The following is a 45,345-nucleotide window of genomic DNA, read 5'->3' on the forward strand; positions in this document are numbered from 1 at the left end:
TTGTTGCATCTGGCACGATAGAGATACCTTGTCCTCACCGCTGCGAGCGGTTCCCAAATCCCATAACCCCCAACTTTGATGCCATAAACGACTTTGCACAGTTCGAATTCGACGGGATATTCGTAAAACCTGCCCGAATTCACATTTTCGATATTCACGGTCACGAGATACGGACTATAGATGTTCCCGCTGGTCTTTCCGCCAAGCAACACGCGCGCTGGGACGGCACGGATGACGGTGGCAATCCTGTTCCTGAGGGAGTTTACATCTACACCATCGAGGTCACCGGCGAGATTGTCTGCGAGGGCACTGTTACAGTCGCCCGATAAAATACCTTAACCTCCGCGGTCTCCGTATTCCTGCGATATCCGCGATTCAAATTTTTTCCTTACCCAACCAAACCACTATTTGCCCAATCCACCCTGCCAGCGGGAAATTTTCTTAAGCTGGTTTTCGTCGAGTTTATCGAACCACTCGCGTTTCCACTCACTTTTAGGATGGAGCATTATCCATTCCGCACGGTATTGCATCGGGACATCGTCGATGTCAGGGAACAGATAAGGGTCCATATAAGCCGCCTTGAATTCCTCAAGTCTGAGTTGTTCAAATCCCTTTCTTTTTGCCACTACTCTCCAATCGAATTCGATCTCCTTGGGCATGTCGGGAGCAATGACTGCTACCCAGCTTATTAGCGCATCGGATTTCCCGCTCGATAGCTCTTTGATTGTGAAACCTTTTGAGTCTATGTTCTCGATAAACACGCCGTTACAGTCCGCAACAGGTGTAGCGGTAACATTCGGGACTTTATCGGAGGCAATTTTCCTGAACCAATCCGGGAATTCGACCCTTGCTGCTCCGTCCTTCAATCTCACCATTCCCGATACAACTACCGGCTGAGGCGTGAAGTAAACATCGAATCCCTTTTCGTCTTTCTTTATTGAGAACGAACCATTAACGGGAGTTGTGGCTGTAATGAATACCTTCATCGGGTAAGTCTCGTTTATTGTTACGATGTCTCGGAAGTCGTCGGGCAGATTGATGCGAGCGTGTCCGTTGATTATCTTTCCAGAGCCGAAATCCTCAAACCAATTTTCAGGGGATTCCTGACAATAAACCCTAACTGGGCGACCGTCGCTTGTTCTTACGACCGCACTTTTCGTTCCCGACCCAGCCAATCCGCCTGAATAATAAACTCCAGCACCACCTGCGCCACCAGAACTATAGCCGTAAACGCCATAATTAAATCCTGCTCCGTTTGCAGCGTAGCCATAGACACCTATGTGGTTTACTCCACTCGTTCCGGTCAGGTCCGCGAACCCTTTAACGCCCATATGACCACCCCTGAAACAACCGCCGTTTCCACTACCCTCGACGCTATCAGACACACCGATAACCCCGCAACCATCTGCTGTTGATTTTAAGACGAATTTTCCACCAGCTGCATCCGAACTGTCAAAATTATTGACGGCGTAAACTGTTATCATTTTGTTGCCAAGCACAACATATTTGTTGCTGTCGTATTGTGCGTAACCACCAACGGTGTCGTTGCCAAAAACCCCGCCCATAAACCCAAAAGAGCTGGTGCGGCGGCCGTTCACGAAAAATCCGCCGTAGGTTTCGCCTATGCTATAGATGCCGTAGAGCATGCTGTCTTTTCTATATCCTATGAGTGACCTTGTTAGTGAGGAAAGTCTGCCCTCGATGGAGTAAACGCTGTCATCGCTTGAGTATGCGTACGAGAAAATACCTCTTGGACCATAGACGCCTACCGCTACATCGAACGAGTACGGTGCATGCACGGAGAACCTGTTATTGTAGGTTATGTCCCCAACGCCGACCGCAGTACCAACTATGCTGCTGTCCTCTTGAACGATGCTCCAGCCAAGGTTTCCTGAATCCCACTTTGCGAGATGATTGGTAGCTCCCGTTCCCGTCAATCCTATCTCGTCGGTGTCCCAGTAGAGGTTTCCTAAGCTATCCACTTTCAGGCACTCGCCGTGCGTGTAGGGTCCCGCGTCAATTTTTTCCGCCGTAACTGCGTTGTTGGATAGCTTGTTTGTGGTGACTATGTAGTCGCAAAGTTGCATGTTGCCCACGGAGCGGTTTGCCATTTTATCAATCGTTATGGCTCCATCCGCTATTTTCTCAGTTGTCACCGCACCGTCAGCCAGTTTGTCGGTTGTGACCGCGCTGTCGACTATATTGTCCGTGTTCACGACATTGTTGGCGAGGTCTGTTGTTATTATTCCCGAGACTACTCCCACTCCTGTTACAGCACCGTCGAGCTGAAGCGTGTGGGTGTGGTCGCTGCGGGATACCGTGGTAGCAACTCCCACGCCACCAAAATCTACAGAAAGCCTGCCACCAACGAATGTAAGCCCATCGCCAATGCTGTCCTTGCTCAGGAAATGGAGGTCGTTCCTGAAGTGCGAAAGTCTCACGCCGCGCGATATCTGAGCCTCACCTATTCCATCGTTTCGTACTCGTAGAGTGTCGTTAACTATCTCTATCGTCGCATTATCGACATTCACTGCGAGATGAGCATGAGGACCGGTAAGGTCAGTGCCTGAAAGTCCGTCGCCAGCGTCAATATTAGCAACTCCTGTGGTTCCTACCATGGAAATGGTTACTATGTGGGATGTCGGAGCTACATCTATCCTGACACCGAAGCCCTCAGCGAATGTTAGGAAATTGTTTGCACGGGTAACTTCAAATGATGGTCCAGCTATTTCGCCAACCGTAGCGAATGGAAAATCATCGGCTATCGCAAGGGGGCCGCTTCTTGTGCCATTCCCGGTTAGTGAACCATCCGTGGTTACCGATGTAAGTCCTATGTCATCATCTGACCAGACTACCGAGCCGCCGACTATCTTCGGAACCTGTCCTCCGGTCCCGCCGTATGTGCTCAACTTGGCTAATGTAACAGCGCCATTGGCTATCTTGCCTGTGGTTATGGCGTTGTTCGCAATCTTGGATGATGTTACGGAAGCGGTAGCGATTTTGTCCTCTGTAACGGCATTATCGGCTATTTTGGATGTGGTAACTGCGTTGTCAGCTATTTTCGGCGTAGTAATCGCGCTGTTGGCTATCCTGTCCTCGGTAACGCCTGACGGCGCAATCCCTATGACTATGGTTCCGGTTCCTGTCCCGCCAGCGGAAAGTCCAGCGGTAGCTATTATGGTGTCTATACCACCGCCTGCTATGTCATCCGCGGGATACCAATTGGTCCCGTTCCATTTTAGGACTTTTCCCGGTGGTATGGTTGCCGGTACCGCCACATCCGAAAGGTCGGCAATGGAATTGTCTGAGAGGTCGTCGAGCGAATCGTTTCCAATGTTGTCCACACCATCGGCGAATCCCGGTGGCATTGATGTTATGTCAGTCCAGTCGACTGCGTTGGCTATATCAGCACGGAACGCGTAAGGAGATGTAGTAAGCCGGTAGCGTGGTCTCATCTCAGGTGAGCCAGCAACGGTTATCCCGAGCCAATAACTTTCCGAGAAGTCAAGCGTAGTAGGGAAAGGTGTCGTTTCGCCGAGAAGAACACTGAATATACCGTTTTTGGTTGTTACGGTATGCGTTTCAGTCCATAGTATAGTGCCCATATCGGGGTCGTCATAAAGGGAAAATGTTACCGTATATGTCGAGTCCGGTGCTGTCTGACCGTTTATCAGAAGTTTGCCCTGATACGAAATAAGACGCGGAATTTGTGCATAACAGACCAGCGAAAACAAAATAAAACCAATAACCAAAACCTTTCTCATGATATCCTCCTTTTTTGTTTTTCTTGCGTTTTTGTTTTCATTTAAGGTATGCTATTTTCCCTGTCCACCTGATGCCATTAGCTTGCACAATGTAACTGTAAATCCCGGAGGGCGCGCTCTGAGGCATCGATAGAGTAATAGAGAATGTGCCGCTGACACCCTTGGCTTCCTTTTCAATAATTCTTTTACCGGTGATGTCGAATACCGATACCTTAACATTGCTGGGAGCTGGCAGGTAAATTGTAGCGTTCGTCACGCTGTTGAACGGATTTGGGTGGAATTCGCTTAGATAGGCTTTTTCAGGAAGTTTTCCTGAGCTTGGTGGCTCAAATATTCCGGTGGGGTAGGGCATTATCTGTATGAATCCAGTTTGAATCGATAGCCGTCCTGAGGATGTCGTTGAAATAACCGATTGCCCTATCGATGAGAGCAACCCTACGGAATGAATCTCGGCTCTGCCACCGCCGTTGTCCATAACCTGAGGTGTAATGCTATGTTGTGCATAAATTAAACTGATAATCGCTAAAGAAATTGTTAAGGCAAACTTCATACCTTCCCCCTATTTTATGATTTACTTATTATTATAATCATTTTTTGTCGTGCTGCAAAGAAAATTGCAAAAATATTAACAAAAATAATGCTCTTTTCCTCGTTTCCTAAAATTTTTGGTTCGAAATTTCAAACTTGTTGACCGTGATATAATGCTGTGTTAGATTTTCCAGAACCTTAAATCAAATAAAAAAGGAGGAGAGATGGCGGAGAAGTTTTTGAATTACATTGGAGGCAAATGGGTTGAGCCTTCTACTGGCGAGTGGACCGAGAATCGTAATCCAGCGGATTGGGACGAGGTTATAGGGCTTTTTCCGCGCTCAGGTCCCGAGGATGTGGAGAAAGCAGTAGCGGCTGCAAAGGAAGCTTATCGCGAATGGCGCCTCGTGCCCGCACCCCAGAGAGGGAAAATAATGCGCAGAATAGGAGAACTTCTCGTCGAGCATAAGGAGGAAATAGCCCGTGATATGACACGAGAGATGGGGAAAGTAATCGAGGAAACCCGCGGGGATGTGCAGGAAGCCATAGATACGGCATTCTACGCGGAGGGCGAATCGAGAAGGCTTTTCGCACCGTTCGTTCCGTCGGAGCTGCCGAATAAAGTAGCATACACGATGCGCGTTCCCGTTGGAATCGCCGGGCTTATAACCCCTTGGAATTTCCCGTCTGCTATACCCGCATGGAAAATGTTTCCTGCCATAGTGTCGGGCAATACGGTGGTAATAAAACCCGCTACAGACACACCTTACACAGTTTATAAAATGGTGAAACTTATGGAGGAAGCAGGATTGCCGCCCGGAGTCGTAAACGTAGTTTTCGGAAGCGGAAGCAAAGTAGGCATACCTCTCGTCGAGCACCCGGATGTAAAAATTATTTCCTTCACGGGCTCAGTTGAGGTCGGAAGAGATATAGCCGAGAGAGCGGGCAGACATCTTAAGAAGGTTTCTCTTGAACTTGGTGGGAAAAATGCCGTGATGATAATGGAGGACGCTAATCTTGAGCTTGCGCTCGATGGGGTTTTGTGGGGTGCGTTTGGCACAACCGGTCAAAGGTGCACCGCAACCAGCAGACTCCTGCTTCATGAGCCCATTCACGACAAGTTCATCGACATGCTCGTTGAAGCTATAAAGAAACTTAAGCTCGGTAATGGACTCGATGAGAGCGTGGATGTAGGACCGCTAATAAATGAAAAGCAGCTTCAGACGGTTCACAGTTATGTTGAAATTGGTAAGAAAGAAGGTGCGAAGCTTATAATAGGCGGAGAACCCGCAAAAGAAGGAGACCTTGCCAAAGGCTGGTTTTACAAACCAACCGTTTTCATCGATGTTAGGCCGGAGATGCGCATATTCCAGGAAGAGATTTTTGGACCTGTGCTGTCAGTGGTAAAATTCAAGACATTTGAAGAGGGAGTTGAGCTTTTGAATAACTCTACCTATGGGCTTTCGAGCGCGATCTACACAGAAAATCTGCTTTACGCCATGCGCGCAGCAAGAGATTTCGAGGCAGGTATAACTTATGTTAATGCTCCGACCATAGGTGCTGAGTGTCATCTCCCGTTCGGCGGTGTCAAAAATACTGGCAATGGTCATCGCGAAGGTGGCTGGACGGTATACGAGATATTTACCGAATGGAAGACCATCTACATCGATTTCTCCGGGAAACTTCAGAGGGCGCAGATAGACGATGGTGATTAAAAGTTGGTCATCATTTATTTATGATTTGCCGTAAGCGGGCTTGCGGATAGCCCGCTTTTTTTTTTTAATTTGTGCGTCAGCTTCAATTTTGCCTCAATAAAGTCGTTGCCTTTTGTGCAGGTATGCTATAAGAGCCATATCAAACGGTATGTCGGTGGTCATTAAGTTGTAGTCAACGCCGAGTTCATGGCAACGGTATTTGAGCTCATTGAAAAATTTTTTCGCAGCTTTCTGGTAATCCTCGCGAATAAGCCAAGGCTGTACCGACATTAGTTTGTTCCGCTCGAGGTCGAGAAGCTGAAGTTCTTCGTTGAAGTCGAAGTTTATTTCGACGGGGTCAAGGATATGGAAGACTATCACTTCGTTTTTTCTGTGGCGAAATTGTTTTAGGGCTGAGACTATGTTTTCGGGTTCGTCAAGAAGGTCTGAGATAAGGATTATTAGCCCTCTTCGCTTGATGCGCTCCGCCAGCGCAGGGAAAGTGGTATTTATACGCGTCTTATTGCTGCATCTTGTTCTGTCGAGAATTTTCAAAAGTTCCATAAACTGCACACGGGTCATCGAAGCCGGTACGACTGTGTCTGGTTTCTCGTCAAATGTAAGTAACCCGACCGCGTCCTTCTGCTTTATCATAAGGTATGCAAGCGCAGCGGCAAGAAATCTGCCGTATTCAAGTTTCGTTATCCTGCCACCGTAGGAGAATCCCATGGAGCCGCTTTTATCAAGCAGTATGTATGCTTTAAGGTTTGTTTCCTCTTCGTATTCCTTTACGAAGAACTTGTCTGTTCTCGCGTATACTTTCCAGTCGATGGATTTTGGCGGGTCACCGGGGTTGTATTGCCTGTATTCAGCGAATTCAACCGAAAAACCATGATATGGGCTTTTATGAAGCCCAACGAGGAATCCCTCCACCACAAGCCTTGCTATAAGTTCGAGGTTACCTATTTTCGCGAGAGTCGTCGGGTCGAGAAATCGCCTATAGTCCTTTTCAAGCTTGAGCTTCGTCATTGCGTGTCGCTACTTTTTTCTTGTTATCGGCATTCTTCGCTCTTTACCGAACGCTCTTTGGGTTATTTTTATCCCGGGTGCGGCTTGTCTTCGTTTATATTCGGCGGAGTCGATCATTCGTATAACTCGCCTAACAAATTCTCTGGGGAGACCTGTCTTTTCCACTATTTCGTCTTCGGAGTGCTCTTTTTCTATGTAAAGTTCGATTATCCTATCGAGCGTTTCGTAAGGCGGAAGAGTATCGGTGTCAAGCTGGTTTTCCTTAAGCTCGGCTGATGGTGGTTTGGTTATTATTGACTCAGGAATAAGCTCTTTCCCCTCTTTTTCGTTTCGCCATCGTGCGAGTTTCCACACGAGAGTTTTTGGCACATCTTTTATTACCGCGAAACCGCCCACCATATCGCCGTAAAGGGTGGCATACCCTACACTTAACTCGCTTTTGTTGCCTGTAGCAAGCACAAGGTGGCCGAATTTGTTCGAGAATGCCATCAAAATATTAGCTCTTATGCGCGCTTGGATGTTTTCCTCCGTTATGTCAAAGGGTTTGCCCTCAAAGTGAGGCTCAAGGTATTCGAGGTACTTTTTGAAAAGTGGTTCTATCTCCACCACTTTGAACTTTATACCAAGGCTTTCAGCAAGCTTTTTCGCGTCGTTGTAACTTTGTGATGATGTGAACCGTGAAGGCATGAAAAGCGCATAAACATTTTCCGAACCCAGCGCATCCGCAGCTATGGTCGCGACGACTGCGGAATCAATTCCTCCGGAAAGCCCAAGAACCACGCTTTTGAATCCATTTTTTAAAGTATAATCTCTTAGACCGGTAACCAGAGCAAACCAGACTTCTTCCTCTTCCCTCAGTAGTGGTGCTACTTTGTTTTGGATGGCATCGCTTTTTTCATTAAGCGAGAAATCAACCTCCACTGTTTCCACATTGGGCAACTTTTGAGTCTGAACAAATTTTCTGTCTCGAATTCTTGGAACAAGCAATCTTTGCTTGTAAAGGTCGCTAAGGTCGAAGTCGATGAATAGCAACTCTTCCTCGAATGCTTGTGCTGAAGCGATTATTTTTCCGAATGCATCCGTAGCAAACGATTGACCGTCGAAAACGAGTTCATCCTGCCCACCAATGCAATTTAAGTAGCACACAGCTACAGCGTTGTCGAAGGACCTTGTGCTTACCATCTTTCTTCTTATCTCGTTTTTACCGCGGAAGTATGGGGAGGCATTTATGTTGATGATTATATCTGCATTCCCGACTAAAACCTGTGGACCTATGGGACCGTCGGGGTGCCAGATATCCTCGCATATCCCCACGCCAAACCTGAAGTCATTGGTTTTGTAAACTGTTATTCTTTTCCCCGGTGTGAAGTATCTCTTTTCGTCGAATTCAGCATAATTAGGAAGAAATAGTTTCCTGTAGTTGTCAACGATTTTGCCTTTGTAGATTATAGCTGCTGAATTGTAAACATCCTCGCTCCATTCTGGGTATCCGATAATTATTATTATGTTAGTGTTCTTTGTTTGGTTTGCTATTGAGTTTATGGTTGCTTTAGCTTTTTCAAGGAACCAGCTTTGGAAAAGTAAGTCCTCGGGCGGATATCCGCACAATGCCAGCTCGGGAAATGCGATTATGTCAGCACCTTTTTGCGCTGCCTTTTTTGTGTAATCTATTATTTTTTTGCCGTTGCCATCGAAGTCGGCCACGAGAGTATTTATTTGTGCTAAGGCAACTCGAAGTTTGGACATTTTACCTCCTTTACCGCCAAGTTTCGATGCAGATATAGCGAAGAATTTATCGTAAATAAGCTAAATTGCTAATCAATTTTACTGGGGTAGAATATGCGGACTATTCCAGCGCCAAGAAATCTGAAGAATATCTTTAATCCGGAGAGAAATTTGAATTTACCTCTTAATATATCTTTGAAAAATTTGAATATTATCCTCGGTTGAGAATAGAAGCTGGCATATGCCTTTACCAAAAGTTTGTGAACCTGCTTCCTGCTTAGTTTGTCGTGCTTAAATACGAGATGCAGCGCGTCAAACTTTGACCAATCCCGCTCAACTATTCGTTCCTTTATCGAGTTGAAAAGGTCTGTTCCAGGAAAAGGTGTTAGTATGGAAAATTGGCTTATGTCAAGCTTTAGCTTTTTGCTGAACTCGATTGTCTTAAGGATGCTTTCCTTTGTTTCGCCGAGTGCACCTATTATAAAACTGCCATACGGCGTTATACCAAACTTCCGCAATAGATTGACGGCTTTCTCGGAGATGTTAGTTGAGATTTTTTTGTTAAAATCCTCAAGTGTGTCTTCATTGCCGCTTTCAAGTCCAAGGAATACTGTTTTGCAGCCAGCTGATGCCATTTCCTCAACCATATCGGGGTTTTCCACCAATGTGTCGACTCGCGACATGCACCACCACGGGAATTTTAAAGCTCTTTCCTTTATGAGGCGGCATATTTCCTTCACTCGTTTCACGCTTAATGTGAAATTATCGTCGACAAATACAATGGCTTTTGCCCAACCTTTCTTGAGTATCGTCTGGATTTCGTCAACGATGCTTTTAGCGGAGCGTGCACGCCATTTTCTTCCTGAAAACTTTGTCACCGCGCAGAAAGAACAATCGAATGGGCAGCCTCGAGATGTTAGAACTGATGTGGCTTTCTTCCCGGCAACAGTAGTAGGATATTTGTCCGTTTTTATAAGGTCTCTCGCTGGATAAGGAAGCTTGTCGAGGTTTTCAACTATCCCTAATCCTGGATTTCTTACTATCTTACTTTTTTCCTTGTAGGTTATCGCTGGAATGTCGTTGAATGTTCGCCCATCCTCAAGAGCTTCAGCTATTTGAACCATTATCTCCTCGCCTTCGCCTCTTACCACGCAATCGACGAAACCAGTTTTTATCGCATCGTCGTCGAGAAATGTCGTATGAAAGCCGCCCATAACGACTATTTTCCCTCTTTTTTTGGCCTCTTGGGCGAGGCTGACTGCTTCTGGGTAGCGACATGTGTCGGAGCTTATGCCTACAAGGTCGTATTCCTTAAATTCATCGTAATCAATTGGTTCAATGTTCTCATCAATTATCCTGACATTATGCCCGTTTTGTCTTAACAAGCCTGCAATGTACATCAATCCAAGTGGTGGAAGGAAGATATTTAGAGAGCCATAGGCACTTTTCCATTTCGGTGATATGAGTAATACATTCATGATAAGACCTCCTTATTCCAATTATGATATAATTTAGTGATAAAAATTTTTGAGTAAAGGAAATAAGAAAATTTTTTCAAAAAAATGTTGACAAAAAACAAAAATTAATCTTTATTATGAATTTTGAAAGGCCTGTAGCTCAAGTGGTAGAGCATCGGTCTCCAAAACCGAGGGCTGGGGGTTCGAGTCCCTCCAGGCCTGATTTTGTTGATGAAGGGTGAGAGTATGAAAAAAATAAAACAATTTATTAGGGAAAGTTTTCTTGAGTTCAAAAAGGTAAGGTGGCCATCGCGGCAGGAGCTTGCTGGTCTTACTGTCGCAGTTATAGCCACGACGCTTTTGTTGGCATTTTTCATTGGTATCGTGGATTGGGTATTTTCGAAAATAATCTCAGCAGTGTTACCGTAATAATAAAATGGTCGAGGAAGCAAAAACAAATGTGGAGAGCAAAGAGGCAACCAAGCCTGTGAAGGAACATCCTGACGCCAAATGGTATGTTGTGCACACTCTTTCAGGGCAAGAGGAGAAGGTAAAGCGGTACATCGAGAATACGGTAGAGGAAAAAGGGCTGCAGGATTTGATACTTGAGGTGTTTATTCCCACTGAAGAGGTTGTCGAAATGCGGCAGGGCAGACGGCGAACTATAGCCAAGAAGTTTTTCCCGGGCTACATTCTGATTCACATGGTTTTGAACAAAGATACCGAGGCTTTTATAAGGAGTGTGCCTAATGTTACGGGCTTTATTACAGCCGGTGGTGTGCCGGTGCCGCTTCAGCCCGAGGAAGTGGAAGCTATACTAAGAAAAGGCGAGAAAGCAAAGGAGGTTCAAAAGGTTGAAATACCGTTCTCTGAGGGTGATTTGGTTAGAGTTATAGATGGTCCGTTTAAGGATTTTACTGGTATCGTTCGCGAGGTCAACAAGGAGCGAGGAAAAGTAAAAGTTATGGTCTCCATTTTTGGACGCCTGACCCCTGTGGATGTCGATTATCTGCAGATAAAAGAGGAGAAAAAATAGATACCGAAAACAATTTTCCCCCACACTCGTTTTATGGAGTGTTTTTTAATTAATAAAGGAGGGAGACTTAAATATGGCAAAAAAGAAACAAATAAAGTGGAAGATAAAGCTCCATATTCCGGCGGGGAAAGCCACGCCAGCGCCACCTGTAGGACCTGCGCTGGGTCCAACTGGGATTAACATTCCAGAGTTCTGCAAGCAGTTTAACGCGAAAACAGCCAATATGGGCGACTACATCATACCAGTTATTCTCTATGTCTATTCGGACCACTCGTTCACTTTCGAGACGAAAACACCGCCTACATCTGACCTTCTCAGGAAGATTGCTAAAATAGAAAAAGGTTCTGGTGAGCCCAACAGGCAGAAGGTGGCAAGGATAACACGCGAGCAACTTAGACAGGTGGCGGAGAAAAAGCTAAGTGACCTTAACACGGATGATATCGAAGTCGCAATGAAAATAGTGGCTGGCACCGCGAGGTCTATGGGAATCGAGATAGTCGATTAAACATGGTGACCACGCCGTATAATGTGGGAGCTCAAAGGAGGAGCGATGACAAAACGCGGGAAAAAATATGTAGCAGTACTTGAGAAGTACGATAAGCATAAGCCTTATCCTTTACGAGAGGCGCTTGAGCTGGTTAAAGAGTTGGCATACGCCAAATTTGACGAGACTGTTGACATGGCAATTAGGCTTAATGTTGACCCACGACATGCTGACCAGATGGTGCGTGGGACAGTGGTTCTTCCACATGGAACAGGGAAAAAAGTTAGAGTTCTCGTTTTTGCGAAAGGAGAGGCAGCAAAACAAGCGGAAGAAGCAGGTGCAGATTTCGTTGGCGCTGAGGAGTTGGTGGAAAAAATCCAGAAGGAGGAATGGACCGATTTTGATGTAGCTATAGCTACTCCTGACATGATGAGTCTGGTGGGAAGATTAGGGAAGATTCTCGGTCCGAGAGGACTTATGCCAAACCCTAAGGTGGGAACCGTAACCAAGGATGTAGCGAAAGCCGTTAAGGAAGCCAAAGCAGGGAAAATACAATTCAGGGTTGATAAGGCAGGCAATATTCATGCACCCATAGGAAAGGTATCGTTCGATGTAGAGAAGCTTGAGGAAAATGCGCGTGCTCTTATTAATGCTGTTATTGCGGCAAGACCACCGGCAGTAAAAGGTCAATATGTCAGGAACATTAGCGTTTCGTCGACGATGGGACCCGGAATAAAAGTAGACCTTACTGAATTTATCAAATAAAAGGAGTCTGTTATGCTCAGGAAGCAGAAAGAAAAAATCGTTGAGGATTTAGTATACGATTTTAAGGAATACAATGTGGTTTTCTTTGCGGATTATCAGGGTCTCAATGTTGAGCAGATGACTAAACTTCGCCGCAGCCTCAAAGAGAAAAACGCAAAGCTTCGCGTTGCTAAAAATACTCTCATAAGAATTGCGAGAGAAAAATTAGGATTGCCGCCGATAAACCAAAATATTCTGACAGGAATGACAGCTCTTATATTGAGCAAAGATGACCCAATAACTCCTGCGAAGATAATAAAGGATTTCAGAGAAGAACTGGAAAAACCTCAGATAAAAGCTATAATATACGGTGGGGAACTTCTCCCCAAGGAGGAATTCGAAAGGCTTGCCTCGATGCCGTCAGTTGAGGAGATTAAGGCTAAAGTTGTAAGCTCGCTAAGCAGTCCGATTTATGGGCTTGTCTTCGCACTCTCAGGACTTTTGCGTGGTCTGGTAACCCAGATCGACCAACTCGCTAAAAGGCAGTCGTAAAATTTTGTGTTAGCAAGCTTTTTTGCGTAAGTAAAACGAAGGAACGAGAAGTTTTTCGCTTAACGGCGAGGAAAAAAGAAAGAAACAATAAAAAATAGGAGGAAAATCATGGAATTGAGTCAGAATGTACAGAATGTGGTTGAGCAGATTGAGAAGCTGACAGTTCTCGAGCTTGCTGAGTTGGTTAAGGCTCTTGAGGAGAAGTTCGGGGTGTCGGCAGCTGCACCCGTTGCCGTTGCTGCGGCGCCCGCTGCTGCTGGTGCTGAGGCTGCTCCTAAGGAAGAGGAAAAGACCGAGTTCACCGTATATCTAACGAGTGTTGGCGACAAAAAACTACAGGTTATAAAAGAGGTGCGTGCTATAACGAAGCTCGGACTGAGAGAGGCTAAGGCTTTCGTCGAGGGTGAGCTGCCAAAGCCGATAAAGGAAAATGTGTCCAAGCAGGAAGCTGAGGAGATAAAGGCGAAGCTTGAAGCTGTCGGCGCTGGTGTGGAGATAAAGTAAGCTTGCGAACTCGCGAGAAAACTGTTTGGAGGGCGCCCATGATATCTGTGGGTGCCCTCTGAGAAATATATTTTAAGAAAAATTAAAATGTGAGGTAAGGCACGCTATGAAGGTAAAACCAATAATAAAAAGAAAGTCATTTGAGAAGGTCAAGCCTGTTATCGAAATGCCTAACCTGCTTTCGGTGCAGCTTGACTCGTATCGTAATTTTCTTCAGAGAGATGTGCCGCCCGAAAAAAGAGAGCCTAAAGGACTTCAGGCTGTGTTTTTAGACGCCTTTCCTATCGAGGATGTTTACGGAAAATACGAGCTTCAATTCGTCTCCTATGAGCTTGGCAGACCAAGGTATACTGTCGAGGAGTGCAAAACACGAGGTCTTACATATGCGATACCGTTAAGGGTTAAGCTAAGGCTGATAAAGTATGAAAAGGGCGAGGACGGCGAGCGGAAGGTTAAGGAAATCCGTGAAGATGATGTCTATTTCAGCGAGTTGCCGCTGATGACCGACAAGGGAACATTCATTATAAATGGTTCCGAAAGGGTTGTGGTCACTCAGTTTCATCGTTCGCCGGGAGTGTTTTTCGATGAGACCATTCATCCTAATGGAAAGAGGCTTTATTCCGCACGAATGATTCCGCTTCACGGTTCGTGGCTTGAGATAAGGTTCGATGTCCGCGATGTGTTGCATGTTATTATTTCCTCGAGAAAGAAAGTTCCGCTAACCACACTTCTCAGGGCTTTTGGCTATGAGTCCGATACCGAGATAATATCGCTCTTCCATAAAATAGACGAGATAAGCATTTCAAACGATAAAAGCAGCAAGAAGGCAATAGGTGCTTACTGCGCGGAAGCAGTTGTTGATGAGGAAACCGGCGAGATTCTCCTCGATATAGGCACGGTCGTAACCAAGGAGGATATAGAGAGACTTAGGAAACATGGTGTTAAGAAAATCCGTGTCGTGATACCCGAATTTCCTCGTATGGTTCCCGTTATATTCAACACACTAAAAGTGGACCAGACTACAAACAAGCTTGAAGCCGTTCGCGAGATATACTCTGGGATAAAACCTGGCGGAACGGTTGAGCCGGGCGAGGAAGACACCATCTTGAATGAATACATTTTCAACTATAAAAGGTTTGACCTTGGCGATGTTGGCAGGTATCAGTTCAACAAGAGACTTGGGCTTAACATACCTCCAGACGAGAGGCGTCTTACCAAAGAGGACTTCATAGCTACCGCCCGCTATCTTATCCAGCTTCGCCACGGTAAGGGACACATAGACGATATCGACCATCTTGGTCTCAGGCGCGCGCGGTCTGTAGGTGAGCTTCTGGGTAACCAGATACGCGTGGGGCTTGCAAGAATGGCTCGGACTGTTAGGGAAAGGATGCGCACTAAGGACATTGAGACGATGACTCCGAGTGACCTAATAAATGCGAGGATAGTTTCGGCGGTTATAAATTCGTTCTTCGGTTCGTCTCAGCTTTCCCAGTTTATGGACCAGACGAACCCTATAGCAGAGCTGACACACAAGAGGCGACTTTCAGCACTTGGACCAGGTGGTCTCAGCCGTGAGCGAGCGGGCTTTGAAGTAAGAGATGTTCATTACACGCATTACGGTAGACTTTGCCCGATAGAAACCCCTGAGGGTCAGAACATCGGTCTCATAACATCCTTGGCCACATATGCAAGAATAAATGAGTTCGGCTTTATAGAGACTCCATATAGAAGGGTAGTTAATAGAGTTGTTACAAACGAAGTAGTTTATCTTACGGCAACCGACGAGGACCAATACATTATAGCACAGGCAGGAACACCTGTTGATGAGAATGGCAGGATAATACCGGACATAGTCGTTGCAAGAAGACGGGGCGACATAGTTGAGGTAAGAGCGGAAGATGTTGACTTTATGGATGTGTCACCAGCGCAGCTCGTTGGGATAACTGCTGCGTTGATACCATTTCTTGAGCACGACGACGCAAGCCGAGCACTTATGGGGTCAAACATGCAGAGGCAATCGGTGCCGCTTCTTTTCACGGAGCCACCTATTGTCGGCACGGGACTCGAGCTTAAAGCTGCCGTGGATTCGGGTGTTGTGGTTATAGCCAAAAGGCCAGGGATTGTTAGAAGAGTTGATTCGAAAGTTATAGAAATAGAGCCCGAAAAGGAGCATGTAGACGAGGACTCGCTTGTTGACGATTACGATGTTTATCCTCTCGTAAAATTTAAGAGGACTAACCAGAACACAATGATAAACCAGCGGCCACTTGTGAAGCCGGGCGAGAAGGTGGAAGCTGGTCAAATAATAGCGGATGGCGTGGCTACCAAATACGGCGAGCTCGCGCTGGGAAGAAATGTACTCGTCGCTTTTATGTCATGGCATGGTTATAACTTCGAGGATGCCGTTATTATTTCCGAGCGGCTCGTTAGAGATGATGTTTATACCTCGGTTCACATCGAGGACTTCGACATGCAGGTCAGAGAGACCAAGGTTGGACCGGAGGAACTAACGCGTGAGCTTCCAAGTGTCAGCGCAGATGCGGTTAAAGACCTTGACGAAAATGGGATAGTAAGGGTCGGTGCTCATGTTGAGAGTGGCGACATTCTTGCTGGTAAGGTAACTCCTAAAGGCGAGACCGAATTAACCCCCGAAATGAGGCTACTTAAAGCAGTATTCGGAGAGAGAGCGGGTGATGTTAAGGATACATCGCTAAGAGTTCCACCGGGAATAAAGGGTGTTGTTATAGACACACTATTGCTCTCAAGAAGAGGTTACCACAAAGGTCGAAGGCGTGAGAAAGACCTTCTCAAGAAGCTTGAACAGGAATTTAACGAGAAAGTTGCGCAGATTAAAGCCAAGCGTGACAAAAAGATTCGCGAGATAATAGTGGACCATAGAGCCAAGAACATTATTTCTGCTACTACGGGCAAGCCGTTGATAAAGCCTGGGGCACGCATATCCAAGCGTGCAGCGTCAATGCTTAACATTGATGATGTGGCACCTGAATCTGAATGGACCGATGATGAGACCATCAATGTCAGAGTGAAAAAGATTCTCGCACAGGCTGAGGAGCTTATAAAGACTGCTGAAGAAGCTTACCTTCTCGATAGAGACAAGATAATAAGAGGAGACGAGCTGCCGCCGGGAACGATACAGCTTGTTAAGGTTAATGTCGCGATGAAGCGCAAAATCTCTGTAGGAGACAAGATGGCTGGAAGGCATGGAAACAAAGGTGTTGTTTCGATAATAGTGCCGATAGAGGACATGCCATATCTTGAGGATGGAACGCCAGTTGACATAATTCTTAATCCTCTTGGTGTGCCATCGAGAATGAACATCGGACAGATTCTTGAGACTCACCTTGGCTGGGCGATGAAAGAGCAGGGACTGTATTGTGCTTCTCCTGTATTCAATGGTGCAACGGTTGAGGAGATAAAGGAGGAACTTAAAAAAGTAGGCAAAGACCCGAGCGGAAAAGTAATACTTTACGATGGTCGAACAGGTGAGCCTTTCCCCGAACCCGTTACTGTGGGCTATATGTATGTCATGAAACTTATACACCTTGCTGATGATAAGATTCACGCGCGTTCAATCGGACCATACAGCTTGGTTACACAGCAGCCTTTAAGCGGTAAGGCACAATTCGGCGGGCAGCGGTTCGGTGAGATGGAGGTCTGGGCGCTCGAGGCATATGGTGCGGCATATACGCTTCAGGAGATGCTCACCATAAAGTCTGACGATGTTCAGGGTAGGACGAAAATTTATAATGCGATAGTTAAAGGTGAGAATCCGCCCGAACCGGGCATCCCAGAGTCATTTAATGTGCTTGTTAAAGAATTGCAAGCACTTTGCATAGATGTAAGACTTTTAACTAAGGAAGAAGAAGGAATAGAATAAACATTAATCCCTCTACTGGGGGTGATAAATTATGCCAGTGCAATTCGCAATAAAGGACAAAAAGGATGAGGCACAGAAATTTACGGCTATTCAGGTCAGGCTTGCAAGCCCTGACACTATTCGTTCGTGGAGCTATGGCGAGGTTACTCGCCCTGAGACAATAAACTATCGGACTTTTAAGCCTGAAAATGATGGTCTTTTCTGTCAAAAAATCTTTGGTCCCGTAAGGGATTTTGAGTGTGCATGCGGGAAGTATAAAGGTAGCCGATACAAAGGTGTTGTGTGCGACCGCTGCGGTGTTGAGGTTACCCATTCGCGCGTCAGGCGTGAGAGAATGGGACACATTGAGCTTGCAGTTCCAGTAACCCACATATGGTATGTGAGAACAACACCCTCATACATAGGAACACTTCTCGGACTTTCGTATACTCAGCTTGACCAGATAATCTACTACGAGAGCTACATAGTTACTGACCCTGGTGACCCAGCGGTTACAGGCCTGAAATACAAGCAGCTTCTCTCAGAGCAGGAATACAGGGAGCTTAAGGCCAAGGGGCTTGAGTTCGAGGCGATGATGGGTGCTCCCGCAATAAAGAAACTTCTTCAGCAAATAAAACTTGATGAGATTGCTGCCGAACTGCGCTCAAAAATAAATCTTGAGAAAACCGAGCAGCAGAGAAAGATTTTGCTTAAAAGACTTTCAGTAGTCGAGGCTTTCAGGCTATCTGGCAACAGACCCGAATGGATGGTTCTTGAGGTTATACCGGTATTGCCACCAGAGCTTAGACCGTTAATCCCACTTGAAGGCGGAAGGTTTGCTACATCGGACCTTAACGATTTGTATAGAAGGCTTATCAACAGGAACAACAGACTCAAAAAGCTTATAGAGATACAGGCTCCTGAGGTTATACTGCGCAACGAAAAGAGAATGCTTCAGGAAGCGGTGGATGCGCTTATAGAGAATGGTAAGGTTACCACTGCGGTAAGAGGACAGAACAAAAGACCACTTAAGTCGCTCTCGGACTTCCTGAGGGGCAAGCAAGGCAGGTTCCGCCAAAACCTTCTCGGTAAGCGAGTTGATTACTCGGGAAGAGCAGTTATAGTTGTTAACCCTAACCTTAAAATCTGGCAATGCGGACTTCCCAAGACTATGGCGCTCGAACTTTTCAAGCCATTCTTGATAAGGAAGCTTGAGGAGAAAGGTATAACGCAGAATCCTAAGACAGCTAAAAAGTATGTCGAGCGTGCTCGTCCTGAGGTCTGGGACCTTCTCGAGGAGGTTACAAAGGACCATCCGGTGCTGCTAAACCGTGCACCAACACTTCACAGACTCTCGATTCAGGCTTTCTATCCTGTATTGGTGGAGGGTAAGGCAATTCAGATACATCCCTTAGTCTGTGCCGCGTTCAATGCTGATTTCGACGGTGACCAGATGGCTGTTCATGTTCCGCTGGGATTTGAAGCACAACTCGAAAGCCACATTCTTATGATTTCTTCGAACAACATTCTTTTACCGGCAAACGGTAGTCCTATAGCATCGCCGAGCCAAGACATGGTTCTTGGTATATACTACATGACTAAGATGAAACCTGGCGATAAAGGCGAGGGTAAAGTATTCTCATCGCCTGAGGAAGCAATTATAGCTTACGATCAGGGTCTTGTTGGCGTGCATGCGAAGATTTTCGTCAGGATGCCAGCTCAGAAGTTCCACTTCGTTGTCGAGGATGGGATGAAGGTGAACGAGGGTGACCTTATAGCACGAATTCCTAAGTATCCTCGCAGGATAAAGAAGAGAGGAAGAGAGAAGAAGTTTGAGATAGACTATGTCGATATAAAGGCTCCAGCTGCAGGTACGGTCAAACTCAATATCAGTGTGGATATTAAGAGAAATTCAGTTGTTACTATAACTTCCGAGGATGGAACAGAGCATGCGATAAGGGTTCCTCATGCTTATGTGGAGACTACTGTAGGAAGAGTTCTTTTCAACAGCATTCTGCCACCGGAACTCGGGTTCAGGAATCAGCTTATGAAGAAGAGTACACTTAAGCAGCTTATATCCGAAGCGTATGATATAGTTGGCATAAAGAGGACTGCGGAATTTCTTGACAGGATTAAGGAGTTCGGCTTTGAGGCAGCTACTAATGGCTCGATATCCATAGGTATGGATGACCTTATAGTTCCTCCTGAGAAGGAGAAGCTTATTGCCAAAGCTCGAAAGGAGATAAAGAAGATTCTTGAGCTTCGTCAGAAGGGTGTTATAACCGAAAAGGAACGATATAACAATGTGATAAGCGTTTGGATGTCCACGCAGGAGCAAATTACCAAAGCGTTATTCGATGTACTTTCGAAACATAAAGGCGGTTTTAACCCTCTTGCTATGATGGTTGATTCAGGAGCGCGAGGCAGCCAGGACCAGATAAGACAGCTTTCGGCACTAAGAGGGCTTATGAGCAAGCCTCAGAAAAGAATGGTAGCCCAAACCATTATTGAGACCCCCATCCTCTCGAGTTTCAGAGATGGGTTGACGATGATAGAGTACTTCATCTCGAGCCATGGTCAGCGTAAGGGATTAGCTGATACCGCACTTAAAACAGCTGATGCCGGATATCTAACGCGCAGGCTCGTGGATGTTGCTCAGGATGTTTACATTACTGAGGAGGATTGCGGTACCATTCGAGGAATCGAGCGGAGAGCTCTTAAGGACGGAGAGAAAGTTATAATACCTTTAAGAGATAGGATTATGGGCAGGTATGCCGCCGAGGATGTTTACGACCCTGTTACTGGCGAGATTCTGGTTGAGATGAATCAATACATTACTCCAGAACTGGCGCGTCTTATCGAGGACAGAGGGATAGAATCAGTGAGAATTCGTTCGGTTCTTACCTGTGAGTCTCGTCGGGGAGTTTGTGCCAAATGTTTTGGTATGGACATGGCTACGAGACAACCAGTTTCGATCGGAGAAGCAGTGGGAATAATAGCTGGAGAGAGTATAGGTGAACCTGGAACCCAGCTTACGCTGAGGACATTCCACATTGGTGGAATAGCGGCTGCTGAGACGGAGCAAACCGCATTGGTCACGCGTTATGCAGGGAAAGTAGAGTATAGTCATCTTAAAGTTGTGCCTGACCCGGAAGGAAGAGGTAAAGGTATTGTTATGAATAGAACTGGTGCGCTCATTCTTACGGATAAGCAAGGGCTTAAACATAAGTATGAGGTTCCTTACGGCGCAAGGCTTATGGTGGAACATCAGCAGGAGGTTGAAAAGGGCGATACTCTCTACGAATGGGACCCTTACATTAACCCTATTCTTTCCGATGTTGAGGGTGAAGTTGAGCTGGTCGACATAGTTGAGGATGTAACGGTAAAGGAGATGGTCGATGAGGCGACGATGACGAGGGAGCTCGTTGTTATTCAGTTCAGGGAAAAGAAGCTCAATCCGAGGGTACTCATAAAGAAGGACGGCAAGGTTATTGCAACCTATTATCTACCGACGGATGCGCACATACTCGTTAAGAATGGTCAGCATGTGAAACCGGGGCAGCCGCTGGCGAAGCTTCTGCGCGCTATAATGAAGACGAGAGACATTACTGGTGGTCTTCCGCGTGTTACCGAGCTTTTCGAAGCGAGAAAACCTAAGAATCCAGCGATAATAGCTGAGATAACGGGCACGGTGAAATTCCTCGGTGAGTCCACCAAGAAGCCCGGATTTAACCTCATAATCTACGGTGACCAGGGTGAGGTGATGGAGTACTTCATTCCGCGAGGTAAGCATATTCTCGTTCAGGATGGTGACCATGTTGAAGCTGGTCAGAAACTCGCTGACGGTTCGATAATACCTCATGACATTCTGCGCATAAAGGGTGAGGAAGCAGTAATGAATTACCTTCTCGATGAAATTCAGAAGGTTTACGCATTTCAGGGCGTTTCCATAAACGACAAGCACATTGAGATAATAATCCGTCAGATGCTTCGCAAAGTTCTAATTATCGATGGTGGCGACACAAAGTTCCTTGAAGGTGAGCAAGTTGACAGATATAGAGTTATCGAGGAGAACGCACGAGTACAGGCGCAGGGTGGTCGTCCGGCGACATTCCAGCCACTACTTTTGAGCATCACGCGAGCAAGCCTTACCACGGAGAGCTTTATCTCGGCAGCTTCTTTCCAGGAGACTGTAAGGGTTCTTACACAAGCTGTTGTTGCTGGAAAGATAGATTATCTGCGTGGGCTCAAAGAAAACATAATTATAGGCAGACTTATTCCAGCAGGAACCGGATTCAGGAAATACGCGAAGATACGACCTGATACGAAACCATTGGACGAGTCCGAAGAGCGCGACTTCATGGAAAAGCACTTCGTTATTGTGACACCTGAGGAAATAGAAGAAAGGCATCAACTCCCTATAGAGCAGTGATTTTTACTTGCGAGCAGGGCTTTTATAGGTAAATTTGGGAACTGATATAAATTTTGGAAAATAAAATTTTGGAGGAGAAAGATTATGCCAACGATAAATCAATTAGTTAGATCGCCAAGGAAGAAGGTAACGAAGAAGTCTAAGTCGCCGGCACTTCAGGGTTGTCCCCAGAAGCGAGGCGTTTGCATAAGGGTTTATACCATGACGCCCAAAAAGCCTAATTCCGCGCTAAGAAAGATAGCGCGAGTAAGACTTACGAATGGTATAGAAGTTACGGCTTACATTCCTGGCGAGGGACACAACCTTCAGGAACACTCCATAGTTCTCGTTAGAGGCGGGAGAGTCAAGGATTTGCCGGGTGTTAGATATCACATTATCCGTGGTGCGCTTGACGCGAGCGGTGTCGAGGGGCGCAGAAAAGCGCGGTCAAAGTACGGAACCAAAAAGCCCAAGAAATAGTTTTTTGTCTTAGTTTCTGAAATCAAAGCTGGGGGGATAAAATGCGTTCAAGGGGTGAACTGGCTATTTTATTGATATTTGTATTTTTTGCTTTTTTTGCGGGATGCTCGTGGTTCAAGCTTAACGAGGCTGAATACTCCAAAAAGGCTGATGAGGCATACTCCAAGGGACTTTACAAGGTAGCAAGGCTCTACTATAAAACTCTTGTGGTTAAATTTCCCGAATCTGAGAAAGCGGATTTTTATAAAGAAAGGCTTGCTGACATACTTGTGCAGCTCGCTCTTACTGCGCCCAAAGACAAACTTGTTGATACATATTTACACGAGATAGAAGCATTAAATCTTCCCGCCAATGATACCGTTCTTTCGTGGCTTAAATATCGTAGAGCCAAAAAAGTAGAGAATGAGTCGGAACGAGATAAGCTCCTTTCGGAGATAACCTACGACCAATACCTTCTTGCAGCTCAGTACGAACTTAACAGAAGCAAGTTTCCGGAGGCTTTGACAATATATGAGGATGCCATAAAGTATCACAAAGGCGAAAAAGAGCTTTATAAAGCGCTATTTCTTGCAGGGTTTATTTCCTCGGAGTATGTTAAGGATACAGCAGCCGCAAGAAAATATTTCGAAGAAGTGGTAAAGAATTATCCCGACTGCGACCTTGCAGATGATGCTCAATGGATGCTGAATAACATGGGTAAACCACCTGAGGAGGTGATGTTCCTGCCGGATACCGCAACTAAAAAGTAAAGACAACTCGGTTTAAATAGGATTTGAAATTTTTGTCTGGCCTTGCCGATGGGCAGGGCTTTTTAATGGCTTGTTCTTGTGGCTAAGTGAGAATTGGCTTGAAAATAGTGTGTTTCGGAATTATTATAATCCAGCTAATTTATGAAAATAGCGGAGGGCGAGAATATGAGGAGAGCATTGCTTTTGATTTATATGATTTTGCTTGCCGGGATATTGTTTGGTTGTGCGTCAGCGGCACCAGCAAAGAAGAAAGAAGCACAGCCGCCGCAAACAAAGATGACCCCAGATGATTTCGTCAATCTCTATGTTGACCTGTCAATCGTTGCAGAAAAATTCCTTGAGGACAGCGTTAGACTTGCGCAAGCGCAGGATAGCGTATTTAAACTTCACAATGTCACCCGGCAAAGGTTTGAGGAGTTCAGGAAAATGATTGATGAGGACCCGCAGAAATGGGGCTTTATATGGCAGAAAATAATTAAAAAACTCGAGGAACTGGATAAGAAGAATAGCGAAAGCACTATAGAGGAAAAGAGTAAGCCAGCCAAGGAACAATCCGGTGAAGAATGAACAGGACTACCATACCATCTTTTCTTAAAGATTGTAAAGAAGTAATATTTTCAGGGGACAGATGGCTTGTTGTTGTTGACCCACCGCTTTCCGGTGAAGAGAATATGGATAGGGACCGGAAGCTTCTTGAGTGGGCTTACAGAGACCAATGGGCCGTTCCAGTGCTTCGATTTTTCCAATGGCGACCGCCGGCGGTGTCCATAGGTTTTATGCAGCCGTTTGAGCAGATAGATATTAATAAATGTAATAGGCTTGGTATAGATGTCGTCAGGCGCCCAACGGGTGGTAAAGCTATATATCATCACACTGAATTCACATACTCTGTGACACTTCCGCCCTATCATCCCCTTGCGAAGATGAGTGTTCTTGAAACCTACAATTTCATTAGCCGCGCGCTGGCATTGGGATTAAGATACATTGGCATAAATGCAAAGCTTTCGCACGGAAGCCCAAAGGTTTCAAAAAGAAACCCATCATGTTTCTCGTCGACATCGCGTTACGAGATAGTGGTTGACGGCAAGAAGTTGGTTGGTAGTGCTCAAAGGCGCCGTTTTGGCGCAGTCCTTCAACAGGGTTCAATTATAGCTGGTCCTCAGTATCTTTTGCTTTCGGAGCTGGTGGCACAGGATGGTGAACTGGTCAGCAAAGAGCTTCAGGAGCACAGCACTTATATTGAGAAAGTTTTAGGCTACATTCCGCTATACGAAGATTTTGTTGAGGCTATTTTGCGTGGCTTTAGTCGTGCTTTTGAGACTTCTGCCTGAGTTCTTTGGATTATTTATATTCTTTCGGCTGTTCTTCGCCTCTTAATACTCGCAGGGCTCCGAGTGCTAAGGCTTCCATTTCGTCCTCACCCGGGAAAATGAAAACTGGTGCGATCCAGTCTATGCGCTCCTTTATCCAGTCAATAAACCAGTTGTTGTGTGCTATCCCACCGGTTATAAGTATTGCATCGACCTTGCCAGCAAGAACCGCAGAATACGCTCCTATTTCCTTTGCGATCTGGTAGGCCATAGCTCTGGCATACAGTTCTGCTTTTTCATCACCAGAATCGATTCTTCTCTTTATTTCTTCCATATCATCGGTTCCAGCAAGAGCTGTTAGCCCACCACGCTTTATAAGCTGTTGCATCATCTCTTTTTCGGTGTATTTGCCCGAATAGCAAAGCTTTGCCAAGCCCGTTATCGGAAGAGTGCCGCATCGTTGAGGCGAAAATGGCCCTTCATCGTTTGCATTATTCACATCGACCATTCTGCCCTTTCTATGGGCAGTTATTGATATCCCGCCGCCGAGGTGGGCGACAACAAGGTTTAAGTTCTCGTATTTGTCACCTATTTGCTTGGCGTATTTTTTGGCCACCATCTTTATGTTGAGCGCGTGGGCAAGACTTTTTCGCGGTATCTCAGGATGACCGGAAATTCTTGCAAGGTCGTCGAATTCATCTACGCTAACCGGGTCAACTATGAAGGCTGGGATTCCGAGCGGCTCGGCGATATCGGCGGCGAGAAGGCAACCTATGTTGCTTATGTGGTCTGCTTGGACTCGGCCTTCTTTGACATCTTCCTTCATTTTTTCGTTAACATAGTAAGTCCCGGATTCAAGCGGTTTGAAGGGACCTCCTCGACCGACCACGGCTGACAGAGTTCTAAGGTCAATGGAGCGCCTCTCGAGCACCTCTTTTATTGTCTTGGCTCTAAAAGGGTATTGTTCCCATGTGCTTTCGAATTTGGATAGCTCCTCTACTGGGTGTTTTATTGATTCAGTGAATACAGGCGTTTCATCTTCAAAAAGAGCTATTTTTGTTGAGGTTGAACCGGGGTTGATGGCTAATATTTTGTACATAGGACCTCCTTTTTGAGAACACACTTGCAATTCACTATGTGAGTATTAATATTAGATTGAATCATCGGGATACAAAATGAAAAATGAGCTTGGAAAATATGATATCGTTCTTCTTTTCTCAGGCGGTCTTGATAGTTTGCTTTCAGCAGCGATACTTAAAAAGCAAGGGTTGAGTGTATTAGCGCTTAAATTTGTCCATCCTTTTCTCCCCAAGGTACTCGAGCTTTCCGAGAGATTTTATGTTGAGTCACAGGTCGGGGTTGATGTTCTGGAGGTTCCTACTGATGAGGATTACTTGCGGGTTATTCTGAATCCTCGCTTCGGTTATGGTTCCAACGCCAATCCATGCCTTGATTGCAAGATTCACTTTTTTAGGCGAGCGTGGGAGTTTGCCAAGAGAGTTGGTGCTCGTGGTCTTGCTACTGGTGAAGTTCTGGGGCAGAGGCCATTTTCGCAGAGGAGGGAAACGTTTTACCTTATCGAGAAAGAAGCTGGAGTTTCGAGGATGGTTGTGCGGCCACTTTGCGCGAAACTTTTACGACCATCAGTGCTTGAGGAATCAGGCATTGTTGACAGAAATTTACTTTATGGCATAAGTGGTCGTTCAAGAAAACGGCAGATGGAGCTGGCAAAACAATTTGGTATAAAAAAGGTTCCTACACCTGCTGGTGGATGTCTTCTTACCGACCCCGGCTATGCAGCTCGGTTTTTTGACGCCAAATTACATGGGGAAGTTGATTTAAGGAGCTTTCTACTTCTTAAAGTAGGACGACACATGCGGATTGGCGGGGTTAAGGTCGTCGTCGGGAGGAATGAGCACGAGAACAGGATTTTGCGAGAGAAGTTTTCAAGCGGATGTTATGTTCTCGAACCCGTCGACGGTAAGGGACCTACTGTTTTGGTGTGGAAAAATGCTGATGATGAAGTAGTTACGGAAGCGGCACGGGTTCTTGCGCGTTATGTGAGAGGGCGGAGATATGTTGAGGTGCTTGCGAGGTCTCCATCAGGTGATGAAAGGAAGCTCGTTGTAGAGTCTATGCCGGAAAAATGTGTTGATAAGTTATTGATAGGAGATTGACATGAAAAAGATGAGTTTTTTATTGCCGGGGGCGGGACTTGAACCCGCACGAGCATTACGCTCACTAGCCCCTCAAGCTAGCGCGTCTGCCAATTCCGCCACCCCGGCGGTCGATGTTATTATATTTATAGGCTCTTTTTAAGTCAAGAGGATTTTAGGAGGCATCATGGGAAAGCGCGTTGTAGTGTTTATCGACGGCAGCAATCTTTATCACGGCATGAGAAGTTCGCTTGGGAAAATAAATATTGATTACGCATCATTTGTCAAAAAATTGGTTGGCGATAGAGAACTTGTGAGAGTGTATTATTATCTTCCTACCGTCAACAAGGACGAAGCCGAGGACCAGTATAAATCTCAGCAGCGCTTTTTATCCTACCTTCTTGATATACCATACTTTCATGTCAAATTTGGGCGTTTGGCACGTCAGGGCAATCATCTTATAGAAAAGAGTCTTGATGTTCAAATAGCGGTTGATATGGTTAGATATGCAGCTAACGATTTATATGATATAGCCATACTCGTTAGCGGTGATGGGGACTTTGCACCCGCCGTGGAGGCTATAAAGGAAATGGGGAAACAAGTTGAAAATGCTTTTTTTCTTAACGAGTCATCTGTTCATTTGAGACAGATTTCCGATAAATTTATAGAATTTACTCCAGAATTTTTGGAGGGGTGTATTTTTGTTAAGGAGGAAGGCGATAAATGATAAAATTTACAAAGTATATATATTTTATAATTAATTTTCTTTTGATGGTTTTTGTTGTTACAATAAGTGGTGCTATTTTTTCGTTGGGTGATAGAGGGCCTGAATTTTTACGTATAATGTTTTTCCCAGCGATACTTCTGGAATATATATACTACAGCCTAATAATATATTTCGTTTATCTTGGCAAAAGATTTGTAAAAGATAGGTTTGTAAACTACCTTATAGCATTTGTCCTTATGAGGCTTTTTCTTGCTGTAAGCTCAGGTATTGTTTTTAGGATGGTTCAAGAGGAGGTGGATTTTCTGCAGGGTTTTTGGGCAGCAATGTATGGAAACACTTTGATATATATGATTCAAATACTTTCTGTACCGTTTTTAGCTTATCCATTTATATTCACATATACACGCATTACAAGAATAAGAAGGATTTCAGAAAGATATGCCATGTCTGAAAAGCTGAAGGGAAATATAATTAATACAGAGGAATTAAAATATATATCATTGCCAATTTCAACTGGGCTGAAACTTACTGGAACTGTATCCGTATCAGATAAACCTGAAATTCCTGATTGGATAGTTTTACCAAGCATTGTACGCGATAGAATATATAAAGCTATTGAAGGAAAACATATAAGCGAAATAGTGGGTGTAGAGCAAGTTGGCGAGGCTGAAATTGTGGCTGAAGAAAAGCCGTTGGCGGCCGTGGAGGAGAAAGGTATCGAGGCTGGGGCTACAGAAGCTAGCGAAGCGAAGCCATTTACTGGTGAAGTTGAAATGGTTGAGTTGGCAGAGGGTGAAAAGGTATCGGAAAAACCAGAGGAAGTTGTTGAGGCAAAAGAGGAGAAAGGGCCAGAGGAAATAGAGGTATTGGAAATTTTTCCTGAAAGGGAAGCGAAGGCTGAAATACCTGAGGCATTCGAGTTTGAGAAAATGGAAGAAACAGGGGAGGAGGAAGTCGAATATACAATAAATTCGTTGGATGATAAGGTTTCAATATCAATAAGAGAGCTTATCGAACTTAACACACCGAGCGAGGCAGCGAGTGCACTTGATAGCCTTATAAAACGCGGAAGCGATTTTACTATACAGGTTCCGCTTAGGGATATATTGGATTCACTTAAAACCGGCAGCGTTAAATTTAATGTAGAAAAGATATATGATGAAGTGCCCATTGAAATTGTCAACTTCGTGACAAGGAGGCAGGTAACTGACCTTGGAAAATATGAGTTAACCATGCCTGCTGAAAAAATAATAAAAAGGATAAATCCCGAGCTTCGTAAGGAACTCGGATTAACTGGTGAGATCGCCCATGAAGTTCCATCGAAAGTTATATCTATCGATAGCGTTCTATCCGATATAGAGAGCGAAGCGAACACCTTAAATTACAGATTTAAATATGAATATATCGATGATGTATTGTTTATAATTCTGGTTTCAAATGAGCTTGATATAGAAAATGTGGAAGAAGTATATAATTTGGTCTCTTGGATGACCCGAATCGACATTCCAGAGCTTGGTAAGAGGTTTAAGTTGCTTTTGACCACATCGTCCGTTGATGTTGCCTGTCTTTGCAGAGTCCCGATGAGGACAAATCTGGATTGTATAGTAATGCTTTCACCGATTGCGGCTGATAAATTAAGTATATTCACCGATATGGAAAAAGTATCCCAAAGAATTCCTGAGTTTGCAGATGTGCAGAATCTTTCCAGGAATGTATTTGAGACTATCGAAATATCTGACATTAAGGAAGCTTCTGATATAGGTGGCTATAGCGGTTTTTGGGTTAATGTGCCTGGTAAAACGATAGCAGTTATATCCGAAAAGGATTCAAGTATGGATAATATATGTAAGTTAGCTACGATAGGCGACAAATTAACTGAGATAATATCTGGTTTGGGAAAGGAATTTTCTATATGGCGATTTTTGTTTATATTTTCTACTGATTGGTCGCTTGGTGCATGCGCTGTTCCAGGTGGTGTCTTGGTGTTTGAACCTGCCTTAGGTATAGGTGATGAAAAGCTTATTGATGAAGTAAAAAGATTATTTGAACTTTTTAATCCTCAACGGTAATTCTTAGGGCATATAAAGAAGCTTTCTTATATACTGTTTATCATTCATCTTTACCCTAACGAAATATATCCCTGGAGATAATTTTCGAGGTTTCCATAGTATGGAATTCTCGTTTATCCGAATTATGTCACCGTTAACTTTGTTTCCGCGCAGGTCGAAAAATTCAACTACCTCAATCTTAGTTTCACCAGACCACAACTTACAGAATGTCTTAAAAGGATTTGGATAAATGTTTATATTTTCGCGGAACCTTACATTTTCAGCTATGTGCGACCGTGGGTTAAAATTCACCACGCCTACATCGCTTATAAATTCATTGTAACCATCTCTATTTATGTCACCTAATCTCACAAAAAAGTGGGTTGGGGCCATTACGGAATCATATATAGTCAAACTTGTCGGACTAATGAAGTTGTAAAAATATAACATATACAATCCAGGTGAAATTTCTTTATACGAGTAAATCATTGTATCGCCATAGGATAAAGGTATAATTGGTTTTTCGCTAAGATTGTGTGATATAGGAAGAATTAATGATAGCGTATCTACGTGATTGACAAAACTATCTCCATTAAGATTCCAGTAGGAAAGTAATAATGGATGTATTCCATCGCCTATTGTGTTTAGAAATTTGTATATGTCATCTTTGCCATCATGGTTTATGTCTAATGTGGGCATATCACGATATAAAAGAATAAAATTTACGAAAAGTGAATCGTCATAACAATTTGTATCGGCATATATGAATTGTGAGTCGCTTTGTATAATACATATATAGTATTTATCCCATAAAGTATCCACAGACATTAGAATTAGCAGTTCAGGCAAACTATCGCCATCGAAATCTTCTATGTGCCAGAGTTTTGCATAGTTATGGGGTTCAAACGACCATTGATGCACTAAATTTGCTCCAGAACTTGCTCCATAAAATAGATATATATAACTTTGCTTTCCCGATGGCCTATTGTGCGTTGAGATTACTATAAAATCGTCAAATCCATCCCCATTGTCATCTCCAATGGAACCAACAATACCGAGTTGTGCGCTTGAATCATCGAAAAAATGCCAGCTATCGTTCCAGAATCCGCACGAACCAGTTGGCCTCCCGAACCACATGTCAACAAATCCGTTGTATGGCGATGATCTCCTGGTGAAACTGAGTATAACATCTCGCGAGCCATCTCCGTTAAAATCGGCGCAGGCGTATCCTGTGAACCAGTACTCAAGCGGGTAACTCGATGTGGGCGCAAAACCAAAAAAGTATATAAATACGGTGCTATCAAGCAGTGTATCACCAGGATATAATCTTGGAGAAAAATAGTTAGTGGCAAGATTTATAAATATAAAATCATCTACTCCGTCACGGTCAAGGTCGCCGGTAGGGACTATATACTTATTTCTTGGGGAGTAAATCCTGTGAAACGACGAATCGATTATTGAGAAACCAAGGTCTTGGCATATGGCTATAGAAATTAAAAGAGCGAAAATTGCGTATCTGATGTTTTTCATGGACAAGCTCCTTTTTAGTTCTATACTATTATAGTCAAGTTTTGTTCCTTGCTCAACTTAAATTTCGCTATTCGTGGCGAAATACCTTATCGGTCTTATATTAGGAAGAGATATGTTACAGGATGAGCGAAAAATTGTCTTCGTAAAAAAGGGCTCATCTGCCTGGCGGTCGGGCGTGAAAGTTGGCGATATCGTATTATCGGTAAATGGGCATAGAGTAGACGATAGGCTCGATTTCCTGTTCGCAACAAAGGACGAAAGTGATATTGAATTGGAAATAGAAAGAGATGGCAAGATACTTAGCGTTCATCTTAAAGCCAACAATGGTGATTTCGGCATTGAGATCGCTCCACTCAAAATAAGGCGATGCACTAACAGGTGCGTTTTCTGTTTTGTTGACCAAATGCCGCCGGGATTGAGAAGTTCGCTTTATGTTAAGGATGAGGATTTTCGCTTCTCGTTTCTTGAGGGAAGCTACATTACGATGACCAATCTTACTGAGAGGGATTGGGAAAGAATTGTTCGCCAGAGGATGTCCCCGCTTTACATATCTGTTCACTCCACTGATGAGGAAGTGCGAAAAAAGTTGCTTGGAAAAAGCAATGTTCCGCCCATAATGGCTCAGCTTGAAAGACTCGCAAGTGGTGGAGTAAGCTTTCATGCCCAGATTGTGGTCGTTCCCGGCTATAATGACGGCACAGTTCTTGAGAAAACAGTTAGTGACCTGCTATCTTTTGGCGATGCTTTGCTTTCTTTGGCGGTGGTTCCCGTCGGTTTAACAAAACACAGGGATAGGCTCGCACCGCTAAAACCAGTAAGCAGAAGATTAGCGAAGGAAATAGTCGATTGGCATTACGAGGTTAGAGACCGAAACGATACTGCGCGGCGAACGCTTCAGCTTGCCGACGAGTTCTTTTTGCTCGCGGAGTGTGAAATCCCGCAGGAATCATACTATAATGGCTATCCGCAATACGAAAATGGTGTTGGAATGGTAAGATATTTTATCGAAAGGGCGAGGTTGTGGGGAAAAGATGATTTTCCCGACCTTTCAGGCATTAAATTAGCTGTTGTTACGGGCAGACTGTTTGCCCCGATTTTTGAGTCTATTGCGCTCGAAAGACTCGAATCGCTAACAGGGGCGAAAATAAGCGTCCTCGCGCCGGTAAACTCTTTGTTCGGAGCGTCAGTAACTGTTGCAAATCTTCTTCCTGCAATTGATGTTGTAAGGGCAATAAAAAGCCTTGCGGGAAAGCCGGATGCAGTGTTGATACCCCCAAGAATCATGTCACCTGATGGGTTATCGCTTGAGGATTGGACACTTGATGTGCTTGAACGAGAGATTGATTCGAAAGTTATAGTTGCGCCAGAGGATATTTCTGAGTTGGGGAGCATTCTTACTCGTGAGTTGAGCATTGGCTAAGCTACTTTTTTGTTTGCCAACCGCAAATTTAAAAATATTTTACATAAATTTTTGAAAGGAGGGGATATGGAGGAAATTTTAAAAAATACAGAATCGCGGATGGAGAAAACCATCGATGTAGTTAGCAATCAACTGGCGCGATTGAGAACCGGCAAAGCTTCGCCAGCGCTTATCGAGGGCATAAAGGTCGACTATTATGGAACGCCAACGCCGTTGAATCAAATAGCTTCTATTTCAACGCCAGAACCGAGATTAATAGTTATTCACCCTTGGGATAAAAGTGCCCTGAGTGCCATTGAGAAGGCTATTCTTGCATCGGATATTGGCTTAACCCCGCAATCGGATGGCAATGTGGTCAGGATTCCCATTCCGCCGTTAACCGAGGAAAGGCGCAGAGAGCTCGTCAAAGTCGCACGGAAAATAGTTGAGGAAGGCAAGGTAGCGCTGCGAAATATTCGCAGAGAGGTAGTAGAACAGATAAAGAAAATGCAAAAGGATGGTGAGCTACCCGAGGATGATGCATACAGACTGCAGGATAAAGTGCAGGAGCTTATTGACAAATTCTACGACAAACTTGAAGAACTCTTGAAAATCAAAGAAGAAGAGATAATGACCGTTTGATTAAGATGAGCTACACCGTTTCTGATATAGGCGAGGGTGAGCTTGAAGTTAAACGCTCAAAATTTATCGGATTGGTTTATCCTATAGCCTCAAGGGATGATGTTAATTCAATACTTGCTGATGTGCGTCGAAGATATGCCAATGCGTCTCACATAATTTACGCCTACAGAATTGGCGTTAACGGAGCCATGGAATATTATACTGATGCGGGAGAACCGTCCGGCACAGCTGGTGCTCCTATACTCAAGTTGCTTTCATCGATGGATATTAGCAATACGCTTGTCGTTGTGGTTCGTTATTTCGGCGGCACAAAGCTTGGAACTGGCGGACTCGTTAAAGCATACAGCAGAGTGGCTAAACTCGCCATAGATAACGCTGGGCTTAAACCGCTTGTGAAAACGGTGAAAGTAAGAGTATGTGTTCCATATAATGTTTTTGAGAGGTTAAAAGCAACCGTTAATGACGCTGGCGGAAAGATTTTGACGAAAAGTTTTAGCGATGATGTCGAAGTGGTTTTCGAGGTGCCACAGCATGAATTTGATAAAATAAAATTGACCGTCGCTAATCTGACGCAAGGAGAAGCGCTCAAATCCTTGAAATTGATGGGTTAAAGATGAAAACTAATGCCGTAAGATATGCTTTCTTGGTGCTGATGGTGTTTATCTTAACCATGCTTATTAGCTGCTCGAATTCGAAGTCATCGGAGGAAAAGTTAGAAAAGATTCCGAGATTTGTTGCCACCGATTTTGAGGGCAAAAAATTTACTGATAGAGATTTCTCAAAAGTTGTTGGTATTATATCATTTGTCGCGAGCTGGTGCGGACCGTGTAAGGTCGAATTGAAACAAATTAATGAGCTGGCGAAAAAATATGATAAGCTTGCCGTGCTCGCGGTAACATACGAACCCGCTGAGCTTATGAAACCCGTAGTTGATAGCCTTGGCGTTATTTTCCCTGTGGCGCGTGTGGATACATCAGTTTTCGAAGCTTTTGGGGTGGACAGAGTGCCCGCAAGATTTCTGGTTAAAAACGGGAGTATACTTGCAAAGTCGTTTGGTGCCCCCATACCACAGAATGCCGAATTTAAAAAGGCTTTAATAACCGCTCTTTCCGAAAAAGTTTCTCAAAAGTAGAGTGTCAGCTTAAATTTTGTCACGCAAGTTGCCGTCATCAACGATTACGATTATATTATAATTGCCATGCTTGCTGAACTGAGAATAGAAAATCTTGCCATAATAGAAAGCCTGACGCTTGGTTTTGAGGATGGTTTATGTGTCATAACGGGTGAGACAGGTGCTGGAAAGTCGCTTATTGTAGGCGCTATAAAGCTTCTCCTTGGTGAGCGGGGCGGCGCTGACAAAATACGCGCTGGTGCGAACGAGATAAGGATTTCTGCAAGGTTTTTCCCGACTAAAAGTGCGCTTGAGGTGGCGCGGGGAATGGGAATAGAAGAAGACGAGATAACCATAATGAGGAGAATAACTAAGGCGGGAAGAAGCTACTTCTGGATAAACGGCATTCCCACGACCGCCGAAAATGTAAAGCGAATAGGTAAGTTCCTTGCCGACCTTCACGGACAGCACTCACATCAAATGCTTCTTGATTCGAATCTTCACCTTGACATTCTCGATGTTTTTGGAGGTGTTGAGCGCGAACGAAAAATGGTGGAAACGCTTTACGATGAGTTTCAGGCTAAAAAGAGAGAGCTTGACGAACTTGTCAGACGGAGAGACGAGGTGCTGCGCCAAAGGAGATTGCTTCAGTTCGAGCTTAGAGAGCTAACTAATGCTAATTTGAACGACCCCGACGAAGAGTCGAAGCTTGAGGAAGAATTGAGTCGGATAGAGTCGGCGGAGGCGATTTTGGAATTTGCTGAACTATTAAGGCAAAGCGTTTTTGGAGAAAGCATGAGTATAGCCGACATTGCGGGCAACATTAAGGCTAATGCAGAGGAATTAAGCCACATAAGTGAGGTCAGGAATGCAGTTGAGCTTATAGACACTATTTTGGCGGCAACCGATGAGATAAGGATTATAGCTGACAAACTTGCCGAAGTTGAATATGACCCTGAACGCGCAGAGCAAATAAGGAAAAGATTGGCTTTACTGGGTGACCTTCAGAAAAAATATGGTAAAAACTTAAAACAACTTATTGAGTATCGGGACAAATTAGCAGAGCAGTCTGTGGAGGAACTCGATGTGGATGAAGCTATAGAAAAGCTTAAAGGCGAATTGTCAGAAATTCGAACACGCCTTGAGGACGCTGCGACAAAACTTTCCTTGTTGCGGGAAAAGGCTGCGAAAAAACTGTCGAAAGCCGTTGAAAAGGAGCTTGCACCATTAGCTCTCGAGAATGCAAAATTTGAAGTGGAACTAAAAAGGCAGCAGGACGAATCGAGCGAATTTAGGCTAAATGGTGTTCCCATGCGACTCGGCCGTCATGGCTTTGAGAAAGCTGAGTTTCTCATATCGACGAATCCGGGGATGCCTTTAAGACCTCTTAAGGACATAGCATCCGGGGGCGAGCTTTCGAGGATAGCTCTTGCTTTGAAGGTCGCACTTCCAGCATGGAAAGAAGTAGGATGTTGCGTATTCGACGAGATAGATGTTGGAATAGGTGGACGGACAGCTTTGTTCGTGGCTGAGCAGCTCGAAAAACTTGCGCAAGACAGGCAGGTGATAGTGATAACCCATCTTCATCAGATTGCGCGAAGAGCAAAATGTCACATAGTGGTTGAAAAGTATCAGATGCAGGGCGAAACATTCGTTTCAGCAAGAATGCTTTCCTCAGATGAGCGCGAAAAGGAACTTTCGCGAATGCTGGCAATAGAATGATAGGGGAGTGTAATGGATAAAAATTACAAAAATGCTTTAATAGAGAAGTTGACGACGAGATTTGATTACCTTCCTTTGGAACCCCAATTCTGGTTACTTGTTGACCCTGACAAAAAAAGTGAAGGTGAACTTGCTGACATGGCTTCGATTGCGGAGAATGCTGGAGTTGATGCGTTTCTTGTTGGCTCGAGCATATTGATAAGAGAAAACATTGACTTTGCAGTAAAGGTGCTCAAAGATAATTCGAACCTTCCGGTTGTCATTTTTCCCGGCAACAGCGAGCAGGTATCGCATTACGCGGATGCGTTACTTTTCCTTACTTTGCTTTCGTCCCGGAATGTAAGATGGCTTGTCGAGGAGCAGGTTTTCGCAGCTCCAAAAGTTAAAAAAGCAGGAATTCCGGTTATTCCGACGGGATACATATTGGTCGATTCAGGCAATTTGACCTCGGTAGGTTTCTTTTCGTCGACACCGCCTATACCCTCCGACAAGCCCGACATAGCCGTTGCGCACGCACTTGCTGCGCAATACATGGGTATGCACGCCGTGTTTCTTGAGGCTGGTAGCGGTGCGAAAAACGCAGTGCCCATAGACATTTTAAAAGAGGTTCGCGATAGCATAAACATACCGATAATCGTAGGCGGTGGTGTAAAGGAGCCATCTCAAGCTTATGAGCGCGCCAAGTTCGCCGATGTAGTCGTAGTAGGAACCGCTTTTGAGGAGAAGGGCGGTGAGGAGCTTTTAGGCGCGTTTGCCAGAGCTATACACAATGCAAGGAAGTGAAATTTAAGGCGTGACTATGCGAATATTAGCTATAGATCCAGGAACGAGAATTCTCGGCTACTGTGTTCTTGATGGGGATTCTCGCAGCCAGGAGTTTGTTGCAGGCGGTGACATAAAGGTTGCGCGAGAAAACAAACAGCTGGGGCTGCTAGGCATATTTGAGTCGATACTTGAGTTAGTAAGAGACTACTCCCCGGACATTCTGGTCGTGGAAAGTCCTTTTTACGGTAAAAATGTTAAGACACTGATACGGCTTGGTGAGGCGCGTGGCGCGATAATAATAGCCGCTGCCTTAACGGGGCTTGATGTTTCCGAGGTATCGCCAGCAGAGGCAAAACTTGCATTGACGGGAAATGGCAACGCAACCAAAGAGCAAGTAGCATACATGATTAAGCAGCTACTTTCACCACCGCAGGAGCTTTCAACGGATGCTTCTGATGCTGCTGCATTGGGCGTAGCCTTTTTTCATCGATTGGCGCTTGAGGAAGTAGAATGAATTTTGTCTTATATGACTTAGAAAGGAGGTAATATGAAGGATAAGTTCATTTGTCCTTCTTGTGGCTATATTGGTAAGCCTAAAACTGTTGTTAGGGGTAGTTTTCTTATGGAAGTGGTCTTGTGGTTGTTTTTCCTGGTACCAGGGCTTATATATTCAATATGGCGCCTTACTGGAAAAGAAAAAGTATGCCCTTCATGTGGTCAAAAAGGAATGATTCCATTAGATTCTCCGAGGGGACAGAAATTACAAAAAGAATTGTTGGGTGAATAATTAAGGGGAATTTGACGGATAGTTTTGGCTTTACCTCGTGCTTAGCGAATCGAGAAAGGCTCTCGCATCCGGATTAAACGAAAGCATTATAAGCTCACAGTGCCTGAGGTATGGTTCCTTTCTGACCCCGGGAGCGAAAACGGCGCCGTCGAGAATGTATCTTCTCTTGTGTTCTATGTCGTCGAGAACATAGCCCACTACTGGACCACCGATGACTTTTTTCACATTTTTCCATCTCGCTCTGTATTTTATTCCAGGCAAGTTTCGGAAGTAAATTCTTCGATATGTTAGTTCTTCTTTCATAAGCGAATCGCCTTCGTAATAGATCTGGCATAAGGAGTCGCGGGTTCTGACAAGCCATGAAAGTGATATTTTTTTGTATTGCGTTGAGTCCAGTGGCTCCCAATACACGAAAACCCACCTTTCGGGGTCGAGTGCTCTAAGCCACAGGAATCGCTCTTTTGGCGTGCCCTTTTCCCATTCGAACATTCTCGGAACGCGAATTCCGAAACCGTATTCTTCCGCTATTTTGCGCTCGAGGTCTTTTCGTTCGCCTTTGCCTTGGTATTTTCCAAAAAGCCATTTTGATACCTGCTCATTGCAGTAATTGTTTATCATCTCAAAAATAAGGTCCATATTGGTCAGTATGAAAGCTCGCAGCTCATCAGCATTTCGCGCGGTAAGAATTATAAGTATCTGGTTTCTTGCCCATGGGTCCTTTTTGCGGAATACATTGAATTGCCCTTTTTTAACCCCTTCGTATGCTTTTTTATCGAGGTTCCTTCTCACGAATGCTCCCCACCATCCCGGGGATTTTATTGACGCAGCGATAAGCACTATATGATGCCGTGTCGCGTCGTCAAATGTGTTAGTGTCGCCCCATATTATTCTGAATAGTTTTTCTGGACGGGGGGTTTTTATTGGATGTTCAATGGCAAGCTCGAGAGGCTCTTTCAGTAAGTCAGCTTCCTGAGGGTCCACGAACGCGAATACAGCGTTGAAACTTCCTATAGCCTCAGGCTTGGGCTTTGCGCAACCCGCGATTACAGCTAAAATTGTGAGGATTATTAATAACTTTATCCTGGCTTTCATTTCTCATCGTGCAGGAACTTTTTAACTAACTCTATGTCTTCTATGGTGTCAACGCTAATCAAATCCTTGGCTTCCGGGATGTCAAGGCAGAAAATTTTTATGCCATTCTCGACTGCGCGGAGTTGCTCGAGTTTTTCCGCCAATTCAAGAGGGGTAGGCTCAAGTTCCGCGAGTTTTAAGAGTGTTTCTCGCCTGTATCCGTATATTCCGATGTGCCTCCTCGGCGGAAAGTATTCAGTATTCTCGCTTGGTATGGGAGACCTGGAAAAGTAAAGGGCGAAACCCTTTATATCAGTCACAACTTTTACAACATTAGGGTTGTACCATTGTCTTTTTGTTCGGATGTGTGTTGTTATTGTTGCTATTTCGATTTGAGGATTAGCCTCGAAAACCTCAACGAGCTGGTCTATGAATTCGCTTTTTATCATAGGTTCGTCACCCTGGATGTTGATGACTACATCGTAGAATGTAAGATTTTTAACGACTTCTGCCGTCCTTTCTGTGCCACTTTTGCATTTGGGCGATGTCATCATTACATCGATGCCATGTCGTTCGGCGACATCTGCTATCCTCTCATCGTCGGTAGCAACGATAAGGTGGTCAAGTTTTCGTGCCTTTTTGGCGCCATCATAAGTCCACATAAAGAGGGGCTTTCCATTTATATCGGCGAGCATCTTTCCGGGAAAGCGTGTGGAACCATATCGGGCTGGAATGACTCCCAAGGCTCTTAACATAAAACCTCCTATTTTTACGAAAGGTTCTTACGAAACTATTTCCGGGCGCAGGAATATTACTATTACATAAGGTCTTTTCTCAACGCTTTTAAACCTGAATAATGGACCTATAAGTGGTATGTCTTTGAGTATTGGCACACCTGATTGCGTTTCCATTCTTTCCTCGCCGCTTAAACCACCAATAACGAGAATGTCACCCGATTCGATGGCTACGGTCGTTTTGGCGCTTCTTGTCGTTATTTCAACCTGTGCAGCGCCCGGGACGAATGCGCTTCGTTCGACATTGATGTTTAGTATTATGCTATCTCCGCCAGCTATTTGTGGGGTAACGGTGAGTTTCGTTGATGCAGTTATCATCTGATAGACGGTGTTGCCAGCTTGGTCGAGCATCGTTATCGCGCGCTGGACTGAGGAGTTTATTTCCGCTTGTATATTTTCCATAGTGACTACATGAGGTTCGTCGAGAATCCTCGATTTGTCCTCGGAGATCATCGCGGAAAGCTTTACATCAAAATTGAATTCGCCAGCTCTTATTATGCCCCATGTGAAGTTGCCTATAGGGTCGGCGACACGATCTGTTGATATGCTTGCACTTATGGTAGCATCTTGTTTGGAAGCCATCCAGTTTATGCCGAACTCATTCAAGTACTTTTTGTCAACTTGTAATATCTGGCATGAAATCTTTATCTGTCTTCTCATCCTATCCAGCGAATCTATCATAGCAAGGATTGTGGGGAACTGTGATGGGAGGTCATTTATGATGAGTGAATTTGAAGTAGGGTCGACAACTATATCGCCTCTTTCGGAAAGGGCTGTTTTAAGTGGTGTAGCGAGGTTTCTTGCGTCGACATTATGAATCCTTATCACCCTTGTTTCCGTTTGGATCTGCTCCCGTTCCTTTTTGACATTTTCAAGTTCGTCGAACTTTCGCTTCCAGTATTTGCTCGTGCTTAAAATATAGATGTAGCCAGTTTTCTGAATTGCTTTGAGGTCATACAGGTCGATTATCATATTGAAGACCTCAGCCCAGGTTACATTTTCAAGTTTAAGTGAGATTTTATTTTTAAGTTCCGGGTCAACGACTATGTTCACATTCGCCGTATCGGCAAGGAATGTGAAAACAGCGTGTATGTCAGCGTCCTTGAAAACTATGGAGGTAAATTTTATTCTCGTCGCGTTCGGGACTTTAACGCCACCAGCGAGTTTCTGTGCATGAATAGCTCCAAAGCAAATCCCAATTATTGTAACTGTTATTATCAATTTTTTCATAGTCGCTCTCCTTTTATCGTTATTCGGCAGAAACTTTCTTCAGGGGAATCACGACTCTTCTTGCCTGACCGAATTCAACAACCCTGAACACGGCGCTCGTGTCGTTTACCTCGATGCAATTCCCGTTTTCCACGGTATCACCGGGTGCGAGGATGTAGCTGTATCCCACCTGGTCTTGCATTATAGCCATATTCACATTGCCGGATTTTACGACACCCACGAGTGTTAGCTCCTCCACGAAGGGAATCGGTTCCTTCCCAAATTCTATTTTTCTATGTCGTTCAGGCATGGCGAATGGATCCTTCTTTGGCGGCAAGAAAACCACGAGATTCCTAACATATCGCGCCAATGTTATCGTGTCTTTTTCCTCAGAGACGGCCTCAAAAATTAATGTTTCAGGTTTCAAAAATTTCGCGATTTCAGGTTCGAGTTCACCTTCTGCAGCAAATAAAGATTCGACCGGTTGACTTACTGCGAGAAGGCTTTCCTTCGGCGCTTCCGCAGGTTTGGGCTTTGTGATTGTGGTTTCTTTGGCGGCTTTTTCGGGTTTTATCGGCGCTGGCGCAAGTCTGCCACTGCTCCAGCCTGAAAATTCGGGATAGTGAGGCGTATGAAGCGATAATTTTACTCCAGTTGGGGTTATTTTAAGCCTGGCTGTGGTTACTACATCTGCAAGGTCGAAGACAATCCTCGTTATTGGGGTGGGTTTGGAAACATGCTGCGCAGCTCGTATAGATGTTATAATGCCAGCCGGGAGCAGTCTGTATTGCGATTTGGGCAAGTTAACAATGCCACCGAAAAGGTCAACCACGAGCCGAGGCGGATTCTCGATTATGAACTTTTTCGCGTCGGGTTTTGCGTTAGTCGTTATTTGAATGAATGTAGAATCACCTTTTGCTGAAAGGCGAATTTCATCCACGGTGTAGCGCTTTTGTTCCGGTTTTTGCGGTTGTTTCTGTGCACTGGATGTTGCCAGAAAGATTGCCAGCAATATGTAGAGCCACGCTTTTTTCATTTTTACGCAGGTGGTTTTGGTTTTGGTGGTGTAGGCGGTTTTGGCGTTGACCGCCTTGGTCGTCGTTTGCCTCGTTTTTGGGCTTTTTTAGTTACTTCTTCTATCCTGGTTATCCTTTGCTCCGCGGTCATGTGATGAGTATTAACTATCATTGTTACCTCTATCTGGTTTTCGCCTTGGCCGCTTCTGGTTATTTTTAGTTCATCTACAAGTGCTGTAAACGGCAGATTGGAAATTAAAGCCAGGAATTTTCCCAATCCCGCGAATGTTGTCTTTATTTGCAGCGCGTACGGGTCAACAATGTAATATGTTTGCGGAACAGACGGTCTTGGTTCAATTCTTATTATTGATACATCTGCCTGTTTTGCAGCGAGATAAATTTTGCTTATGAAGTTGGGTATATCTCTTTCAGCGGGCATTAATTCTTCTACGAGTTTGTATTGCGCGAAAAGTCTCTCCAGTTCCCATCGCAATTTGGCTTCGTTCGCGAGGGTCGCTTTTGCTCTTTGGAGCTTTGCCCTTAACTGCGTTAGTGTAGCCGTCTTTTCCTCTATGGTTTCCTGATTGGGTTTGTAAACCTGGGCATACCATATGTAAAGCACCATTACGCCTATGAAAAGTATAACGGCTATTTTTAGAAGCCCAGAAGCTTTTATTTCTATTTTACCAAAAGCTTTCATGGGTTTATTCCCGAAAACATTATTTTGGCTTCTTCCTTCGAGTAAAGTCCAAGCTTCTTCCGCGTCGATGTTATGAATCCGCCTACAATGCGTTTCTTTTTGTTGGTGGATGTCGTGTCGATTTCGAATTTCCCGAGTTTGAGAGTATCATAGGCGCCCGCCACGGACATGGTTATGGTAAACGAGTATACATCGCCTTCTTTCCCGTGCTGCATGGTTATTGCACCTATATTTATGTTCTCGAACAGTTTTGACTCTATGAGGTTTGCGAGGAACATGGCTATAGATTTAAGATTGTAGCTTTTTCCTGAACTTTCGAGTTGTTTGTTGCCTTTGTCTATCAAATCTATTACCCACAGATAATCGGGAACCAATTCAGAAAAGTCAGACAGCAGCCTTACCCAATATGCGCGCTTGTTGTCGAGTTGCTGAATTGCCGTTAGTCTCTTTTTGAGTTCGCCTTTTATTTTGTCTATTTGTTTGAGGATTGCGAGTTTTGGTTCGTACTTTTTTAGTTCTGTCTGCACGAATGCTATTTCACCTTCCAGCTCGTTTATTCGGCTTTGTTGCGATAAAGAGATAATGTAAAGCAGCATGATCTCCCCTACTATGAGCAGAGCACCGTAAATAACGGTTCTATCTATAAGTCTTGCTTTCTTTTTCTTTTTTAATTCAGGCGGAAGTAAATTTATTTTAAACATGCTATGCTTCCCCTCCTCTTATCGCCAGTCCCAGAGCCACCGCATAGGTAGCTCTTCGCTCGACCGTTGACAGGTCTTCGTGTGCTTCGGGTTCGTATGATATCTTTTTCAGTGGGTCAATTATTTCGCACGGGATACCCAGTCTTGATGCTAACGACTCAGCGAGGAACGGTATCATAACAGCTCCGCCGCTTATGAAAAGTCTGTCGATGCTTCCGCCTCCTGGTGCGTTCTCAATGTATGAGAATGCCATTCCTAAACCAGCGCTCAGTTCTTCTATAGAATTGTATATTGCCTTTTTTGTCGTTGGCGAGTTTTCCGGAACAGCTTCAGATTTCATGTATCGCTTGAGTTCATCAGTGGATATCCTGAGCTCGCTCTGGAATCTGCCCCACACATTTTTTGCGGCAGTGCCTATGTCTCTTATGCTGAAAAGATTGCCGCCGATTATAAACACGACATTCGTTACATTGTGTCCGATATCTGCTATAGCTATGTTAGTTTGGGGTCCTATTTCATAGTTGTATTCAAAAATATTATACGCAGCGATGGCTTCGAGGTCAACTATTGTGGGTATTAACCCAGCCTCCACTACAACGCCAACATAGTCGTCGACTATGTCATTGCGGGCAGCTACGAGTAAGACCGAAACATTCTTCCCATCCGAGCCGAGCTCAACGAAATCGAGCTGAACACTGTCTATTCCCGTTGGGATTCTTTGCTCAGCCTCCAGCGTTATAGCCTGTTTCAGGAGAACATCCCTTTTACCTTTGCCAGTTGGTTCAGGTATTACGAGTCTGTCAACCAGAATTTTTCTTCCAGCCACTGCTATGCATACCTCGCTTAGTTTTGGGTCGACCTCGTCAACGAAAGACTGTATCGCGTAAACGATGCCCTCGTGGTCTCTTATTTCTTTGTCGACTATCTGTCCGGGAGTTAGCAGTTTTTTACGAATGTTTTTCAGCGTTAGATTACCCATTTTATCGGACTCGAGGATAGCAAGCTTAAGAGAGAATGTACCTATGTCGAGTCCTGCAAGCTTTTTCGTTCGCTTGCCCAGACCCAGTTTTATTTTCTTTCCCATCGCAATCTGTTAGTTTCTATTAAAATACATATGTATCTTAAACCATTTTGTCAAATGAAAACTTTAAAATAAAGTAAAAAAATTAAACTCTGAAAATTTTCATTTTTTCTGCGAAAATATCAACTTGTTCTTTCGAGCTTTGAGAAGATATTAGAAATGTGGCAATAAAGTCTGAAAAATGGCTTATTTGGCTTATTTTCCTGCTCGCTTTTCTAATAAGAGTCTGGGGGATAACCTTCGGAACACCGGGTTATAATCTTGGTTGCGATGAGTTCAGGGTGATGAATTCTGTGGTTAAAATAGCTGTTACGAAGAATCCCGACCCTATTTTCCTTAATTATCCATCATTCTGGTTTTACATGCAGGTATTGTGGCTTTCGCTTTGCTGGCTTTTTGGAAGGGTTGCCGGTATTTTTGGCAGCTATAAAGAGTTTTTCATGAGCTTTTATGTTGATACCACAAACTTGCTTGTTTGTGCGAGATTGCTGGTAGCATTGTTGGGTGCATTAACAGTAGTATTCGTTTACAAAGCTGTGAGGAATGTCTTGAATAGGAATATGGCTTTTTTTGGTGCGGTTGTTGCTTCATTCGCTTTTACGCATGTGAGATTTTCTCATTGGGCCATAACTGATGTACCGGCTACTTTTTTTATTACGCTAACCATCTACTTTTCAACTATGATGTTGAAGCAGAAATCCGGAAAAAATTGGCACTTACTCGCCGGTCTGGCATCTGGACTGGCTGCTGCTACTAAATACAACGGTGGATTGGTTCTTCTGGTGCCGATGGCTGCACTTTGGACTTTGTCAGAGGGAAAGGTAATTAATAGGATAAAAAATCTTTGGAAAGATAAAAGATTCCGATGGCTGATAAGGATTGCGTTTATGTCGTTTTTGATTGCCACTCCTTATGTAGTTCTTACACCTGTCAGATTTGTGAAGAATTTTGGCTACGAGATTTATCATATGCGAACAGGGCATCTTGGCTTTGAGAACCTCCCACCGGGCTGGATTTATCATGGCTTGGTCTCAATACCTCAAGCTGTCGGCGTTATCGCAATTGTTCTCGCTGTTTTCGGCTTAGTAGCTGTTGTGAGGCGAAGAGAATGGTATTTAGCAGTGTTTCCGGTGGTGTATTTTTTCATGATCGGGAGCTGGAAAGTCCTTTTTCAGCGCTATACGGTGCCCATATATCCATCCTTAACAATACTTTCCGCCTACGGGGCTAACATTGTTTGCGGGCTATTTGGCAAGTGGCGTGAGAAAATGGTTATTTTACTCCTTTTGATAACAGTTGCTTTTCCTGCCGTAAAGTCGATAAGGTATGATTATTTGACCACGAAACCGAGCACAATAAATCTTTTCTCTGAATTTACATGTAAAATGAAGTGTGATAAGTGTTTTTGTTCTCCAGCTCAAGAATTTAAGTATATCTTACATTTGGCTAATGTTGGCGATTCTGATTGGGATAGATATGTTAGAAAATATGTGAAAAAATATATGAATAAGAATATTATATGGGCAAATTTACGATATATGC

At 44.5% G+C, this 45,345-nt stretch carries 40 protein-coding genes and 2 tRNA genes; 27 read left to right on the plus strand and 15 right to left on the minus strand.

Annotated elements, in window-relative coordinates; genetic code table 11:
• The coding region (locus J7J62_04595; GenBank protein ID MCD6124432.1) for a gliding motility-associated C-terminal domain-containing protein at window positions 1–329 on the plus strand (329 nt) is incomplete at its 5' end.
• Window positions 330–404: 75 nt separating this feature from the next.
• On the opposite strand, the gene J7J62_04600 is transcribed toward J7J62_04595, so the two are convergent.
• Window positions 405–3,764: a hypothetical protein gene (locus J7J62_04600; GenBank protein MCD6124433.1), complete on the minus strand. Its 3,360-nt coding sequence runs from the start codon at window positions 3,762–3,764 to the stop codon at window positions 405–407.
• 37 nt (window positions 3,765–3,801) lie between these two features.
• Complete coding sequence (locus J7J62_04605) at window positions 3,802–4,314, minus strand: T9SS type A sorting domain-containing protein (GenBank protein ID MCD6124434.1); 513 nt, start codon at window positions 4,312–4,314, stop codon at window positions 3,802–3,804.
• A 202-nt stretch (window positions 4,315–4,516) separates the two neighbouring features.
• Between J7J62_04605 and J7J62_04610 the strand changes: the two genes are divergently transcribed.
• Window positions 4,517–6,007: an aldehyde dehydrogenase family protein gene (locus J7J62_04610; protein MCD6124435.1), complete on the plus strand. Its 1,491-nt coding sequence runs from the start codon at window positions 4,517–4,519 to the stop codon at window positions 6,005–6,007.
• A gap of 93 nt (window positions 6,008–6,100) precedes the next feature.
• Here the strand turns inward: J7J62_04610 and J7J62_04615 are convergent, their stop codons facing one another.
• The 3 genes from J7J62_04615 to J7J62_04625 form a co-directional block, all read right to left on the minus strand.
• Window positions 6,101–7,015: a DUF58 domain-containing protein gene (locus J7J62_04615; protein ID MCD6124436.1), complete on the minus strand. Its 915-nt coding sequence runs from the start codon at window positions 7,013–7,015 to the stop codon at window positions 6,101–6,103.
• A gap of 9 nt (window positions 7,016–7,024) precedes the next feature.
• Window positions 7,025–8,761 (minus strand): NAD+ synthase, encoded by a 1,737-nt coding sequence (locus tag J7J62_04620; protein MCD6124437.1) that lies wholly within the window; start codon window positions 8,759–8,761, stop codon window positions 7,025–7,027.
• A gap of 68 nt (window positions 8,762–8,829) precedes the next feature.
• On the minus strand, window positions 8,830–10,218 hold the full coding sequence (locus tag J7J62_04625; protein MCD6124438.1) for a B12-binding domain-containing radical SAM protein: 1,389 nt from the start codon (window positions 10,216–10,218) through the stop codon (window positions 8,830–8,832).
• A gap of 128 nt (window positions 10,219–10,346) precedes the next feature.
• Here J7J62_04625 and J7J62_04630 point away from each other — a divergent pair.
• From J7J62_04630 to J7J62_04690, 13 genes are all read left to right on the plus strand, one after another.
• Window positions 10,347–10,419: transfer RNA gene (locus J7J62_04630), tRNA-Trp, on the plus strand.
• Between the two features lie 24 nt (window positions 10,420–10,443).
• Window positions 10,444–10,626, plus strand: a complete 183-nt coding sequence (secE, locus tag J7J62_04635) for a preprotein translocase subunit SecE (protein ID MCD6124439.1) — start codon at window positions 10,444–10,446, stop codon at window positions 10,624–10,626.
• A gap of 7 nt (window positions 10,627–10,633) precedes the next feature.
• On the plus strand, window positions 10,634–11,233 hold the full coding sequence (gene nusG / locus J7J62_04640; GenBank protein MCD6124440.1) for a transcription termination/antitermination factor NusG: 600 nt from the start codon (window positions 10,634–10,636) through the stop codon (window positions 11,231–11,233).
• Window positions 11,234–11,306: 73 nt separating this feature from the next.
• The gene (rplK, locus tag J7J62_04645; GenBank protein ID MCD6124441.1) at window positions 11,307–11,738 is read left to right on the plus strand and encodes a 50S ribosomal protein L11; all 432 of its coding nucleotides are present in this window, start codon (window positions 11,307–11,309) and stop codon (window positions 11,736–11,738) included.
• 45 nt (window positions 11,739–11,783) lie between these two features.
• A complete protein-coding gene (locus J7J62_04650; protein ID MCD6124442.1) occupies window positions 11,784–12,482 on the plus strand; it encodes a 50S ribosomal protein L1 in 699 nt (232 codons plus the stop codon).
• Between the two features lie 12 nt (window positions 12,483–12,494).
• Window positions 12,495–13,013, plus strand: a complete 519-nt coding sequence (locus tag J7J62_04655; protein ID MCD6124443.1) for a 50S ribosomal protein L10 — start codon at window positions 12,495–12,497, stop codon at window positions 13,011–13,013.
• A 108-nt stretch (window positions 13,014–13,121) separates the two neighbouring features.
• Window positions 13,122–13,517 (plus strand): 50S ribosomal protein L7/L12, encoded by a 396-nt coding sequence (rplL, locus tag J7J62_04660; protein ID MCD6124444.1) that lies wholly within the window; start codon window positions 13,122–13,124, stop codon window positions 13,515–13,517.
• Window positions 13,518–13,623: 106 nt separating this feature from the next.
• Window positions 13,624–17,415, plus strand: coding sequence for a DNA-directed RNA polymerase subunit beta (gene rpoB / locus J7J62_04665; GenBank protein ID MCD6124445.1), 3,792 nt, complete (start codon window positions 13,624–13,626; stop codon window positions 17,413–17,415).
• Between the two features lie 31 nt (window positions 17,416–17,446).
• A complete protein-coding gene (locus tag J7J62_04670; protein ID MCD6124446.1) occupies window positions 17,447–21,826 on the plus strand; it encodes a DNA-directed RNA polymerase subunit beta' in 4,380 nt (1,459 codons plus the stop codon).
• An 84-nt stretch (window positions 21,827–21,910) separates the two neighbouring features.
• Window positions 21,911–22,285, plus strand: coding sequence for a 30S ribosomal protein S12 (locus J7J62_04675; protein ID MCD6124447.1), 375 nt, complete (start codon window positions 21,911–21,913; stop codon window positions 22,283–22,285).
• A 41-nt stretch (window positions 22,286–22,326) separates the two neighbouring features.
• Entirely contained in the window at window positions 22,327–23,034 is a 708-nt protein-coding gene (locus J7J62_04680) for a tetratricopeptide repeat protein (GenBank protein ID MCD6124448.1), read from the plus strand.
• 165 nt (window positions 23,035–23,199) lie between these two features.
• Window positions 23,200–23,601 carry a hypothetical protein gene (locus J7J62_04685; GenBank protein MCD6124449.1) on the plus strand — a complete coding sequence of 134 codons (402 nt, stop codon included), beginning with the start codon at window positions 23,200–23,202 and terminating at the stop codon, window positions 23,599–23,601.
• Window positions 23,598–24,365, plus strand: a complete 768-nt coding sequence (locus J7J62_04690; protein MCD6124450.1) for a lipoate--protein ligase family protein — start codon at window positions 23,598–23,600, stop codon at window positions 24,363–24,365. The genes J7J62_04685 and J7J62_04690 overlap by 4 nt, the downstream gene beginning before the upstream one ends.
• A gap of 10 nt (window positions 24,366–24,375) precedes the next feature.
• Here J7J62_04690 and buk read toward each other — a convergent pair whose 3' ends face one another.
• A complete protein-coding gene (gene buk, locus J7J62_04695; GenBank protein MCD6124451.1) occupies window positions 24,376–25,443 on the minus strand; it encodes a butyrate kinase in 1,068 nt (355 codons plus the stop codon).
• A 76-nt stretch (window positions 25,444–25,519) separates the two neighbouring features.
• Here buk and J7J62_04700 point away from each other — a divergent pair, with 76 nt between their 5' ends.
• Window positions 25,520–26,521, plus strand: a complete 1,002-nt coding sequence (locus J7J62_04700; protein MCD6124452.1) for a hypothetical protein — start codon at window positions 25,520–25,522, stop codon at window positions 26,519–26,521.
• Between the two features lie 23 nt (window positions 26,522–26,544).
• Here the strand turns inward: J7J62_04700 and J7J62_04705 are convergent.
• Window positions 26,545–26,629, minus strand: a tRNA-Leu gene (locus tag J7J62_04705).
• A gap of 58 nt (window positions 26,630–26,687) precedes the next feature.
• Here J7J62_04705 and J7J62_04710 point away from each other — a divergent pair.
• Together J7J62_04710 and J7J62_04715 are read left to right on the plus strand one after the other, a co-directional pair.
• Window positions 26,688–27,227 carry an NYN domain-containing protein gene (locus tag J7J62_04710; protein MCD6124453.1) on the plus strand — a complete coding sequence of 180 codons (540 nt, stop codon included), beginning with the start codon at window positions 26,688–26,690 and terminating at the stop codon, window positions 27,225–27,227.
• Window positions 27,224–29,296, plus strand: a complete 2,073-nt coding sequence (locus J7J62_04715) for a hypothetical protein (GenBank protein ID MCD6124454.1) — start codon at window positions 27,224–27,226, stop codon at window positions 29,294–29,296. The genes J7J62_04710 and J7J62_04715 overlap by 4 nt, the downstream gene beginning before the upstream one ends.
• A 3-nt stretch (window positions 29,297–29,299) precedes the next feature.
• Here the strand turns inward: J7J62_04715 and J7J62_04720 are convergent, their stop codons facing one another.
• Window positions 29,300–30,805 carry a T9SS type A sorting domain-containing protein gene (locus J7J62_04720; protein ID MCD6124455.1) on the minus strand — a complete coding sequence of 502 codons (1,506 nt, stop codon included), beginning with the start codon at window positions 30,803–30,805 and terminating at the stop codon, window positions 29,300–29,302.
• A gap of 73 nt (window positions 30,806–30,878) precedes the next feature.
• Here J7J62_04720 and J7J62_04725 point away from each other — a divergent pair, with 73 nt between their 5' ends.
• The 8 genes from J7J62_04725 to J7J62_04760 all read left to right on the plus strand — a co-directional run bounded on the left by J7J62_04725 (window position 30,879) and on the right by J7J62_04760 (window position 37,231).
• A complete protein-coding gene (locus tag J7J62_04725) occupies window positions 30,879–32,225 on the plus strand; it encodes a DUF512 domain-containing protein (protein ID MCD6124456.1) in 1,347 nt (448 codons plus the stop codon).
• 66 nt (window positions 32,226–32,291) lie between these two features.
• On the plus strand, window positions 32,292–32,846 hold the full coding sequence (gene frr, locus J7J62_04730) for a ribosome recycling factor (protein MCD6124457.1): 555 nt from the start codon (window positions 32,292–32,294) through the stop codon (window positions 32,844–32,846).
• The gene (locus tag J7J62_04735) at window positions 32,843–33,457 is read left to right on the plus strand and encodes a YigZ family protein (protein ID MCD6124458.1); all 615 of its coding nucleotides are present in this window, start codon (window positions 32,843–32,845) and stop codon (window positions 33,455–33,457) included. Before frr ends, J7J62_04735 begins: the two co-directional genes overlap by 4 nt.
• 2 nt (window positions 33,458–33,459) lie before the next feature.
• The gene (locus J7J62_04740; GenBank protein MCD6124459.1) at window positions 33,460–33,978 is read left to right on the plus strand and encodes a TlpA family protein disulfide reductase; all 519 of its coding nucleotides are present in this window, start codon (window positions 33,460–33,462) and stop codon (window positions 33,976–33,978) included.
• Window positions 33,979–34,044: 66 nt separating this feature from the next.
• Window positions 34,045–35,679 carry a DNA repair protein RecN gene (gene recN, locus J7J62_04745; GenBank protein ID MCD6124460.1) on the plus strand — a complete coding sequence of 545 codons (1,635 nt, stop codon included), beginning with the start codon at window positions 34,045–34,047 and terminating at the stop codon, window positions 35,677–35,679.
• A 12-nt stretch (window positions 35,680–35,691) separates the two neighbouring features.
• Entirely contained in the window at window positions 35,692–36,462 is a 771-nt protein-coding gene (locus J7J62_04750) for a geranylgeranylglyceryl/heptaprenylglyceryl phosphate synthase (protein MCD6124461.1), read from the plus strand.
• Window positions 36,463–36,478: 16 nt separating this feature from the next.
• Window positions 36,479–36,958: a crossover junction endodeoxyribonuclease RuvC gene (gene ruvC / locus J7J62_04755; GenBank protein ID MCD6124462.1), complete on the plus strand. Its 480-nt coding sequence runs from the start codon at window positions 36,479–36,481 to the stop codon at window positions 36,956–36,958.
• A gap of 33 nt (window positions 36,959–36,991) precedes the next feature.
• A complete protein-coding gene (locus tag J7J62_04760; protein ID MCD6124463.1) occupies window positions 36,992–37,231 on the plus strand; it encodes a hypothetical protein in 240 nt (79 codons plus the stop codon).
• Between the two features lie 30 nt (window positions 37,232–37,261).
• Here the strand turns inward: J7J62_04760 and J7J62_04765 are convergent, their stop codons facing one another.
• The 7 genes from J7J62_04765 to pilM are packed head-to-tail and all read right to left on the minus strand — an operon-like array spanning window position 37,262 to window position 43,806.
• Window positions 37,262–38,323 carry a DUF4837 family protein gene (locus J7J62_04765; protein ID MCD6124464.1) on the minus strand — a complete coding sequence of 354 codons (1,062 nt, stop codon included), beginning with the start codon at window positions 38,321–38,323 and terminating at the stop codon, window positions 37,262–37,264.
• Entirely contained in the window at window positions 38,320–39,057 is a 738-nt protein-coding gene (kdsB, locus tag J7J62_04770; GenBank protein MCD6124465.1) for a 3-deoxy-manno-octulosonate cytidylyltransferase, read from the minus strand. Before kdsB ends, J7J62_04765 begins: the two co-directional genes overlap by 4 nt.
• A 27-nt stretch (window positions 39,058–39,084) precedes the next feature.
• The gene (locus J7J62_04775) at window positions 39,085–40,326 is read right to left on the minus strand and encodes a secretin and TonB N-terminal domain-containing protein (GenBank protein ID MCD6124466.1); all 1,242 of its coding nucleotides are present in this window, start codon (window positions 40,324–40,326) and stop codon (window positions 39,085–39,087) included.
• 19 nt (window positions 40,327–40,345) lie between these two features.
• Window positions 40,346–41,341: an AMIN domain-containing protein gene (locus J7J62_04780; protein ID MCD6124467.1), complete on the minus strand. Its 996-nt coding sequence runs from the start codon at window positions 41,339–41,341 to the stop codon at window positions 40,346–40,348.
• A 2-nt stretch (window positions 41,342–41,343) separates the two neighbouring features.
• Window positions 41,344–42,021: a type 4a pilus biogenesis protein PilO gene (gene pilO, locus J7J62_04785; protein ID MCD6124468.1), complete on the minus strand. Its 678-nt coding sequence runs from the start codon at window positions 42,019–42,021 to the stop codon at window positions 41,344–41,346.
• Entirely contained in the window at window positions 42,018–42,722 is a 705-nt protein-coding gene (locus J7J62_04790) for a PilN domain-containing protein (GenBank protein ID MCD6124469.1), read from the minus strand. The genes pilO and J7J62_04790 overlap by 4 nt, the downstream gene beginning before the upstream one ends.
• A 1-nt stretch (window position 42,723) precedes the next feature.
• Entirely contained in the window at window positions 42,724–43,806 is a 1,083-nt protein-coding gene (gene pilM / locus J7J62_04795) for a type IV pilus assembly protein PilM (protein MCD6124470.1), read from the minus strand.
• A gap of 158 nt (window positions 43,807–43,964) precedes the next feature.
• Here pilM and J7J62_04800 point away from each other — a divergent pair.
• On the plus strand, window positions 43,965–45,345 hold a 1,381-nt coding region (locus J7J62_04800; GenBank protein MCD6124471.1), incomplete at its 3' end, for a glycosyltransferase family 39 protein.

The organism is bacterium, assembly GCA_021159335.1.
Classification (GTDB): Bacteria; UBP14; UBA6098; order B30-G16; family B30-G16; genus JAGGRZ01.

Coding starts and splice junctions, on each gene's coding strand:
- J7J62_04600 (MCD6124433.1), bottom strand. CDS start 3,764: ATGAGAAAGGTTTTGGTTATTGGTTTTATTTTGTTTTCGCTGGTCTGT.
- J7J62_04605 (MCD6124434.1), bottom strand. CDS start 4,314: ATGAAGTTTGCCTTAACAATTTCTTTAGCGATTATCAGTTTAATTTAT.
- J7J62_04610 (MCD6124435.1), top strand. CDS start 4,517: ATGGCGGAGAAGTTTTTGAATTACATTGGAGGCAAATGGGTTGAGCCT.
- J7J62_04615 (MCD6124436.1), bottom strand. CDS start 7,015: ATGACGAAGCTCAAGCTTGAAAAGGACTATAGGCGATTTCTCGACCCG.
- J7J62_04620 (MCD6124437.1), bottom strand. CDS start 8,761: ATGTCCAAACTTCGAGTTGCCTTAGCACAAATAAATACTCTCGTGGCC.
- J7J62_04625 (MCD6124438.1), bottom strand. CDS start 10,218: ATGAATGTATTACTCATATCACCGAAATGGAAAAGTGCCTATGGCTCT.
- secE (MCD6124439.1), top strand. CDS start 10,444: ATGAAAAAAATAAAACAATTTATTAGGGAAAGTTTTCTTGAGTTCAAA.
- nusG (MCD6124440.1), top strand. CDS start 10,634: ATGGTCGAGGAAGCAAAAACAAATGTGGAGAGCAAAGAGGCAACCAAG.
- rplK (MCD6124441.1), top strand. CDS start 11,307: ATGGCAAAAAAGAAACAAATAAAGTGGAAGATAAAGCTCCATATTCCG.
- J7J62_04650 (MCD6124442.1), top strand. CDS start 11,784: ATGACAAAACGCGGGAAAAAATATGTAGCAGTACTTGAGAAGTACGAT.
- J7J62_04655 (MCD6124443.1), top strand. CDS start 12,495: ATGCTCAGGAAGCAGAAAGAAAAAATCGTTGAGGATTTAGTATACGAT.
- rplL (MCD6124444.1), top strand. CDS start 13,122: ATGGAATTGAGTCAGAATGTACAGAATGTGGTTGAGCAGATTGAGAAG.
- rpoB (MCD6124445.1), top strand. CDS start 13,624: ATGAAGGTAAAACCAATAATAAAAAGAAAGTCATTTGAGAAGGTCAAG.
- J7J62_04670 (MCD6124446.1), top strand. CDS start 17,447: ATGCCAGTGCAATTCGCAATAAAGGACAAAAAGGATGAGGCACAGAAA.
- J7J62_04675 (MCD6124447.1), top strand. CDS start 21,911: ATGCCAACGATAAATCAATTAGTTAGATCGCCAAGGAAGAAGGTAACG.
- J7J62_04680 (MCD6124448.1), top strand. CDS start 22,327: ATGCGTTCAAGGGGTGAACTGGCTATTTTATTGATATTTGTATTTTTT.
- J7J62_04685 (MCD6124449.1), top strand. CDS start 23,200: ATGAGGAGAGCATTGCTTTTGATTTATATGATTTTGCTTGCCGGGATA.
- J7J62_04690 (MCD6124450.1), top strand. CDS start 23,598: ATGAACAGGACTACCATACCATCTTTTCTTAAAGATTGTAAAGAAGTA.
- buk (MCD6124451.1), bottom strand. CDS start 25,443: ATGTACAAAATATTAGCCATCAACCCCGGTTCAACCTCAACAAAAATA.
- J7J62_04700 (MCD6124452.1), top strand. CDS start 25,520: ATGAAAAATGAGCTTGGAAAATATGATATCGTTCTTCTTTTCTCAGGC.
- J7J62_04710 (MCD6124453.1), top strand. CDS start 26,688: ATGGGAAAGCGCGTTGTAGTGTTTATCGACGGCAGCAATCTTTATCAC.
- J7J62_04715 (MCD6124454.1), top strand. CDS start 27,224: ATGATAAAATTTACAAAGTATATATATTTTATAATTAATTTTCTTTTG.
- J7J62_04720 (MCD6124455.1), bottom strand. CDS start 30,805: ATGAAAAACATCAGATACGCAATTTTCGCTCTTTTAATTTCTATAGCC.
- frr (MCD6124457.1), top strand. CDS start 32,292: ATGGAGGAAATTTTAAAAAATACAGAATCGCGGATGGAGAAAACCATC.
- J7J62_04740 (MCD6124459.1), top strand. CDS start 33,460: ATGAAAACTAATGCCGTAAGATATGCTTTCTTGGTGCTGATGGTGTTT.
- recN (MCD6124460.1), top strand. CDS start 34,045: ATGCTTGCTGAACTGAGAATAGAAAATCTTGCCATAATAGAAAGCCTG.
- J7J62_04750 (MCD6124461.1), top strand. CDS start 35,692: ATGGATAAAAATTACAAAAATGCTTTAATAGAGAAGTTGACGACGAGA.
- ruvC (MCD6124462.1), top strand. CDS start 36,479: ATGCGAATATTAGCTATAGATCCAGGAACGAGAATTCTCGGCTACTGT.
- J7J62_04760 (MCD6124463.1), top strand. CDS start 36,992: ATGAAGGATAAGTTCATTTGTCCTTCTTGTGGCTATATTGGTAAGCCT.
- J7J62_04765 (MCD6124464.1), bottom strand. CDS start 38,323: ATGAAAGCCAGGATAAAGTTATTAATAATCCTCACAATTTTAGCTGTA.
- kdsB (MCD6124465.1), bottom strand. CDS start 39,057: ATGTTAAGAGCCTTGGGAGTCATTCCAGCCCGATATGGTTCCACACGC.
- J7J62_04775 (MCD6124466.1), bottom strand. CDS start 40,326: ATGAAAAAATTGATAATAACAGTTACAATAATTGGGATTTGCTTTGGA.
- J7J62_04780 (MCD6124467.1), bottom strand. CDS start 41,341: ATGAAAAAAGCGTGGCTCTACATATTGCTGGCAATCTTTCTGGCAACA.
- pilO (MCD6124468.1), bottom strand. CDS start 42,021: ATGAAAGCTTTTGGTAAAATAGAAATAAAAGCTTCTGGGCTTCTAAAA.
- J7J62_04790 (MCD6124469.1), bottom strand. CDS start 42,722: ATGTTTAAAATAAATTTACTTCCGCCTGAATTAAAAAAGAAAAAGAAA.
- pilM (MCD6124470.1), bottom strand. CDS start 43,806: ATGGGAAAGAAAATAAAACTGGGTCTGGGCAAGCGAACGAAAAAGCTT.